Annotated in this window: 50 protein-coding genes (1 of these 50 cut by a window edge); 20 read left to right on the top strand and 30 right to left on the bottom strand. The window is 65.4% G+C overall.

What is annotated here, in order from left to right:
- Positions 1–4: 4 nt before the first annotated feature.
- On the top strand, positions 5–427 hold the full coding sequence (locus U0023_RS08810) for an OsmC family protein (protein WP_009490785.1): 423 nt from the start codon (positions 5–7) through the stop codon (positions 425–427).
- A gap of 127 nt (positions 428–554) precedes the next feature.
- On the opposite strand, the gene U0023_RS08805 is transcribed toward U0023_RS08810, so the two are convergent.
- The 3 genes from U0023_RS08805 to U0023_RS08795 are packed head-to-tail and all read right to left on the bottom strand — an operon-like array spanning position 555 to position 3430.
- Positions 555–1538, bottom strand: coding sequence for a TRAP transporter substrate-binding protein (locus U0023_RS08805; protein ID WP_009490784.1), 984 nt, complete (start codon positions 1536–1538; stop codon positions 555–557).
- Between the two features lie 32 nt (positions 1539–1570).
- On the bottom strand, positions 1571–2878 hold the full coding sequence (locus tag U0023_RS08800) for a TRAP transporter large permease (protein WP_009490783.1): 1308 nt from the start codon (positions 2876–2878) through the stop codon (positions 1571–1573).
- A gap of 6 nt (positions 2879–2884) precedes the next feature.
- Entirely contained in the window at positions 2885–3430 is a 546-nt protein-coding gene (locus tag U0023_RS08795; RefSeq protein WP_009490782.1) for a TRAP transporter small permease, read from the bottom strand.
- Positions 3431–3633: 203 nt separating this feature from the next.
- On the opposite strand from U0023_RS08795, the gene U0023_RS08790 reads away from it, so the two are divergent.
- Positions 3634–4212, top strand: a complete 579-nt coding sequence (locus U0023_RS08790; protein WP_009490781.1) for a PRC-barrel domain-containing protein — start codon at positions 3634–3636, stop codon at positions 4210–4212.
- 56 nt (positions 4213–4268) lie between these two features.
- On the opposite strand, the gene U0023_RS08785 is transcribed toward U0023_RS08790, so the two are convergent.
- Positions 4269–4643, bottom strand: a complete 375-nt coding sequence (locus U0023_RS08785) for a ComEA family DNA-binding protein (RefSeq protein WP_009490780.1) — start codon at positions 4641–4643, stop codon at positions 4269–4271.
- A gap of 264 nt (positions 4644–4907) precedes the next feature.
- On the opposite strand from U0023_RS08785, the gene U0023_RS08780 reads away from it, so the two are divergent.
- From U0023_RS08780 to U0023_RS08765, 4 genes are all read left to right on the top strand, one after another.
- A complete protein-coding gene (locus U0023_RS08780) occupies positions 4908–6122 on the top strand; it encodes a putative DNA modification/repair radical SAM protein (RefSeq protein WP_009490779.1) in 1215 nt (404 codons plus the stop codon).
- A gap of 172 nt (positions 6123–6294) precedes the next feature.
- Complete coding sequence (locus U0023_RS08775) at positions 6295–7737, top strand: UdgX family uracil-DNA binding protein (RefSeq protein ID WP_009490778.1); 1443 nt, start codon at positions 6295–6297, stop codon at positions 7735–7737.
- 263 nt (positions 7738–8000) lie between these two features.
- Entirely contained in the window at positions 8001–10133 is a 2133-nt protein-coding gene (locus U0023_RS08770; RefSeq protein ID WP_040638246.1) for a transglycosylase domain-containing protein, read from the top strand.
- Positions 10134–10287: 154 nt separating this feature from the next.
- A complete protein-coding gene (locus tag U0023_RS08765) occupies positions 10288–10638 on the top strand; it encodes a DUF1330 domain-containing protein (RefSeq protein WP_009490776.1) in 351 nt (116 codons plus the stop codon).
- On the opposite strand, the gene U0023_RS08760 is transcribed toward U0023_RS08765, so the two are convergent.
- On the bottom strand, positions 10623–11822 hold the full coding sequence (locus U0023_RS08760) for a multidrug effflux MFS transporter (protein WP_009490775.1): 1200 nt from the start codon (positions 11820–11822) through the stop codon (positions 10623–10625). The two genes, U0023_RS08765 and U0023_RS08760, sit on opposite strands and share 16 nt — an antisense overlap.
- 419 nt (positions 11823–12241) lie before the next feature.
- Here U0023_RS08760 and U0023_RS08755 point away from each other — a divergent pair, with 419 nt between their 5' ends.
- Entirely contained in the window at positions 12242–16825 is a 4584-nt protein-coding gene (locus U0023_RS08755) for a calcium-binding protein (protein ID WP_009490774.1), read from the top strand.
- A 126-nt stretch (positions 16826–16951) separates the two neighbouring features.
- On the opposite strand, the gene U0023_RS08750 is transcribed toward U0023_RS08755, so the two are convergent.
- Entirely contained in the window at positions 16952–18637 is a 1686-nt protein-coding gene (locus U0023_RS08750; protein ID WP_009490773.1) for a methyl-accepting chemotaxis protein, read from the bottom strand.
- Positions 18638–18963: 326 nt separating this feature from the next.
- On the opposite strand from U0023_RS08750, the gene U0023_RS08745 reads away from it, so the two are divergent.
- Positions 18964–20520 carry a DUF4153 domain-containing protein gene (locus U0023_RS08745; RefSeq protein ID WP_009490772.1) on the top strand — a complete coding sequence of 519 codons (1557 nt, stop codon included), beginning with the start codon at positions 18964–18966 and terminating at the stop codon, positions 20518–20520.
- Between the two features lie 15 nt (positions 20521–20535).
- On the opposite strand, the gene U0023_RS08740 is transcribed toward U0023_RS08745, so the two are convergent.
- Positions 20536–21279: a M48 family metallopeptidase gene (locus U0023_RS08740; RefSeq protein WP_009490771.1), complete on the bottom strand. Its 744-nt coding sequence runs from the start codon at positions 21277–21279 to the stop codon at positions 20536–20538.
- Positions 21280–21355: 76 nt separating this feature from the next.
- Positions 21356–22618 carry a polyhydroxyalkanoate depolymerase gene (locus tag U0023_RS08735; RefSeq protein WP_009490770.1) on the bottom strand — a complete coding sequence of 421 codons (1263 nt, stop codon included), beginning with the start codon at positions 22616–22618 and terminating at the stop codon, positions 21356–21358.
- Between the two features lie 231 nt (positions 22619–22849).
- On the opposite strand from U0023_RS08735, the gene U0023_RS08730 reads away from it, so the two are divergent.
- Complete coding sequence (locus tag U0023_RS08730; RefSeq protein WP_052600502.1) at positions 22850–24205, top strand: ActS/PrrB/RegB family redox-sensitive histidine kinase; 1356 nt, start codon at positions 22850–22852, stop codon at positions 24203–24205.
- 81 nt (positions 24206–24286) lie between these two features.
- Positions 24287–24844 carry an ActR/PrrA/RegA family redox response regulator transcription factor gene (locus U0023_RS08725; RefSeq protein ID WP_009490768.1) on the top strand — a complete coding sequence of 186 codons (558 nt, stop codon included), beginning with the start codon at positions 24287–24289 and terminating at the stop codon, positions 24842–24844.
- A gap of 3 nt (positions 24845–24847) precedes the next feature.
- Here the strand turns inward: U0023_RS08725 and U0023_RS08720 are convergent, their stop codons facing one another.
- The 3 genes from U0023_RS08720 to U0023_RS08710 all read right to left on the bottom strand — a co-directional run bounded on the left by U0023_RS08720 (position 24848) and on the right by U0023_RS08710 (position 26800).
- Complete coding sequence (locus U0023_RS08720) at positions 24848–25405, bottom strand: DUF6790 family protein (protein ID WP_009490767.1); 558 nt, start codon at positions 25403–25405, stop codon at positions 24848–24850.
- Positions 25406–25500: 95 nt separating this feature from the next.
- A complete protein-coding gene (locus tag U0023_RS08715; RefSeq protein WP_009490766.1) occupies positions 25501–25998 on the bottom strand; it encodes an MmcB family DNA repair protein in 498 nt (165 codons plus the stop codon).
- Between the two features lie 79 nt (positions 25999–26077).
- Positions 26078–26800 carry a tetratricopeptide repeat protein gene (locus U0023_RS08710; RefSeq protein ID WP_009490765.1) on the bottom strand — a complete coding sequence of 241 codons (723 nt, stop codon included), beginning with the start codon at positions 26798–26800 and terminating at the stop codon, positions 26078–26080.
- 159 nt (positions 26801–26959) lie between these two features.
- Here U0023_RS08710 and U0023_RS08705 point away from each other — a divergent pair, with 159 nt between their 5' ends.
- From U0023_RS08705 to U0023_RS08685, 5 genes are all read left to right on the top strand, one after another.
- Positions 26960–29506 (top strand): ABC transporter ATP-binding protein/permease, encoded by a 2547-nt coding sequence (locus U0023_RS08705; protein WP_052600480.1) that lies wholly within the window; start codon positions 26960–26962, stop codon positions 29504–29506.
- Between the two features lie 94 nt (positions 29507–29600).
- Positions 29601–30539 carry an MBL fold metallo-hydrolase gene (locus U0023_RS08700; protein WP_009490763.1) on the top strand — a complete coding sequence of 313 codons (939 nt, stop codon included), beginning with the start codon at positions 29601–29603 and terminating at the stop codon, positions 30537–30539.
- Positions 30540–30803: 264 nt separating this feature from the next.
- The gene (locus U0023_RS08695) at positions 30804–31811 is read left to right on the top strand and encodes an NAD-dependent epimerase (RefSeq protein WP_009490762.1); all 1008 of its coding nucleotides are present in this window, start codon (positions 30804–30806) and stop codon (positions 31809–31811) included.
- A 1-nt stretch (position 31812) separates the two neighbouring features.
- A complete protein-coding gene (locus tag U0023_RS08690) occupies positions 31813–32904 on the top strand; it encodes an MraY family glycosyltransferase (RefSeq protein ID WP_009490761.1) in 1092 nt (363 codons plus the stop codon).
- Complete coding sequence (locus U0023_RS08685; RefSeq protein ID WP_009490760.1) at positions 32901–33842, top strand: NAD-dependent epimerase/dehydratase family protein; 942 nt, start codon at positions 32901–32903, stop codon at positions 33840–33842. The genes U0023_RS08690 and U0023_RS08685 overlap by 4 nt, the downstream gene beginning before the upstream one ends.
- Here the strand turns inward: U0023_RS08685 and U0023_RS08680 are convergent.
- From U0023_RS08680 to U0023_RS08670, 3 genes are all read right to left on the bottom strand, one after another.
- Positions 33775–35739, bottom strand: a complete 1965-nt coding sequence (locus tag U0023_RS08680; RefSeq protein WP_009490759.1) for a nucleoside-diphosphate sugar epimerase/dehydratase — start codon at positions 35737–35739, stop codon at positions 33775–33777. The genes U0023_RS08685 and U0023_RS08680 overlap by 68 nt on opposite strands.
- Positions 35740–35963: 224 nt before the next feature.
- Positions 35964–36749, bottom strand: coding sequence for an ABC transporter ATP-binding protein (locus tag U0023_RS08675; RefSeq protein ID WP_009490758.1), 786 nt, complete (start codon positions 36747–36749; stop codon positions 35964–35966).
- The gene (locus U0023_RS08670; protein ID WP_009490757.1) at positions 36746–37750 is read right to left on the bottom strand and encodes a FecCD family ABC transporter permease; all 1005 of its coding nucleotides are present in this window, start codon (positions 37748–37750) and stop codon (positions 36746–36748) included. Before U0023_RS08670 ends, U0023_RS08675 begins: the two co-directional genes overlap by 4 nt.
- 726 nt (positions 37751–38476) lie before the next feature.
- Here U0023_RS08670 and U0023_RS08665 point away from each other — a divergent pair.
- The 3 genes from U0023_RS08665 (at position 38477) to U0023_RS08655 (ending at position 41628) form a co-directional block, all read left to right on the top strand.
- Positions 38477–39631, top strand: a complete 1155-nt coding sequence (locus tag U0023_RS08665) for an aminotransferase (protein ID WP_009490756.1) — start codon at positions 38477–38479, stop codon at positions 39629–39631.
- A 97-nt stretch (positions 39632–39728) separates the two neighbouring features.
- Entirely contained in the window at positions 39729–40814 is a 1086-nt protein-coding gene (locus tag U0023_RS08660) for a polyamine ABC transporter substrate-binding protein (protein WP_009490755.1), read from the top strand.
- Positions 40815–40905: 91 nt separating this feature from the next.
- On the top strand, positions 40906–41628 hold the full coding sequence (locus U0023_RS08655) for an SIMPL domain-containing protein (protein ID WP_009490754.1): 723 nt from the start codon (positions 40906–40908) through the stop codon (positions 41626–41628).
- A 22-nt stretch (positions 41629–41650) separates the two neighbouring features.
- Here the strand turns inward: U0023_RS08655 and U0023_RS08650 are convergent, their stop codons facing one another.
- The 9 genes from U0023_RS08650 to U0023_RS08610 form a co-directional block, all read right to left on the bottom strand.
- Positions 41651–43639, bottom strand: coding sequence for a methyl-accepting chemotaxis protein (locus U0023_RS08650; protein WP_083861342.1), 1989 nt, complete (start codon positions 43637–43639; stop codon positions 41651–41653).
- 95 nt (positions 43640–43734) lie between these two features.
- Positions 43735–44193: a PTS IIA-like nitrogen regulatory protein PtsN gene (ptsN, locus tag U0023_RS08645; protein WP_009490752.1), complete on the bottom strand. Its 459-nt coding sequence runs from the start codon at positions 44191–44193 to the stop codon at positions 43735–43737.
- Between the two features lie 82 nt (positions 44194–44275).
- Entirely contained in the window at positions 44276–44854 is a 579-nt protein-coding gene (gene hpf / locus U0023_RS08640; RefSeq protein ID WP_009490751.1) for a ribosome hibernation-promoting factor, HPF/YfiA family, read from the bottom strand.
- 117 nt (positions 44855–44971) lie between these two features.
- The gene (gene rpoN, locus U0023_RS08635; RefSeq protein ID WP_009490750.1) at positions 44972–46396 is read right to left on the bottom strand and encodes an RNA polymerase factor sigma-54; all 1425 of its coding nucleotides are present in this window, start codon (positions 46394–46396) and stop codon (positions 44972–44974) included.
- Positions 46397–46557: 161 nt separating this feature from the next.
- The gene (lptB, locus tag U0023_RS08630; RefSeq protein ID WP_009490749.1) at positions 46558–47421 is read right to left on the bottom strand and encodes an LPS export ABC transporter ATP-binding protein; all 864 of its coding nucleotides are present in this window, start codon (positions 47419–47421) and stop codon (positions 46558–46560) included.
- Between the two features lie 33 nt (positions 47422–47454).
- The gene (locus tag U0023_RS08625) at positions 47455–48093 is read right to left on the bottom strand and encodes an LptA/OstA family protein (RefSeq protein WP_009490748.1); all 639 of its coding nucleotides are present in this window, start codon (positions 48091–48093) and stop codon (positions 47455–47457) included.
- The gene (gene lptC / locus U0023_RS08620; RefSeq protein WP_009490747.1) at positions 48090–48773 is read right to left on the bottom strand and encodes an LPS export ABC transporter periplasmic protein LptC; all 684 of its coding nucleotides are present in this window, start codon (positions 48771–48773) and stop codon (positions 48090–48092) included. Before lptC ends, U0023_RS08625 begins: the two co-directional genes overlap by 4 nt.
- A gap of 157 nt (positions 48774–48930) precedes the next feature.
- Positions 48931–49545: a ribonuclease D gene (locus U0023_RS08615; protein WP_009490746.1), complete on the bottom strand. Its 615-nt coding sequence runs from the start codon at positions 49543–49545 to the stop codon at positions 48931–48933.
- A gap of 284 nt (positions 49546–49829) precedes the next feature.
- On the bottom strand, positions 49830–50237 hold the full coding sequence (locus U0023_RS08610; protein WP_195904173.1) for a response regulator: 408 nt from the start codon (positions 50235–50237) through the stop codon (positions 49830–49832).
- A gap of 455 nt (positions 50238–50692) precedes the next feature.
- Here U0023_RS08610 and U0023_RS08605 point away from each other — a divergent pair, with 455 nt between their 5' ends.
- The gene (locus U0023_RS08605; RefSeq protein ID WP_009490744.1) at positions 50693–51244 is read left to right on the top strand and encodes a sigma-70 family RNA polymerase sigma factor; all 552 of its coding nucleotides are present in this window, start codon (positions 50693–50695) and stop codon (positions 51242–51244) included.
- 81 nt (positions 51245–51325) lie between these two features.
- Here U0023_RS08605 and U0023_RS08600 read toward each other — a convergent pair whose 3' ends face one another.
- From U0023_RS08600 to U0023_RS08575, 6 genes are all read right to left on the bottom strand, one after another.
- Positions 51326–52057: a class I SAM-dependent methyltransferase gene (locus U0023_RS08600; RefSeq protein ID WP_009490743.1), complete on the bottom strand. Its 732-nt coding sequence runs from the start codon at positions 52055–52057 to the stop codon at positions 51326–51328.
- A 21-nt stretch (positions 52058–52078) separates the two neighbouring features.
- The gene (trmD, locus tag U0023_RS08595) at positions 52079–52759 is read right to left on the bottom strand and encodes a tRNA (guanosine(37)-N1)-methyltransferase TrmD (protein WP_009490742.1); all 681 of its coding nucleotides are present in this window, start codon (positions 52757–52759) and stop codon (positions 52079–52081) included.
- The gene (gene rimM / locus U0023_RS08590; protein WP_009490741.1) at positions 52756–53319 is read right to left on the bottom strand and encodes a ribosome maturation factor RimM; all 564 of its coding nucleotides are present in this window, start codon (positions 53317–53319) and stop codon (positions 52756–52758) included. The genes trmD and rimM overlap by 4 nt, the downstream gene beginning before the upstream one ends.
- A 183-nt stretch (positions 53320–53502) precedes the next feature.
- The gene (gene rpsP, locus U0023_RS08585; protein WP_009490740.1) at positions 53503–53862 is read right to left on the bottom strand and encodes a 30S ribosomal protein S16; all 360 of its coding nucleotides are present in this window, start codon (positions 53860–53862) and stop codon (positions 53503–53505) included.
- Positions 53863–53934: 72 nt separating this feature from the next.
- On the bottom strand, positions 53935–55485 hold the full coding sequence (gene ffh / locus U0023_RS08580; protein ID WP_009490739.1) for a signal recognition particle protein: 1551 nt from the start codon (positions 55483–55485) through the stop codon (positions 53935–53937).
- 2 nt (positions 55486–55487) lie between these two features.
- Positions 55488–55703, bottom strand: coding sequence for an eL24 family ribosomal protein (locus U0023_RS08575; protein WP_009490738.1), 216 nt, complete (start codon positions 55701–55703; stop codon positions 55488–55490).
- 726 nt (positions 55704–56429) lie between these two features.
- On the opposite strand from U0023_RS08575, the gene U0023_RS08570 reads away from it, so the two are divergent.
- On the top strand, positions 56430–57488 hold the full coding sequence (locus U0023_RS08570) for an MBL fold metallo-hydrolase (RefSeq protein WP_009490736.1): 1059 nt from the start codon (positions 56430–56432) through the stop codon (positions 57486–57488).
- 17 nt (positions 57489–57505) lie between these two features.
- On the opposite strand, the gene U0023_RS08565 is transcribed toward U0023_RS08570, so the two are convergent.
- Positions 57506–57671, bottom strand: the end of a protein-coding gene (locus U0023_RS08565) for a hypothetical protein (RefSeq protein WP_009490735.1). It continues 446 nt past the right edge of the window; only the last 166 of its 612 coding nucleotides appear in the window; the start codon falls outside the window, past its right edge; the stop codon is at positions 57506–57508.

Raw genomic sequence — 57671 nt, 5'->3', positions numbered from 1 at the left:
CATGATGAATCGCAAGGCAAGAGCCGTTTGGCAGGGTACGGGCAAGGATGGCAGCGGCCATCTCACCTCGGATTCCGGCGTTCTGTCCTCGACGCCCTATTCCTTCAAGACCCGTTTCGAGGACGAGAAGGGCACGAACCCCGAGGAACTGATCGCCGCCGCCCATGCCGGCTGCTTCACCATGGCCCTTGCGTTCCAGCTCCAGGGCGCGGGCTTCACGCCCACCGAGCTTGCCACCGAGGCGGTCGTTTCCCTCGAGCAGGAAGGGAGCGGCTTCGCGATCAAGAAGTCGGCCCTGACGCTCAACGCCAACGTGCCCGGCATCGACCGCGCCAAGTTCGAGGAACTGGCCCACGCGGCGGAGAAGAATTGCCCGGTCTCCAAGGTGCTCAACGCCGAAATCACGATGGATTTCACGCTGGCTTAGAAAAGCGTCATCCCGGGGCCGCAAAGCGGAACCCGGGATCGCGTGACGAGAACAGTGCCTTATTATGGTGGCGATCCCGGATCGGCTTATGCCGTCCGGGATGACGCCTTGCTGACAACATCCAGGCCTACATCGCGGCCTTCTTGTAGCTGTCGATGATGGCCTGTCCGTCGGACCCGGCCTTCTTCAGCCAATCCTGCGTCAACTGCTCACCGACCTTCTGCAGTCCGGCCTTGAGTTCGGCGCTCGGCGGCTGGATCTTCATGCCCTTCGCGGCCATCTGGTCGACGTACCACTTGGTCTTCTCCTGCGCGGTCTTCCAACCGCGCTCCTCCGCGGACTTGGCGGCCTTCAGCACGGCTTCCTGGGTCGGCTTGTCGAGGGCGTCGAAGGCGGCCTTGTTGACGAAGGTCAGGTTCTTCGGGATCCAGGCCTGCGTGTCGTAGAAATGCGACAGCGATTCCCATACCTTCGAATCGTAGCCGGTGGCGCCCGACGTCATGAAGGTGGTGACCACTCCGGTGGCGAGCGCCTGCGGCAGGTCCGCTGCCTGAACCGTGACGGGCTGCGCGCCGACGAGTTCGGCGATGCGGGCGGTGCCGGGATTGTAGGAGCGCCACTTGACGCCCTTCAGATCCTCGACGGTGTTGATGTCCTTCTTGGCGAAAATGCCCTGCGGCGGCCACGGCACCGCGAACAGCAGCATCAGGCCCTGGCTGGCGAATTTCTTCTCGATGGCCGGCTTCTGCACGTCCCAGAGCTTCTTCGCCTGCTCGAACGACGTGGCGAGGAAGGGCACCACGTCGAGGCCGTAGACCGGATCCTCGTTCTCGTGCAGCGACATCAGGACCTCGCCGACCTGGGCCTGCCCGGTCTGCACCGCGCGCTTGATCTCCGGCGCCTTGAAGAGCGAGGCATTGCCGTGAACCGTGATCTGCAGCTTGCCGCCCGTCGCATCGGCCACATCCTTGGCGAAGGCGTTCAGGTTCTCGGTGTGGAAATTGTCCGGCGGATAGGCGGCAGGCAGGTTCCACTTGGTCTGCGCCATCGCGGGGGCTGCCAGGAGCAGGGCTCCCGCGAGCCCCAGACCGAAGCGTGTCCTATGTTTCATCGTCGTTCTCCCTCTGGTTTTTATGGAGCTTTTCAATCCGGAAAGGCGATCTGCGGCAGGATCATCACGATGCTCGGAAAGACCGTGATGATGGCGACGGCCACCACGAGCAGGAAGAAGAAGGGCAGAGAGGCCAGCGCCACCGTGTTCGAATCCTTGCCCGACATGGTCTGCAGCACGAAGAGATTGAACCCGACCGGCGGCGAGACCTCCGCCATCTCGACCACCAGGATCAGGAAGATGCCGAACCAGATCAGGTCGAACCCCGCGGTCTTCACCATCGGAATCACCACCGCGGTGGTCAGCACGATCATCGAGATGCCGTCGAGCGCCGTGCCGAGCAGGATGTACATGATCGTGAGGGCGGCGATCAGCGCATAGGGCGAGAGATGCAGGCTGTCGACCCAGGAGGCGAGCGCCTGGGGGATGCCCGTATAGGCCATCGAGGTGGACATGAAGGAGGCGCCTGCCAGGATCAGCATGATCATGCAGGTGATGCGCGTGGTTCCCATGACGCTGGCCCAGAAGGATTCCCACGACAGGGAGCCCGACCACCAGGCGATGGCGAGCGAACCGAGCACGCCCCAGGCGGCGCATTCGGTCGCGGTCGCCCAGCCGAGCATGAGGGTGAGGAAGACGAGCGCGATCAGGAGCGCGACGGGGATGAGATTGGTCGATTCCCTCAGCTTCTCGCGGAATGACATCGTCGGCTCGGGAGGAGGCGACTTTGCCGGATTGAGCATCGACCATACGGCGATGTACCCGGAATACAGTGCCATCACGAGCAGGCCCGGCAGGAAGCCGGCAAGGAAGATCTGGATGATGGACACGTTGGCAGCCACCGCATAGACCACCATGGTGATCGAGGGTGGGATGAGGATGCCGAGGGTGCCCGCACCCGCGAGCGAGCCCAGGCTCACCATGTCGTCGTAGCCGCGTTTCTTCAGCTCCGGCAGGGCGATCTTGGCAACCGTCGCGCAGGTGGCGGCGGACGAACCGGAAACCGACCCGAAGATGCCGCAGGCGAGGACGTTCACGTGCATCAATCGTCCCGGCAGCCAGTTGAGCCAAGGCGCGAGGCCCCGGAACATCTCTTCCGAGAGACGGGTCCGGAACAGGATCTCGCCCATCCAGATGAAAAGCGGCAGGGCGGCGAGCGTCCAGGAGGCGGAATTGCCCCAGATCGTGGTGGCGAGCACGGAGCCGGCCGGGATTCCGCCGCCCACGAACTGCATGCCGACCCAGCCGCAGGCCATGAGGGCGATGGCGATCCATACACCGCCGGCCAGAAGCAGCGCGAGCAGCAGGAGCAGCAGGCCCGAAATCTCGATGAGTTCCATGGTGCCTCAAACTCCGCTCTGGATCGCGCGCTCCACCACCTCTTCGGCCGTGGAGGCGGGCGGCTTTTCATAGCGCGGGTCGCCGCCGCGCAGCACATGGATGAACTCGTCGACGAAGGCGGTGAAGAGGATCACGAGTCCGGTCGCATAGCCGATCTGTGGGATCCAGAGCGGAATCGCCAGGACGCCCTGGGCCATGTCGTTGAAGCGCCAGCTGTCATAGGTGAGGAGCACCGCATGCCAGGCGAAGAAGCCCACGAATCCGAGGCCGATCGCGAGGGCGAACATTTCGAACCACCAGCGGGTGCGGCCCTCCAGGCGGTCCGTCAGGAGGCCGACCCGGATCATCTCGCCGGACCGGAAGGTATGGGCCAGCCCCAGAAAGGCCATCGCGGCCATGGACCAGGAGGCGAGATCGTCGCCGGCCGGGATGTTGACGCCGAGGCCCCGGCCCAGGGACAGGCCCATCATCAGCAGAAAGATCGCGAGAAGGAAGACACCGGCAAGGTAGCCGGCGAAGCGGTAAAGGCCGTCGAGGAAGGTTCGGATCATGCGGTCCGTCTCGGATGCGCGGCGAGAAAGCTTGGCCGAGTTTAGGAGCATTCTCCGTTGGAGCAAGCGGTTCCTTGCCGTGCGTCTGCGCAGGCTTTGCGCAAAACATGAGAGACTGCCCATCTTCTCGACAGAACCAATCTCCGCCTCCGCCGTTGTGAAATCAGACGTGACAGTGCGTCACCGATATTCAGGAGGAATACATGGCTTCAAAGCATCTCATGATGGCGCTTCTCGGAACGGCTCTTCTGTCGGCCCCGGCCCTTGCCCAGAACCAGCCCGCCACCCCGTCGACCAGCCCGAACGCTTCTTCGTCGTCCAGCACGTCGGGCGGATCCATGTCCAGCGGCAACTGGATGACTCAGGAGAAGGCCGGCCAGTGGCGTGCCTCGAAGATCGAAGGCCTGAACGTTTACAACAACAACAACGAGAAGATCGGCGACATCAGCGAGCTGCTCGTTGACCAGAGCGGCAAGATTGAGGCCGTGGTGGTCGGCGTCGGCGGTTTCCTCGGCATGGGTCAGCATGACGTCGCCGTTCCCTTCGACCAGATCAAGTTCGTGAACGAGCCGCGCTCGAACGCGACCGCTTCGAACACCACGACCGGCACGGCCGGCACGGCCGGCACGACGAGCACCACCTCGAGTGCACCGGCCACGACGGGGTCGACCACCACCACGACCGCCGACAACAACATGAACCGGTCCGCTCCGGATCATGCCATGCTGGACATGACAAAGGATCAGCTGAAGGCTGCTCCGGAGTTCAAGTACAGCCGCTAAACCGCTTCGGGCGGATCGGAGAAAGGGGCCCGTCGGGCCCCTTTTTTGTTGGCGGCTCAGGATTTCTGATGGGCGATGATCCGATCCTTGATCGCATCGTAGGCGTTCTGCGGAATGATCTTCTTGTCCACGAGCTCGTTCTTGGCCCGATAGGGGCGGCCCTTGATGATCGCATCCGCCCGGGCCGCGCCGATCTGGGGCAGCTTGTCGAGTTCGTCCTTAGACGCGCTGTTGATGTCGATGAGCGCGCTGGTGGACGATGTCGTGCTCGGCATCGGCTTGGCGGCCCCGGTCGAAGGAGCCGTGCTGGTCATCGGCGGCTTCGCGGCGGCGCCGGGCGTGGCGGTGCCCGGAGCGGCGGTTTGTGCGAAAACCGGCGAGGCGAGCAGGGAGCCGAGAGCGAGCACGACTCCGAGATGAGATAAGCGCATCGTATCCTCCTTTGACGGCCGGGTTGTTCCCGAAATCCTTCACCCGGCATCATCAGAGGAGAGAATTAGAGCACAGTTAGACTTGAGCGACCTGTTCTTCGGGTCTTTCGAGGGAGGTCCTGCACGGGATCGTCCCGCCCGCACCACTATCCTGCCATATCCTCCGGCATCGGGATCGGATGCGACCTCCCGCCCCTGTTCCGGGCCTCGCCAATGGCCCATCCCCATGCTAGAACAAAACACGAACAATTCTGCGGAAGACCCATGGACGAGAAGCTTGCCAAGAAGCTGCGCATCCTGGCGGACGCGGCGAAATACGATGCCTCCTGCTCCTCCTCCGGCGCCCCCAAGCGGAAGGCCGACATGGGAGGCCTGGGCTCGACGGAGGGCAGCGGCATCTGTCATGCCTACACGCCCGACGGGCGCTGCGTCTCGCTGTTGAAGATCCTGCTGACCAATTACTGCCTGTTCGACTGCGCCTATTGCGTGAACCGGCGCTCGTCCAACGTGAAACGGGCGAAGTTCTCGGTCGACGAGGTGGTGACGCTCACGGTCGAGTTCTACAAGCGCAACTACATCGAGGGGCTGTTCCTCTCGTCCGGCATCATCCGCTCGCCGGACTACACCATGGAGCAGATGCTGCTGGTGGCCAAGAAGCTGCGCCGCGACCACGGCTTTCGCGGCTACATCCACCTGAAGACCATTCCCGAGGCGAGTCCCTGGCTCATCGAGGAGGCGGGCCTGTGGGCCGACCGGCTGTCGATCAATCTGGAACTGCCGACGGAGAAGAGCCTGGAGCGGCTGGCACCGGAGAAGGACGGCGCCTCCATCGAGACCGCCATGGCGCAGATGTTCGAACGCATCGAGGAGGCCCGCGAGGAGCGTCGCCATTTCTCGCCGGCCGGCCAGACCACCCAGATGATCGTCGGCGCGGACGACACCACGGACGCGGACGTGCTGCGCACCTCGGCCAAGCTTTATGGTCACTACGCCATGAAGCGCGTCTATTACTCCGCCTTCAGCCCGATTCCGGATTCCAGCGCCATCCTGCCCCTGAAGTCGCCGCCGCTGATGCGCGAGAGCAGGCTGTACCAGGCCGATTGGCTGCTGCGCTATTACGGCTTCGACGTGGACGAGATCGCCACCGGGACCGACAAGGGCATGCTCGACCTCGACATCGACCCGAAGCTCGCCTGGGCGCTCAGGAACCGCCACCGCTTTCCCGTCGACGTGAACCGGGCCGAGCGCGAGATGCTGCTGCGCGTCCCGGGCCTCGGCGCGCGGGCGGTGGACAAGATCGTGGTGGCGCGAAAGCACACGACGCTGCGCCTGGAGGACGTGGCTCGCCTCACCTCGGGGCTGAAGCGCGCCAGACCCTTCCTCATCACGGCCGACCACCACCCGAAAGCGAAGCTCGATTCCCTCGGCCTGCGCGAGCGGCTGGTCGAGAAGCCGGAACAGCTGAGCCTGTTCGGGTGAGCCGACCTGCGACTGTCATCCCGGGACTGCGCAGCAAGACCGAGATCGTGAGACCGGCACTCCCGGCCATCCCGATCAGGAGAAGCGCGGCGCCTCATAAATCGGGATCACCTGCACAAGGCCGGCGATGACGACAGAAGACGTGCCCCTCCAGGATGACAAGAGGAAACCCATGACCCTCCACCGCATCACCCTCAGAGCCGGCGCGGATCTCCACACCTTCCGCCAGTCGGTGCGGCGCCTGATCGCCGAGGAACTGGCGCCGCAGCACGTGGTCTTCGTGATCGACGACGCGCCCGGCCTGTTCGGGGAGGAATCCATCGGCGATGCGCCTCCGGTCACGATCCCGAAGGGCGTGGCGCGGCTGATCGAGCACGTGGTCTGCCACAGCGACCCTGAACGCTACGCCTTGCTCTACCAGCTCGTCTGGCGGGTGCTGAACGGCGAGCGGGATCTGCTCGATGTCGCGACCGACCCGCTCGTGCACCGCATCGACCTGATGGCACGGTCCGTCCGCCGCGACCTGCACAAGATGCATGCCTTCGTGCGCTTCCGGCGGATGCCGGGCGAGGACCTCGAGCGCTTCGCCGCCTGGTTCGAGCCCGAGCATTTCATCCTGGAGGCGGCGGCCCCCTTCTTCGTCGACCGCTTCCGCTCCATGGACTGGACGATCCTCACGCCCATCGGCTCGGCGCGCTGGGACCGCCGGGCCCTGACCTTCGGCCCGCCGGGGCAGCGCGACGATGCCCCCTCCGGGGACAGTTTCGAGGAAGGATGGCGCGGCTATTACGAGAGCGTGTTCAACCCTGCCCGGGTCAACCCCACCGCCATGCGGGCCGAAATGCCGAAGAAGTACTGGCGCAACATGCCCGAGACCGCGGCGATTCCCGGCCTGATCCAAACCGCCTCCCGGCGCGTTGAACGGATGATCGAACAGGAGGCGACGATGCCCGCCAAACGCACCCCCGAGCGTGCTCTTGAGGCCATGTGGGATCAGGAGCCGAAGACCCTGGAAGACCTCAACGCCATCATCGCCAAGGCCGGCCCCCTCGTGCCCGGCGCGACCCAGGCGGTGTTCGGCGAAGGCCCGGCCCATGCCGAGCTCGTGTTCGTCGGCGAGCAGCCGGGCGACCAGGAGGACCTGCAGGGCCGCCCCTTCGTGGGCCCCGCCGGCAAGCTCCTGACCAAGGCCATGAAGGAAGCCGGCATCGACCGCGAGCATGCCTATCTCACCAATGCGGTGAAGCATTTCAAGTTCGAGCAGCGCGGGCACCGGCGCATCCATTCCAAGCCCACGGCCGGCGAGGTGAAGCATTACCGGCCCTGGCTGATGAAGGAGCTCGAACTGGTGAAGCCCAAGCTCGTCGTGGCGCTCGGAGCGACGGCGCTTCTGGCGCTGACGGGCAAAGCGACGCCGATCACCCGTTCGCGCGGGAGGGCCCGGTTCGGGCCCTACGAAGGCTACGTCACCGTGCACCCGTCCTATCTGCTGCGCCTGCCCGACGAGGCGACCAGGCGGGAGGCCTACGAGGCGTTCCTGAACGACCTGCGCCGCATTCACGATCTCGCGAAGGCCGACCTGGAGACCGGGGAGCTGCCTCTCGCTGCGGAATAGGGTTCGTGGCAAGAAAACCACGCCCCGGCAGATCCGCCCGATGAGACGTTAATCCTCGTTAACCGCCCCTTAAACCGCCACATTTAGGGTGCTCCAGAGCATGAAAGGCCGGACGATATACCGGCTAGCGCATCGTGCGGAAAAGTGGATCCGGTTTTCCGCGCCCAACGATGTGCTCATCAATGGCGGGAGCATCGGATGGATCCCAAAAGTGCAAATCCACTTTTGGGTCCGAGGCTCTGGATCGATGCGGGGTTTAAGAGGTGGCGAACGGACGCGACCGGCGCGAGCCGGTCTTCGATGCGACCGCTGGGGAAGCGGGGGAGCTGGACTTTCGCCTCTCGCCCGAGGATCGGGCAGGGGGAATCATGGCGCGCAGGCGGGCTTCTTCAAACGGCGGGGGCGGACCGCGCCGTCCGGCCAAGCTCAAGAAATCCAAGCGCAAGGGCGGCCGTTCCTTCTTCAGCAAGCTCGTCTATGCCGGTCTCGTGCTCTGCCTCTGGGGCGTCATCGGGATCGGCGGCGTGGTGGCCTATTACGCCTCGCAGCTGCCGCCCATCGACCAGCTCACGGTGCCCAAGCGCCCGCCGAACATCGCCATCATGGCGAGCGACGGCTCGCTCCTGGCCAATCGCGGCGAAACCGGCGGACGCACGGTCTCGCTCAAGGAGCTTCCGCCCTACCTGCCCAAGGCCTTCGTGGCGATCGAGGACCGGCGCTTCTACGACCATTTCGGCATCGATCCCGTCGGCATTGCCCGCGCGATCTACCGCAACCTGGCCCATAAGGGCGGCCTCCAGGGCGGCTCGACCCTGACCCAGCAGCTCGCCAAGAACCTCTTCCTGACCCAGGAGCGCACCGCCTCGCGCAAGATCCAGGAGGCGATCCTGGCGCTCTGGCTCGAGCGCAACTACTCCAAGGACCAGATCCTCGAGCTTTATCTCAACCGGGTCTATTTCGGCGCGGGCGCCTATGGCGTCGAGGCCGCCTCCCAGCGCTATTATGGCAAGTCCGCCCGCAACATCTCGCTCTCGGAAGCCGCCGTGCTGGCGGGCCTCGTCCAGTCGCCCTCCCGCCTTGCGCCCAACCGCAACCCCGAACGCGCACAGGCCCGCGCGGAACTCGTGATCGCGGCCATGAACGAGCTCGGCTTCATCACGCCGGGCATGACCAAGACCGCCCTCGGCGCACCCGCCGAACCCGTGCGCCCGAACGGCGCCGGCTCGGCCAATTACGCCGCCGATTACGTGATGGACGTGCTCGACGATTTCGTCGGCAACGTGGAATCCGACATCGTGGTCTCGACCACCATCGAGCCCACCATGCAGGCGACCGCCGAGCGCGTCCTCGTGGAGGAGCTCAACGCCAAGGGCCAGAAGTTCAACGTGAGCCAGGGCGCCTTCGTGGCCCTGCAGCCGGACGGCGCCGTCCGGGCGCTGGTGGGCGGCCGCAATTACGAGACGAGCCAGTTCAACCGGGCCACGACCGCCCGCCGCCAGCCCGGTTCGTCCTTCAAGCCGTTCGTCTATCTCACGGCCGTGGAGCGGGGTTACACACCCGACATGGTCCTCGAGGACGGGCCGGTCAATTTCGGCGGCTGGGCCCCGAAGAACTACGACCGCAAGTATCGCGGGCCGATCGCGATGCGCGACGCCCTGGCGCTCTCGCTCAACACCATCGCGGTCAAGCTCAACATGGAGGTCGGGCCGAAGAACGTGGTGCAGACGGCGCAGCGCCTCGGCATTGCCTCGCCGCTCCAGGCCAACGGCTCGCTCGCGCTCGGCACCTCGGAGGTTACCCCGCTCGAACTGGTGAGTGCCTACGCGTCTTTCGCCAATGGCGGCATGGGCGTCGTGCCTTACGTGATTGCCCAGGTGAAGACCACGGACGGCAAGCTGATCTACAAGCGCCCGACTTCGGGAGGCTTGGGTCGCGTCATCGATCCCAACGTGGTCGCCATGATGAACGACATGATGCACAACACCTTCGTCGTCGGCACGGCCCGCTCGGCGCAGGTTCCCGGCTGGCTCATGGCCGGCAAGACCGGGACGACCGACGATTACAAGGATGCCTGGTTCGTGGGTTTCACCGGCAGCCTCGTGGCGGGCGTCTGGCTCGGGAACGACGACGGCACGCTCACCAAGCGGGTCAGCGGCGGCAATCTTCCGAGCGAGGTCTGGCACAACTTCATGAAGGTCGCCCTGAAGGACCAGCAGCCCGTGCCGCTGCCGGGCAGCGAGCGCTTCCGGAACGAAGTGCCGGTAGCCGGCGCCGGTCAGGATCCGCGCTATGCCACGGCGGGCGCCGGCGACAATGCCTGGATCATGCCCCAGCCCGCCCCGCAGCGCCGCGCCAGCCGCGAGAAGAACTTCTTCGAGAAGCTGTTCGGGCTTTGAGGCCCGGACTCCTTCGTTCGACGCATCGTCATTCCGGGGTGTCCTCGGAGTGACGGGGAAGCGTTCGAGAATGCTTGAGCCATTACCTGCCACGTAATCGCCAGCCTTCCCTGCCCCTGGCATGCTCGCTTCACCACTTAGGAAGGAGCCTGCCATGACAACCTATGCCGTCGGTCATCTGCACGACGTCAATGTCGGTCCCGACATCGTCGAATACCTGTGCCGCATCGACGAAACCCTCGCGCCGTTCGACGGGCGCTTCATCATTCACGGCGGGCCGGTGACGGTGATGGAAGGGTCCTGGTCGGGGGACCTGATCGTGATCGCGTTTCCGGACAGGGACCGGGCCCGCGCCTGGTACGACTCGCCTACCTACCGGCGCATCCTGCCGCTGCGGACCGAGAACTCGCGCGGCGACGTCTTCTTCATCGACGGGGTTTCCGCCGACCATCGGGCGGCCGACGTCGTGGCCAAGCTCCCCGTGGCGGATCAGCCCTTGGGCTGATCGCCCCGCGCCCGTCCCGTCGCCAGGAACAGGGCGAGCGCCAGCACGCCCGTCATGGCGATGGTGGCGGGCAGCGGAACCGCCGAGGCGTCGAGGTTGCGCCCCAGCAGGATGCCCACGATGGCCGCGAAGGTCATCTGGCAGATGCCGAGCAAGGACGAGGCCGCGCCGGCGCGGTCCGGAAACGGCATCAGGGCCGAGGCCATGGATTGCGGCATGGTGAGGCCGACGCCTACGCCGTAGAGCGCCATGGGGGCGCTGATGCTCAAGGACGACGGAACACCCGCGAGCACCAGAGCCAGCATGGTGACGCCGCCGAGAGCGAGGCAGGTCACGCCGATCCTGATCGTGCCGTCGAGCCCGTAGCGGCCAACGAGGCGCTGCGCCAGCGTGGTACCGGTCATGAAGCCCACCACCACGAAGGTGAAGGAGAAGGCGAAGGACAGCTCGTCCAGGCGGTAGATCTTCTGCAGCACGAAGGACGAGCCGGAAATGAAGGCGAAGAGGCCGCCATAGGTGAGCATGGACAGGCCCACATAGGTCCGGTAGCCGGCATGGCCGAGAAGAAGCCGGAAACCACGCAGGATCGACGGGAACGAGATCGGCACGTCCGATTTCCGGCGGATGCTCTCCGGCATGCGCCACAGGATCGTGGCGGCGAGCGCGATGCCGAACAGGATCATGACGCCGAAAGTGACGCGCCATCCGCTGAAGCGCTCGATCACGCCGCCGAGCACGGGGGCCGCGGCCGGCACGACGCCCATGATCGTGCCCATGCGCGACAATTCGCGGCCGGCGCGCGGACCCTCGTAGAAATCGCGCACGATGGCGCGTCCGAGCACGATGGGGCCCGAGGCGCCGAGCGCCTGCAGGAAGCGGGCGCCGATCAGCGTTTCGATGTTGGGCGAGAGCGCGCAGATCAGGCTGGCTACCGTGAAGAGCCCGAGCCCGAAGAGCAGCACGGGCTTGCGCCCGATCCGGTCGGAGACGGGCCCGTAGAAGAACTGCCCGGCGGCGAAGCCGAGAAGAAAGGCCGACAGGGTCAGCTGCGTCTGTCCGGTGCTGGCCTCGAGCCCCGTGGCGATCGCCGGCAGCGAGGGCAGGTACATGTCCGTCGAGAGCGGCCCGAGCGCGGTCAGCAGCGCCAGGACGATGGTGAGGGCCAGCGTGTCGGGTTTGAGCATGGAGCGGATTTCAACGATGACGGGCACGTCCGGTTAAGCCGAAACGGTGAGGCTGTCATCTGTTTTGGGCATCCGGCGCGTCTTCGCTCACTGCCGCGAGGCTCGCGCCGATCCATTCCCACAAGCGCACCTGCAGGTAGCAGGCCCATCGGGCATTGTGGAAGACCGTCGGCAAGTTCAAGCGCAAGTTGTTGTTATTAAATATCTTTTAACTAAGTGCATTTCCGCAAAGTCTCTTTGCGGCTTCGCCGTGCGGTTCTAACACGTTGATTCCAAATGTTTTTAACGTAATAACATTTGAAGTTGTGAGTCCTCCTCGCCGGCCCTGCTGATTCAGAGAGCGGCTCCCTGACGATCGTTTACATATGATCCATCGGACGAAAGGCCACTTTGCCGGGCCTATGGATGAGGTGCGTCCGATGAATGAGCCTGCCGACCCGACCATCAACGCGATGGACACGATCCTGAGCGATGTCACCCAGCTCCCGGAGAATGACGAAGAAGCATCCACGCAGAAGACCGGATCGTTCGCCATCGCCGCCGCAGGCAATCCGTCCGTGATCACCGGCGATTACGGCAACAACGATCTCGGCAGCCACAGCAGCACCACGGCCTACACGATCTACGGTGACTTCGGGAATGACACGTTGCGGGGAGGCACCGGCAACGACAAGCTTTATGGCGATGACGACAACGATCTCCTGATCGGATGGCGCGGCAACGATACGCTCGACGGCGGCGAGGGCTACGACGCGGTCTCCTATGAGACGGAAACGGGCGGCACGGGCGTCGTGATCAATCTCACGGGCGCCAGCTGGACCTATAACGGCCGGACCTATGCGTCCATGACCGGCAAGGACACCTGGGGAGGCATCGACAGCTACGTCAACGTCGAGACGTTTATCGGCTCCCAGGGCAACGACATCATCAATGCGTCCGATACTCCGGACCAGTTCACGCTCTATGGCGGCGCCGGAAACGACACCCTTATGGGCGCCGGAAGCAATGAATGGGACAAGGATTACCTCATCGGCGGCGCCGGTGACGACCTCCTGATCGGCGGAATCGCGTATTTCCAGGGCAACGCCGCCGTGCGGGTCGATCTGGCGACGGGAACCGCCACCGGGCAAGGCACCGATACCCTTCAATCCATCACCCATGTCATCGGCAGCAACAGCGGCGACGTTCTCAGGGCCGGGAATGTAGCGGCGACGCTCGACGGCGCCGCAGGCAACGATACGCTTTACGGCAGCAGCGGCAATGATGAGCTGTATGTGGGATCGGGCGCCGACGTGGTCTATGGATCGGCGGGCAGCGATCTCATCTACGCCAACGGAGCCACGACCCTCCGCTACGACCAGTTGGTCCTGCTCAACGCCCAGGGCAACAACATCGCCGGCGCGATCTCGGCGGACCTGGCCCAGGGTTATGTTTCCAAGTTCGACAACGTACCGGGCTCGAGCTTCCCGAAGTTCGGAGAGGATCGGATCTTCTCTTCGGCCCTCGATCTCGTTGCGACCCAATACAATGACGCCGTCACGGGCAATAACCTGAACAACCACCTGTACGGCCTCGGCGGAAACGACAGCCTCGGCGGCGCCGGCGGCGACGATGTGCTCACTGGAGACGCGGGCAACGACACGCTCGATGGCGGCACCGGCAACGACACCCTGGACGGTGGCATCAACAACGATCTTCTGAAGGGCGGAGACGGTCACGACCGCCTTCTCGGCGGCAGCGGCCGGGACACGCTGGATGGCGGAAACGGCGACGACACGCTGGACGGCGGAAACGGCGCCGACAGCATGGTGGGCGGCGCCGGCAACGACATCTACTATGTGGACAATCTCGGAGACTCCGTCTCGGAGCTGGCCGACGGGGGCAACGACACCGTCTACATCTCGGTCGGCGGCTTCGATCATCTCAAGCTCGCCAACATCGAGAACGTGATCCTCGTCGGCGAGGGCAGCATCGACTACAGCAACCGCGCTCCGGCGGTTCTCGGCGCATCGGGCCCGACCCGGGTGACGGTGGCGGATACGGGCATCGTCAATCCCTTCGCGAATCTGACCATCGACGACAACGGGTCCTGGGTCACCGTCACGGTGAAGATGAACCAGCTTCCAGGATACGCCCTCGGCACCTTCACCAATCTGGGGCCCGGCGCCTATGACCGGCTCGCCGGCACCTACACGGTGAGCGGCGACATCGCCACCGTGCAGGCCGCCCTGCGGGGACTGCAGTTCGATCCGAACGATTCGCCAAGCTCCGCCTTCGCGGTCGGAACGGTGACGAGCGACACCTTCACGATTACCGTGGTGGACGATCACGGCATCGCGTCCGTGCCGAACAGCAACATCTCGGTCGACGTGGTGACGCAGAACCGCGCCCCGATCCTGGTGGCTCCGACGGCCGCCTACTCGATGTCGGATACCGACAACGTGAACCTTGTGGCGCCGTTCGCGGGCGTGGCGATCCTCGAGGCGAACCAGGGCGATATGATCACGGTGACGATCGCGCTGGATTCGCCCGGCAAAGGGACGCTGACCGGCACGAGCGGGACCTACAACGCAACGACCGGCGTCTACACGGTCACCGCATCGGCTTCGAGCATTCAGTCGATCGTGCGGACGATCAAGTTCAACCCGACGGATCGTGCGGTAAACGGCATCGAAACCACGAAGTTCACCATCACGGTGAGCGATGCCGCCGGCGCGTCGAGCGGGCCGATCAGCACGATCCAGGTCAATGCCGTCCATGGCACCGCCCCGGCCAATTCGGCGCCCGTCGTCTCGGGATCGGACAGCATCTCCTATGGCGTCACGAGCCCGATCGCGGCCTTCACCAAGCTGACGGTCTCGGACAGCAGCCCGAGCGTGACCGCGACGGTCGCCATGGACTTGCCGCATCGCGGAACGTTCGTGAATCTCGGCAGCGGCTCCTACGATGCGGTGGCCGGGACCTATACGGTCACCGGAACGGCGGCACAGGTTCAGACGGCGATCCGTGCCCTGCAGTTCAACGCCCTGCAGACCGCCACGGTGAAGTTCACCGTCACCGTGACGGACGGCTCCCTCACCACGACCAACGCGAACTTCACCCTGAACCCGGCCATGCCGAACAGGGCCCCGATCATCCAGGCCCAGCCGGTGACGGTGAGGATCGCAGACGACGAGGACGATGCCCTCGCCACTCCCTTCGCGAGCGTGGCGCTCGACGATCCGGAAGCGACCGGGACCAGTTCCTTCGTGCAGCTGAGGGTGTATCTCGACGATCCCGCCAAGGGTGTTCTCGTCCCCGGCAAGGGCGGCACCATCATGTATAATCCCGATCCCCAGAACGGTTATTACTACTACACCATCTCGGGGAAGGTGCAGGACGTCCAGGCGGCCCTGAGGGCGCTGGAGTACAATCCGAGATCACGCCCCGATGCCGAGAACGGCAGCGTCGAGACCAGCTCCTTCACAATCAGGCTCTACGATGCGTCCGGCCTCCAGGCCATTGACAACAACATCCGCGTGGAATCGGTTCACGGCATGCTCCCGAACGCGGCGCCTGTCATCGGAGGGGCTGACGCTCCCGTGGCGGTGAACATCACGGATGCCGATGTGGCATCGCCGTTCTCAGCCGTGACGATCTCCGACGACAGCGCGACGGTGACCGTGACCATCACCATGGACACGGCCTCCGAGGGCGAGTTCACCAATCTGGGCATCGGCACCTACAACCGGGTCGCGGGCACCTACACGGTCACCGGAACGGTCGCCCAGGTCCAGGCCGCCATCCAGGCGCTCCAGTTCGATCCCGAGAACCGCGTCGCGCCGGCCGGCTCCGTCCAGACGACGAACTTCACGATCTCCATCGTCGACGAAAAAGGGGTCGCGGGCCAGGCGAACGGCAACATCTCGGTCGCCTCCGTCGCGTCGAACATCGCCCCGACCGCACCCGAGATGACGGGCGGCTCGATCAGCGACATGGCGGCAGCCGGAAGCCAGGTCGGCACCCTTTCGGCCAGCGATGCGAACGGCGATGCCGTCACCTATACGTTCAGTCAGGCCCTGGCCGGCTCCGATGGCCGGATCAGCGCGGACGGGCGGTTCGAGATCGTCAACAACCTGGTCGTGCTTCGCGATCCGAAGCTCATCCAGGTCGCGCAGAACACCACCTTCACCTATGGCGTGATCGCCGATGACGGGCATGGCGGCCAGACCTCCGGCACCGTGTCCATCGCCGTAGCCGACATCAACAAGGCGCCGGCGAACCTTCAGCTCTCCAAGTCCGTCGTTCAGGAGAACGTCGCCGAAGGGTATGTCATCGGCCTGGTCTCGGCCAGCGATCCGAATGGAACGGCCCTGTCCTACACCCTGCTGGACGATGCGGGCGGCGGCGTGGAACTCGTGGGCAATCAGCTGCGGGTCAAGGATGCGACGAAGATCGACTTCGAGCAGCATTCCCAGTTCGCCGTCACGATCGCCGTGAGCGACGGATTGGAGACCGTCAACAAGACCTTCACGATCACCGTCGAGGACGAGCGCCGTGAGAATGTGGTCGGCAACAGCGGGGACAACGTGATCCGCGGCGGCTCCGGAAACGACACGCTCAACGGTGCCGGCGGCAACGATACGCTGCATGGCGGCGAAGGGCGCGATCAGCTCATCGGCGGCGCGGGAGCGGATACGTTCGTCTTCGACACGGCCGTGATGAAGACGGCGGCCGACTCGGTCCTGGACTTCAGCCTCGCCGAGGGGGATCGCATCTGGCTCTCGCAGAAGATCTTCATCGGCCTGGGTCTCGGTCAGCTCACCGCGAACGCCTTCGCGCTCGGGACCGAAGCCCACGACCAGGACGACCGGATCATCTACGATCAGGCGACCGGGCGTCTCTTCTTCGACGTGGACGGTGCGAGCGGCTCCAAGAAGGATGTCGCACCGATCCTGTTCGCCATCCTCAACGAGAACGGCGTGAAGCCGGCCCTGACATACGCCAGCTTCTTCATCATCTGACGTGCGATGGACCAACGAGAAGGCGGCTCTTCAGGGAAGAGCCGCCTTCTCGTTCACGGCCGATGCGGTTGCCTCGAGACGGTTTGCCGCTCGCGCGGGCCCTCGGTCGGCACGATGCGACAGGCCTCAAGCCGCCCGTACGGTCGTCAGGAAGTTGTTGACCTGGTTGCGCAGGTGCTCGGCCTGGTTCACGAGAGCCGAGGACGACGTCAGCACCTGGTGGGCCGCCACTTCCGTCTCCTCGGCCACCTGGGCCACCTTGTTGATGTTGGCCGTCACTTCCCCCGTGCCGGCGGATGCCTGGTTCACCGAGGACACGATCTCCTGCGTGGCCGCCCCCTGCTGATCCACCGCCATGGCGATGCTGCTCGATACGTCGCTCATCGCCTGGATGCGCTGGGTGATGCCGTTGATCGCCTCCACGGCCTGGGAGGTCGAGGCCTGGATCGCGGCGATCTGGCTCGAGATGTCGGCGGTGGCCTTGGAGGTCTGGTCGGCGAGCGACTTAACCTCGGTGGCGACCACGGCGAAGCCTCGTCCCGCCTCGCCGGCGCGGGCCGCCTCGATGGTGGCATTCAGCGCCAGCAGGTTGGTCTGGCCGGCAATGGCCGAGATCATGTCGATGACCGCGCCGACACGGTCGGCGGCGGTGCTCAGCTGCGAGACGATCTCGGTCGTCAGGGTCGCGGCCTGCACGGCTTCGCGGGACATGACGGCGGATTGCTCGACCTGACGGCTGATCTCGCTCACGGAGGCGCCGAGCTCTTCGGTGGCGCTCGACATGGCGAGCACGTTGGCCGAGGTCTGCTCGGCCGCCGCCGCGACGGCCGTGGACCGCGAGGAGGTCGCCTGGGCCGAGCTCGTCAGCTGCTCGGCCGTGGCCTGCATGCGGCCGGCGGCCGTCGAGACGGACAGGATGATCTCGCCGATGGCCCCGTCGAAGGTCTCGGCCAGCTCGATCATCATCTGCTTGCGCTGGACCTCGGAGGCCTCGTGGGCCTGAACCGCCTCGAATTCGAGGGCCTTGTTGCGGACCATGCGGTCCTTGAAGACCTGCACGGCCTCGATCATCTGGCCGATGTCGCGGCTGCGGTTGCCGGAGGGGAGTTCGACCGCGAGATCGTCATGCGCCAGGCGGCGCATGACCGAGGTCAGGTTGCGCAGGGGCGATACGATGCTGAACCGCGTCATCATGAGGCTGATCAGAAGCCCGAGGAGGATGCCAATGGCCGCTACGCCGATCTGGAGCCTGATGGCCGCATTCGCCCCTTCCTCGGAGGCCGAGCGCATCGCGGCGAGCTTCTTGGCCGTATAGGCGCTGTAGGCCTTCACGGTGTCCGTGACATTGCGCTGTGCGGCCAATCCCTTTTCGACCTCGGCGTTCATGAGCGCCTGATCGCTCCCCTTGTCGGAGGCTGCCACCTTGATCATGGAGCGGATGACGTCGAAATAGGCGTTCAGGGCCGCCCGCATCTGGTCGAGCAGGGTCTTCTCCTGCGCATCCGCGACCCCTTCGAGGATCCGGAAGCGTTCGAGCATCTCCTTCGTGCGGCGGTCGGCCTCCGTGCTGAAATCGGACGCCTTGTTCGGCTGCTGCGCGACCTGATAGGTCATCCGGCTGATGGCGATGATGTCGACCCGCAGGTCCATCGCCTCGCGCGCGGCTTCCTCGCGCCGTCCGACGGTCTCCATCGCGTCCCGGAGCGCGGACGTCTCGTGCCAGCCCACCACGGCGATCACGGCCGCCACCAGCCCCATGAGAGAAACAACCGCAATCACCTTCTGCGGAATCGAGAAATTCTTGAATGACATTGGAATCGTGCCCCTGCAGACCTGCCTGCCCGTCCGGCTCTGGAGAACCGGATCGGCAGATGTCAGGCCTATTGCCCTAACGTTAGATCTGCGTGGCGACGGTTAAAAAACCGATAAATTCCCCAATGGGAACAAGGGAAGTCGGGCTCAGCGACATTCTCGACCGAGGCACGTCCGAATGCGTGGATGCTCTTTATGGTCGGATGAAAATGAATGCCTGCCACCGTGCCGAGACTGTCGTGCTTGTTGGTTCTCGAGAACGACGGACTTGCCGAAGACGGAGGCAAGCCGCATAGAGCGAAACTTTATTTCATGCGAGTCGGTCGATGTCCCGAACTACCAAGACCAGCCACTTTCATCCTGACCTCGGTCTGGCGCTGCGCCGCTTCCCGTTTGCCATCCTTGCCGCTGGCCTTGCGACGGCCGGGATTCTGCTCCTGATCTTCGATGACGCGCGGATGCAGAACCACTTTCACAATCCGGGCAATGTCATCTTGGCACTGATCCTGGCGTTCTTCCCGGCCACCATCATGGCTTTTGCCTTCTCCGGACGAAGACTTCGAGTCCGAATTCTGGCCGAGGCAACAGGTTTTCTGATCGGCGTCTCGCTCCTCTTCTGGGTGAAGTTCGGAGACTACACCGTCCCTCCCCTGCTTGTTGCTTTCGTGTGCTTCCTGTCGGTGGCCGCCGGCATGGCAACGCGGCGCGGCGCGAACGGCTTTTGGCTTGCAAATGCTCATCTCGCCTTAAGTCTTGCCGCCTGTCTCATCGCGCTGGGCATCGTTCTTGGAGGCGGCGCAATCGTGTTCTTCGCTATCAATTCATTGCTCGGATGGAATAGCGACAAGCTTGTCATAACACTGGGGACGCTAGTCGCCTTCTTCGCCTTTCCTCTGCTCTGGTTGACCCTCGTGGCCCCCATCGTGGTCGAAGGGATCAAGGAAACTCACGACAACATCCTGCTGCGCGCCATCTCTGTTTTGACCGACACGCTGCTCATTCCTCTCACGCTGATTTTCGGCGCCATCATTCATCTCTATGCCATCCGCATTGCAGTCGCTGGCGAGTTTCCGAAAGGCCAGATCGGCATGATCGTGCCGATCTCCTTAGCGCTTGGTTATGGAACCTATCTTCTCGCCTCCGGGCCCACGGCGCCGTTTGCCCGCCTGCGGCGTCTGTTTCACCGCTCGTGGCTTGCGAGCACGTTGATCCCGCTCATCCTGTTGACGCTCGCGACCGCCATCCGGGTTCACGCCTATGGGCTTACGGAGGAGCGCTACTGGCTGATTCTGGTGATCGTCGGCGCCATATTCCTGGTGGCATCCGTTCTCGTTCGGCGGCCCCTCGACATTCGCCTCGTGCCGCTCACGGGTGGCGTTCTGGCACTCGTCGCGGCGGTTGGGCCGCTGAGTGCCGAGAGGGTGACCGTCTATAGTCAATCGTCCCGCGCTGAAGCGAGCGTTCCGTCAGAGGAGACACATCTCAAGGGAACCAAAGTTTTTAAGCCGGAGAACAATTACGTCAACTTCTCGGAAAGAAAGGCGATCCGCTTCGGCTCGGCCACCTTGATCGATGACGTCTACCTTTACCACAACGGCGACGCAGAGACCCGCTACCTGGCGTCCAGCCCATACACGATCCTGTTCAAGGACAATTTCGTGGAGGTCAGCGGGGAAGACGGCACCTCCCGCTTTGATCTTTCGCCACTGCTGGCCAGATATCTGTCGGATACCGGACGTCGTCCTCCGCAAGATGACCCCTATCCCGCAATCGAGAGCAGTGATGGCCGCCGGGGAACATTCATCGTGAGAAACATCTCGGGAGAAACCGGCCCGAACGGCAGCTCGTTCAAACACGTTCTCGGAAAGATCATCCTTCACTGAGTCCGGCGACCGCCCTCACCCGATCCGGTGCAGGGCGCTGCCATAGGTCTTGAGCCAGGCTTCCGCCTCGTCGGTGCGGGGGCAGAGCTGGTAGGTAAGCTTCCAGAAGCGGTTGGAATGGTTCAGTTCGCGCAGGTGAGCCACCTCGTGGGCCGCAAGATAATCGAGCACGAAGGGCGGCGCCATGATGAGCCGCCAGGAGAAGCTGAGCGCCCCATTGGCCGAGCAGGAGCCCCAGCGGCTCTTGGTGTCGCGCACGGTGATGCGCTTGGCCGGCTGCCCGAGCTGGGCCGTATGCTTCTTCACGGCGGCGGCGAAATCCTTTTTCGCCTCGGCCTCGAGGAAGTCCCGCACCCGCCGGGCCACGTGCGACGCCTCGCCGGATACGGCGATGATCGGCTCACCCGCGCCGCCCTTGGTGGCCTGCGTCACGCCCCGGATGGACGACCAATGGACGATCCGGTGCGGCACGCCGCGAAAGGGCACGAGGGCGCCCGGCTCGAACGGCACCCGCTCCGGCACCTTGGCGAGGCGGGTGGCGATCCATTGGCCGTGGCTGTCGGCGAATTTCTGGGCGAGGCCCACATCCGTGCGCTCGGGGATGCTGAGCACGACCTCGCCGGTCGCGTTCGAGACGCGCAGCGTGATTCGCTTGGCGGTCGGCCGGCGTTTGAGGGCTACCTTGAAGGTTTGGCCCTCGTGGAAGACTTTGAGGTGAGGCGGGTCCGCAGGAACGCGGCGAAACAGGGCGGATTTCATGTCCGCAATCTGCCCTGACAGGTCGATTCTGTCAGCGCAGCCGTTTGCCGCTCCTAAGAACGCATCAAGAACAGAATCAGGCTCTTGACGCGGCTTTCCGGGCCGGTTCCCGGTTGTGATTCTCAATGAATTCAACGATTCGAGGAGCGATCTGAGCCCTGAAACGAGAACCGTTGAAGACGCCATAGTGACCGACCCCGGCCTGCAGATGATAGAGCTTCTTGTCGGAGGACAGGTTGGGGGTCAACTCCAGGGCAGCCAGGGTCTGGCCCACGCCCGAGATATCGTCCCGCTCGCCTTCGACCGCCATGATGGCACAGCGCCGGATGGCCATGAGATCCACCGGCTCGTCCCGGTGCATCATCTCGCCCTTGGGCAGCTCATGGTTGACGAAGACCTTCTCGACCGTCTGCAGGTAGAACTCGGCGGTCAGATCCATGACCGCGAGGTACTCGTCATAGAACTCCCGGTGCTTCTCGGCCGAATCACCGTCCCCGTCCACGAGATGGTTGAACATCTCGTAATGGGCGGTCAGGTGCCGGTCGATGTTCATGGCCATGAAGCCGGAGAGTTGCAGGAAGCCCGGATAGACGTCGCGCCAGAAGCCCGGATGGGACGGGGGCACCTTGGTGATGCAGTGCTGCCGGAACCACTCGATGCCGCGCTCCTCCGCCAGCCGGTTCACGGCGGTGGGGGAACGGCGGGTGTCGATGGGGCCGCCCATCAGGATCATGGAGCGGGGGATGAGCGGGTCGTTCTCGGCCTCGAGCCGGGCGATGGCGGCGATCACGGGAACCGCCGGCTGGCACACGGCCATGACGCTCAGGTCCGGGCCCAGGGCGCGGAAGATGTCCTTGAGGTAATCGATATAGTCGTCGAGGTCGAAGGCGCCCTCCGCCAGGGGCACCATGCGGGCATCGGTCCAATCGGTGATCATCACCTGGTGAGTCGGCAGGAACGTCTCCACCGTGCCGCGCAGAAGCGTGGCGTAATGGCCCGACATGGGCGCGACGATCAGGAGCTTCGGCTGCGCCTTGGCGCCGGCATGGTCGCGCTCGAAGGAGATGACACGGCAGAAGGGATGCTCCCAGACGATTCGCTCGGTGACCGCCACCTCCTCGTTGCCGATCACGGTGGTCGGCAGGTTGAAGGCGGGCTTTCCGTAGCGCCGCGTGGTGCGCTCGAACAACTCGCAGGCCGCCGAGACGGTCCGGCCATAGGGGGTGTTGGTCAGGGGGTTGTCGGGATTGTCGAAGAAATGCTTCGTGAAATCGGACGCGGCACGAGCGGGACTCAAAAGCCAATGCGCTGTATCGTACCAAACATAAGAAAAGTTCATCACTGTCCCCAAAAAAGGCCGGGCGCCTGTTTCTCGCATCATGCGGTAGGCTTTATCCTCAACCGTAATTTTAAGATTAAAGTTCCTTGAGATTATTGCAACAGACTATCTGTTCCACAGCGAAAACGAACTACATACTTTGGTTTCGGGGAAGAGCCTAAGCACAATGTAGGAAAATAGGCCGGAATCGTGTTCTTGGCGAACACCGGCACGGCCCTATTCTGTTCGGTGATGTCCAAGATCGACCAGAAGAGCCTGACCCACCACGCGCGGCACCTGCGCCTCGACACGCTCGTCCGCCTGCGCTGGCTCGCCATCGCCGGTCAGGCGACGGCGGTCGCGGGGGTGCGATTCGGCCTGGGCTTTCCCCTGCCCTTCGCCTTCTGCTTCCTGGTCATCGGCGCCTCGGTCTGGGTCAACCTGCTCCTGCGCATCCAGTACCCGGCGAGCCACCGGCTCAGCGACAACATCGCCACGGCGCTGCTCGCCTTCGACATCCTGCAGCTGACCGGACTTCTCTACCTGACGGGAGGGCTGGAGAATCCCTTCGCCATGCTGTTCCTGGCGCCCGTTCTGATCTCGGCCACGGCCCTGACCCCCGAGCGGACCCTGGGCTTAGGCCTCCTGGCCATCGGCTGCGCGACGCTCCTGGTGCTCACCCACCGGCCGCTGCCGTGGTTTCCCGGACAGGATCTGTCTCTCCCCTTCCTCTACGTGACCGGAATCTGGACGGCGGTCGCGCTCGGCACGGCCTTTACCGGCATCTATGCCTGGCGGGTCGCCGAGGAGGCACGGCAGCTCGCCCAGGCGCTCGCGGCCACCGAGCTGGTCCTCGCCCGGGAGCAGCACCTGTCCCAGCTCGACGGCCTGGCCGCAGCAGCAGCTCATGAGCTCGGCACGCCGCTCGCCACCATCGCCCTGGTGACGAAGGAGCTGAGCCATACCATGCCCAAGGACGGGCCCGTGGGAGAGGATCTGAAGCTCCTGCAGGAGCAGGTGGAGCGCTGCCGCACGATCCTGACCAAACTCACCTCCATGGGCCAGGAGGAGGAGGCGGAATTTCTCGAAACCATCTCGCTCAGCCATCTGGTGGAGGAGATCATCGAGCCGCAGCGCGCCGTGGGCTTCGACGTGAAGGTGGAGACGAGGGGCGAGGGCCCCGAGCCCATGGGGCGGCGCAATCCGGGCGTCGTCTACGGCCTGTCGAACATCCTCGACAACGCCACGGACTTCGCCGAAAGCCGGGTCCTGATCGAGGCCTGCTGGTCCCCTCACGAGGTTTTCATCGAGATCCGGGATGACGGCCCAGGTTACGCGCCCGATATTCTGCTCAGGGTGGGCGAGCCCTATGTGACCACCCGCAGCGCCGCCGAACGGACGGAGGACAGCGAGGAAGGCGGAGGACTGGGTTTGGGATTGTTCATCGCCAAGACCCTGATCGAACGGTCGGGTGCCGAATTGAACCTGACGAACGCCGCTCCGCCAGCCTCAGGGGCCATCGCACGGATCGTTTGGCCCCGTCATGCGTTTGAACGAGGTGCGGCAATTTCGCCGCAGGGAGACTCTCCGCCGTCTCTCAAAGGTTAGGGGAAGAATTCCCATATGAGAGAAGAGCCGGAAAGGCTCGCTCATGAGGAGTTCGACCTTAAGATGCAAGGAGATGTTCCGATGGCCGATGCGCCTGCCGCGTTCGAAGATCGCGCCGACAAGAGCCTCTTGATCGTCGACGACGACCGGCCGTTCTCGACCCGTCTCGCCCGCGCCATGGAAGGGCGCGGCTATCAGGTGCGCGTGGCCGAGAGCGTAACCGACGGCCTGGCCGCCATCGAGAGCGAACCGCCCGCCTTCGCGGTGATCGACATGCGTCTCGGCGACGGCAACGGGCTCGACGTGATCGAGCGCCTGAAGAGCCGCCGCCCCGATGCCCGCGGGGTCATCCTCACCGGTTACGGCAACATCGCCACCGCCGTGACGGCGGTGAAGATGGGGGCTTTCGATTACCTGGCGAAGCCTGCGGATGCGGACGAGATTCATGCCGCCCTCATGGCGCAGCCCGGCGAGCGCGCCCTGCCGCCGGAGAACCCCATGTCGGCCGACCGGGTGCGCTGGGAGCACATCCAGCGCGTCTACGAGCTCTGCGGCCGCAACGTCTCGGAAACGGCCCGGCGCCTCAACATGCACCGCCGGACCCTCCAGCGGATCCTCGCCAAGCGCGCGCCGCGCTGACCCTCAATGCCTTGAAGGCCAGAGCGGAGAAGCTTTGGTCCGCAGGCCCGTCTCCCCGATCGTCTCGCTCCGTCCTCGCATCCAGAGCAGGCCAAGTCCGAACAGCGGCAGCAGGATGTCCGTGTAGAAGATCACGCCTGCATTGCCGGGCGCGAAGTTGTGCGCCGCTATCATCTGCTGCACGTGACCGGCGGCGGCTCCCCAGAGGAAGCAGGCCGGGCCCACGAGGGCGGCGAGACGCATCCCGCGGCCGCCTTTGAACGCCATGAAACTCACCACGGCGAACCCGAGGCTGGCAAAGCCGACCTCCTTCTGGAACGGGCTGGTCTGCCAGCCGATGAACGCGGCAGCCGTCTCGGAGAAGAAGACGTGCATGACGAAATTGTAGAGGAAGCTCACGCCGAGCGAAAAGAACAGGAACCAGGACAGCAGGGCCTCGGCGACCGTCGCGCGGCTCCAGGGGCGCGGGCGCCGCAGCAGGGCGATGAGCGAGGCGATGAGCCCGACGACGAAAAGCGTCAGCGTGAAATTGCTGAGCAGAAACCTGATCGCCTGTTCCATGATTGTCCCGCAATCCTCGCCGCCTGCGCGTGACGCGGATTATGGCCAAGCATGCTCCGACGTAAATCCCCCATTGTCATGGCGGGCCTCGAGCCTCAGAGCCGCCCGTCGGCGATCCGGTCCGGGTCGGCGAGGGCGTGCAGCAGGGAAGCGGCCGAATGGGCGAAGCGCAGGGTCACGGCCTTGCGGCGCGCGCCGGCAAGCGGATGGTGCGCCGCCTCCCGCATGATCGCCGCCCCGAAGCTGTCGGCGACGATCAGGCCGCGATCCTCGGGGAGGATGTCGAAGGGGACCGTCTCCGGCACGGCGAAATAGAACCGGTCGCAGAAATCCTCGTAATCGGGCCATTTCCGGTCGGCCCGGAAATCCGCCACGCTCGACTTGATCTCGATGATCGTCAGCGCGCCGTCGGGCGCGAGCGCGATGAGATCGGCGCGCCTTCCGTTGGCGAGGGTGAATTCCGGCAGGGTCACGTGGCCGAGCTGCGAGAACAGGCGGCGCACGCCGCGCTGAACGCCGGAGGCGACGGGCGACTGACGGCCGTCGACGGGCAGGACGATGGGGCGGGACAGAAGGGCAGGCGAATCGGACATGGCGCCTAAGGTACGCCCTCGCCGGCAGGCCGCAACGGCTCCATTGTCGCGCTTGCGGCGGGGATCGTTCCCGCACCGTCTAATGCAGCATCAGGTGATGCGGCGACAGGTTCTCCAGCATGTCGCGCAGATCGTCCATGTGCGGGTTGATCGACAGGGCGATCTGGAAGGCGGCCCGGGCCTCGTTGAGATGGCCGTTGCGCAGGCAGATGTTGCCGAAGCCCGCGATGGCGCCGAAATGGCGCGGCTCCAGCTGCAGGGTCCGGTCGATGTCGAGCAGGCTGTCCGCGTCGCGCTTCTCGATGGAGGCGAGCGTCGCCCGCTTGTTCCAGGCTTCCGCCCAGTCCGGATGCTTGCCGACCAGATGGTCGAGCAGGGGCCTGGCGGCCTTGAGCGAACCCGAGCCTATGGCCTCCACGGCCGCCATCAGGGTCTCCTCGGCCAGACGGTCCTCGTGCGAACCCCACAGGGCCCAGATCTGGTCCTCGATGTCCTCGACCGGACGCGTCGGTTCGGGCAGGGCCAGTTCCCTGAAGAGCCCTGTCAGGCGGCGCGGCAGATCAGGGCTCGGTGTTTTGTTCGGAACATCGAGGACCGTCTGGAAGACCGAATCGAGCGGCAGAGGAGACGTCATGGACAGGCTTGCGATCCTCCGTGCAAGACGAGAAAGCGGGATTCCAAGGGGGGTGACATAGCGTTGAAGCGCGGCGCGGCGAGAGGAGAAACCGGCAAAGTTTGAAGCGACGGGAAGCTGGCTCGAAGGCGGCTGGAACGGCCCCTTCCAGATCAGGCGCAGAGCCATGGATCCCCTTTCCGGCCTGGGGCCCCGGGATGACAGCGGAGCGCCTCCGGCACCCATCATGTGCCGCAACGCACTTTTTAACGGCCAAGCTCGTCGCATTCGCCGAAAAATGCATTAGGTTCCATCTCCGTCATGTGAACCTGTTCGTTGGAGTCGTCCTTGGGAGTTGTCGTGGAGCGCGATCCGCTGCGCCTGGCGTGGAAAACATCTCCTTTTCGCCATCTCGTCGGATTTGGACTTCTGGCCCTGGCCGGCCTTCTGATCCTCGTGGGATTCCACCTCGTGCACGATGTCGTCGACCGGGCGACCGGCGGGGCGGGTGGCTGGGATGCGCCCGCGTCCTTTCTGCGGATCGCCATCGTGTCCCCGGGCGCTCCCCCGTCCGATTCCATCGTCCTGTTTCCAGGCATCCTGCTGGGACCAGAGGCCTTCGCCGTGGCGTCGATCGTCGGCATCCTGCTCGTCCCCCTTCTCCTCGGCCTGCTCCTGGTCGGCTTCGAATGGCTGGTGGTCGGCATCGGCCTGAGGATGCTCACGAAAACCCAATCGGCCGCCCTCGACGTCATTCTCAAGGTGCCGTCCGCCTCCCATGACGAGATCGCCATGGTGACGGCGCTCGCGGGCCGCGGACTGGCGCGGGAAAGCGGCGTCCTGGGCTCGAGCCTTCTCATGCCGGTGAAGCTGGGCGGCATGATCGGCCTCGCCTGCACCTATGTGTTCGTCATGGACTGGCATCTGGGCGCCACCCTGGCGATGGTCCTGGCGCTGGGCGCCATCGCGAGCGCCCGCCGCTCCCTGCTGCGGTTCGACGCCACCGCCGCCCGGCACCGGGAAGGCGACGAGGCCGAGAACGTGTTCGAGGGTCTGGAGCATCGCATCCCGGCCCTGCGCGCCCACGGCACCGCTCCCTACGAGCGGAACCGGGTGCGCGAGGCGCTGGTGCGGAGCCATCGGCCGGTGATGCGGTGGGAGTACCGCTTGGCGCTTGCCGAAGCGGCCTCCGCGGCCGTGCTCATGATCGCTCCGCTGTCGATCCTGGCCCTCGGCGCATGGTTCTCGCAGGAGCGTCCCATCACGGCCGGAACGGTGGCGGCCTGCGTCCTTGCGGCGGCGCTGGCCGCCTACGGAACGCGGGAGGTGGTCCAGTGGCACAGGCTCACCCTGAGGGCGCGGGCGCTGCTCATCGATCTCGGCAAGGGCCTGGGGCCGCTGAAGCTGCGCGCGGCCCTGAAGGGCAAGGCCGGCCTGCCCGACAGCGGCGCGCTCGTGGCCGAAGGAGTCTCGGCCTACGATCCCGCCAGCGGGGCGCGGGTGACCTCGGTCAACCTGAACATCGCCTTCCCGTCCCACGTGGCCCTGGTCGGCGACGGGGATGCGGGCCCCCGGCTTCTCGCAGCTCTCATGAGCGGTCAAATCCCCCCCTCGTTCGGCCGTCTGACCTATGGCGGCGTCGAACTCTCCGCTGCCGATCCGGTGGAGCGCAGCCGGCGCATCGCCTTCACGGGTAACACGGTGCTGATCGAGGGCAGCTTGCGGGACAACCTGCTCTATGGCGCCTCCGCCCCGGAGGCCGAACTCAGGCATCGTCTGTCCGAGGCCATCGCGGTCGCGGGCCTCGACCGCCTGACCCATGCGCGCGGCCTGTCGGGCACCCTCGATCCGGAGCGGGAGCCGAAGCTCGCCGCCGCCATCGTGGAAGCGCGCCGCGCCGTGCAGGCGGCGCTTGCGGCCGAAGGGATCGACCGCTACGTCGACCCCTTCAGCGCCACGCGCTACAACCGCTATGCGACCATCGGCGAGAACCTGCTGTTCGGAAAGCCCATCGGCGACTCGTTCCAGGAGGACCGCCTGTCGAGCCATCCGTTCGTCCGGGCGATCCTGGAGGCCAACGAGCTGACCAAGCCGCTCGCCCGGATAGGATTGTCGATCGCCACGAGCATGATCGAGATCTTCTCCGACATTCCGGACGGCTCTCCGCTCTTCGAGCGCTTCTCGTTCTTCTCGGCCGCGGACCGTCCCTATTTCCAGGATCTCGTCGACCGCAGGAACGAGCAGCGGCGCAGCGACCAGACCTCGCGGGACCGGGAGCGCCTGATCGGCCTCGCCTTGCGCTACAACGAAAGCCGGCATCGCCTGGGCCTGCTCGAACCCTCCATGGAAGAGCAGATCCTCGTCGCCCGCGCGGATTTCGCCCGCATGCTGCCGGTGAGCCTGAAATCCTCCATCGAGTTCTACGACGAGGGCCGCTTCTGCGCGGCGGCGAGCATCCAGGACAACCTGCTCTTCGGGCGCATCGTGGCCGATCAGGCCGGCGCGCTCGAGGCCGTGCAGGAGGCGACGCGCCAGGTCCTGACGCAGCGCGGCCTCGACGGCGAGGTCTCGCGCATCGGCCTCGACACCCCGGTCGATCCGCAGGGTGACGACCTGACCCTGAGCGAGGTTGCAGCCATCGACCTGGTGCGCGGCCTCGTGCGCCGGCCGAGCATCCTGGTGGTGCAGCGCGCGCTCGACGGCCTGCCGGGGCCCGCCGCCGACCGGCTCGTCACCAACCTGCGCCGCGCCTTCGTCGGACGCGGATTGATCCTCGTCACGCCGTCGATCTCACCGGCCATGGATCAACCGCCCTTCGACGCTGTTATCTATTTCGAGCGGGGCGAGCCGGTGGTGGATCGCCGCACCAGGCCTCTCGAGGCACTCAGTGCGTGATATATTTACCTTGACCTGCCGTCCCGCTCGGGGGCAGCTTGTCGATGTGCGCTAGCGCACATAAGCAGGGTTTTCGATTGGTCATGATCCTGAAATGGTAAGGCGTGTTGCATCCTCTGACGCGTTGCGGGTCCGGTTCTGGGGCATACGCGGCTCCACCTGCGCATCCGGCCCCCAATACGTCGAGTTCGGCTCGCACACGCCGTGCATCGAAGTCCGCTGCGGAGACCGCCTGTTCATCCTCGATGCGGGAACCGGTCTCTCCGCCCTCGGCACCGAACTCGCCGCCTCCGCGCCCGAGAAGATCGACATTCTGCTCAGCCATCTTCACCTCGACCACATCAGCGGCCTTCCCTTCTTCAAGCCTGCCCTTCTCGCCAAGGACCGGGTGATCCGCACCTATTGCGGCCACCTGGAAGGGGAGAGCGCCATGGAGCCCCTGAACCGCCTCTTCGCTCCGCCGCTCTTTCCCGTGCGCCTCGGCCAGCTCCCCGCCCGGTTCGAGCATCACGGCTTCAAGGCGGGCGAACCGCTCGTCCTCGACGACGGCACCCGGATCGAGACGCATCTCCTGAACCATCCGGGCGGAGCCACGGGGTTCCGCATCAGCCACCGGGGCCGCAGCATCTGCTACATCAGCGACGTGGAGCACAGCGATCCCTGGCCCGATCCGAGCCTCGCGGATTTCGTGCGCGGCACCGACCTGATGGTCTTCGACGGCATGTTCTCCGACGCCGAATATTCCTATTGCCGCGGATGGGGCCATTCCACCTGGCAGAAGGGCGTCGAACTGGCCCAGAGCGCCGGCGTGAAGGCGCTGGCGATCTTCCACCTCTATCCCGGTCACGACGACGCGTTCCTGAAGGCCGCCGAGGCCGAGATGCAGGCCGTCATGCCCACGGCCTTCATGGCACGGGAGCGCCAATCCTTCGCGTTCGAGCCTTTGGAGGACGACCTGGACAAGGATTGCCCGGAACCGCGGGCGAAAGCCGAGGAGCCAAGAGCCGTCTCTATGAAGGATTTCGCGACCTGAATCCCGCGCCGCGCGGTGCCCCGAAAAGATATCCCCTTAACGAAAAGGTCTGACGCAGCGGACCCAAAAGTGGACCTGCCCTTTTGGGTTCGATCCGATGCCCCACTCTTGGGGGAGCGCATTGGACCCGAAAGTGGACTTGCACTTTTGGGATCGATCCGACGCTCCGCTCTTGGCTGGCGCATCGTTCGACGCGGGAAAACCAGGTCCACTTTTCCGCACGATGCGCTAAGGTTCCCTCCACTTCACCAGGCAGGCCTTTTCATGTCAGCTCCCATCCTCGTCACCGGTGCAGCAGGTTTCATCGGCTTCCACGTCGCGCGGCGGCTCATGGCCGACGGCCATCAGGTGGTCGGGGTCGACAGCTTCACGCCCTATTACGACGTGAGCCTGAAGGAGGCCCGCTTCGGAACGCTGACCCCGCACAACACCTTCGTGGGCGAGCGCCTGGACCTCGCGGACGCCGAGGCGACCCGCGACCTGTTCGAGCGCCACCGTTTCGAGAAGGTCATCCATCTTGCCGCCCAGCCGGGCGTGCGCTTCGTCGATCCTCAGCCCTACACGGCGTCGAACCTCATCGGCTTCATGAACATGCTGGAAGCCTGCCGCCACGGCGGGATCCGGCACCTCGTCTACGCCTCGTCGAGTTCGGTCTACGGCGCCAACCGCAAGCTGCCCTTCTCCGAGCACGACAGCGCCGATCACCCGATCAGCCTCTATGCCGCCACCAAGAAGGCCAACGAGATGATGGCGCATTCCTATGCGTCCCTCTTCGGATTGCCCTGCACGGGCCTGCGCTTCTTCACCGTGTACGGTCCCTGGGGCCGGCCCGACATGGCGGTCTACAAGTTCACCCATGCCATCGCCGAAGGCCGCGAGATCCAGGTCGCCCAGGCGGGGCGGGTCTGGCGCGACTTCACCTATGTGGACGACATCGTGGAAGGGATCGTCCGGCTGGTCGACAGGATCCCGGCGCCCGATCCGACCTGGGATGCCGAGCATCCCGATCCGGCCACCGGCCCCGCGCCGCACCGGGTCTACAACATCGGCAACGATTCACCGGAAGAGGTGAACGATCTCATCGCGCTCATCGAGGATGCCCTCGGCAAAAAGGCGAAGCGGGTGGACGTGCCGCTCCCGCCCGGCGACGTGCTGGAAACGCGCGCCGACGTGACGGACCTGCGCCGCGACGTGGGCTTCGCGCCCGCGACGTCGCTCGAGGAAGGGATCAGGCGCTTCGTGGCCTGGTACCGCGACTACCACAGGGCGTAAAATGGACTCCGTAAAGAATCTCGCTCTGAATCTTTTGGGTTTTCTCGAACGCGAAAGCGTGCTTCTCGGCCTCATAGTCCTTTCGGGATTGCTGTCCGCGGCTTTGATCGCGATCCTCATGCCGCTGCTCCAGCGCTATGCCCTCGCGCGGCCCAACGCCCGCTCAAGCCACCGCATTCCAACTCCCCAAGGGGGGGGTATTGCAGTCCTGACCGCAACGATTGTTCCGGTTTCAATCCTTGCCGTCATCCTCGCGCCTGACATCAAAGTGAATTGGGGCAGCGGAATTCATTTTCGCTTTGTCTGGGTCGTTTTGATTGCTGCCATCGGGCTTGCCGTTGTCGGTGCCGTTGACGACATTCGCCCCCTGTCTGCGATGCATCGACTGCTCTTGCAGATCGTGGCAGTCGCCGTAGTCGTCGTAGCCTCAGGCACCCACATCCTACCCGCCTGGATCCCAGAGGGCATCGAATTCGCCCTTCTCGTTCTCGGCGGCGTGTGGTTCGTGAACCTCGTCAACTTCATGGACGGACTTGATTGGATCACCGTCGCCGAAATGGTGCCGATCACCGGCTTTCTCGCAGGCCTCGGCCTCATCACCGGCACGCCGATCGTTTTCGTGGCGGCCTCTCTCTGCGGCGCCCTCCTCGGCTTCGCGCCCTTCAACAAGCCGGTCGCGCGGCTCTTTCTCGGGGATGTCGGGTCGCTACCCATCGGGCTTCTCGTCGGCTGGATGCTGCTGCAGCTCGCCGGAACGGGCGCGCTGGCGGCGGCGCTCCTGCTGCCGCTCTACTACCTGATGGATGCGACCATCACCCTGCTGCGCCGCCTCGCGCGGCGTGAGAAGGTGTGGGAGGCGCATCGCAGCCATTTCTACCAGAAGGCCACCGACAACGGCTTCTCGGTCCTTCAGGTCGCGGCTTATGTTTTCGCCCTCAACCTTGTCCTGGCCGGTCTCGCCGCTATGACCCTTGTCTGGCCCTCGGGCGCGGTGCAGATCGCGGCGCTTGCCTTGGGGGTCGTTCTCGTCGGCCTGGTTCTCAGGCGCTTCTCGCATCCCCGCGTGTCAGTTCCCCTGGAGGTTTCCCGATGAATTCACCCCTGATTGCCCTGACCGGCGCCACGGGTTTCATCGGACGACATCTCCTGAACGAGCTGCCCCGGCGAGGATACCGGGTCCGGGTGCTGCTGCGCCGGCCGTCCGAGGTGCCCGCCGGCGCGTCGAGCGCGGTGATCGGCGACATCGCCTCCCCGCACAACATGGCGGCGGCGCTTCGCGACGTGGACATGGTGATCCACTCGGCGGGCCTCGCCCATGCCATGTCGGGACGCCCGGAGGACGATTACCGGACCATCAACACCGAGGCGACCGTGAAGCTCGCGCAATCCGCCGAGCGGGCGGGCGTGAAGCGCTTCGTGTTCCTCTCCTCGATCCGGGCCCAGAGCGGCCCGACGGCCGAGGGCGTCCTGACCGAAGCCCTGGAACCCCGCCCCACCGATCCTTACGGCCGCTCGAAGCTCGAGGCCGAGCGGGGCCTCGCGGCCCTTGGCCTCGACTGGGCGGCCCTTCGCCCCGCGCTCGTCTACGGTCCCGGAGTGAAGGGCAACATGGCGGCGCTCCTGGCGCTCGCGCAATCGCCCTGGCCCCTGCCCCTCGGGGCCTTGGGCGCCAGGCGCTCGCTCCTCTCCCTCGACAATCTCACGGCCGCCGTGGACACGATCCTGCGCGCGGAAGGCCCCCTGAGGCGCCCCTTCCTCGTGGCCGATCCGGAGCCGGTGACGATCCCCGAGATCGTCACGGCACTGCGCAAGGGTTTCGGACGCAGGCCCGGGCTCGTCCCGGTGCCGTCGTTCCTCCTGAAGGGAGCCGCCACGCTCACGGGCCGGAGCGAGGCCTACGAGCGGCTGGCGGGCTCGCTGGTCGCGAGCCCCGAAGCCTTGCGGAACCTGGGCTGGAAGCCGGTCAGCTCGACGCGAGACGCGCTTGCTGAACTGGCTCGGCAGGCTGGGGCGCGGGCTTCCGGCGCTTGAACTCCGGGATCGCATCCTCGAACACCTGCTCGGCCAGGGCGCGGTCGCCGTTCGCCAGGGAGCGCGTCAGGATCTGCAGCCACTGATCGACCCGGTCGCGATCGGCGAAGATGGGCTTCGCCGCCATGACGCCGTCGATGCCGATCTCCGTGCGGGGCTCCTCGCGGGCGAAGAGGATCTCGTGCAGCCGCTCGCCGGGCCGCGTGCCGGTGACCTGGATCTCGATATCCTCGCCGGGCTCGTAGCCGGCGAGCCGGATCATCCGCTCGGCCAGTTCGTAGATCTTCACCGGCTGGCCCATCTTGAGCACATAGACCGAGGCGCGCTCGTCGCCGTTGGTGCGCTCGGTCAGGGCGCGGCTCTCTTCCGCGTGGGACGCGGAGGTGAGCACGAGATCCGCCGCCTCGCGGGTGGTCATGAAGTAGCGCACCATGTCCGGATGGGTGACCGTGAGCGGCCCGCCGCGGGCGATCTGCGCCTTGAACTTCGGTACGACGGAACCGACCGAACCGAGCACGTTGCCGAAGCGCACCGCGATGATGCGGGTCGCGCCGTTGCGGCCCATGAACTCGGCGTCCAGCGCCTGCCCGTACATCTCGGCGAAGCGCTTGGTGGCGCCGAGCATGGAGACCGGGTCGATGGCCTTGTCGGTGGAAATCATCACGATGGTGTCGGCCCCGGCCTCGACGGCCGCGTCGGCCACGTTCACCGAGCCGAACACGTTGGTCTTGACCCCCTCGGTCCAGTTCTTCTCGAGATAGGGGACGTGCTTGAGGGCGGCGGCGTGGAAGACCACCTCGGGCTGGAACCCGTTCATGACCTCGCGCACCCGGTCCCGGTCGCGCACGTCGGCGATGACCCCGTCCACGTTGGTGTCGCTCGACAGCAAGGTCGGGTTTTCCAGGATGTGGTGCAGGGACGGCTCGGAGCTTTCGAGGATCATGAGGTCGCTGGCCCCGAAGGCGACCACGCGGGTGCAGATCTCCGACCCGATGGAGCCGCCGCCGCCCGTCACCAGGACGCGCTTGCCGCGGATGAAATTCTCCAGACGCTTCCGGTCGATCTGCACGGTCGGACGCAGGAGCAGGTCCTCGATCTCCAGCGGGGCGAGCTCGGCGTCGCGCATGCCTTCGCCCAGGCTCGTGACCCGCACCAGCGGCAGGCCGAGGCGTCGGGCGCGGGCGAGCAGCATGTCGGGATGGGCCTCCGGCATCAGGGCGCTCGGCGTCGCCAGGAGGCGGCGGATGGGCGTGCCCCGCTCGTGGAAATCCTGAATGACCTGATCGAGATCGGCAAAGGTGCCGAGCACGGGCACGCCGCGCATGGACTGCCCGACATCGTCGCTGCGCCAGGTCAGGATGCCCTTGGGCTGCGTCTTCTTGACCGTGCCGGCCTCGATGGCCCGCAGGATCACCTCGATGTCGCTGCCGCGCCCCAGGAGCAGGGTCGGCGTGCTGGCGTCGCGCTGCAGGGTATGGCGCGAGCGGGCATATTTCATGTAGCGGAACGCCAGCCGCGGGCCGCCCAGCAGGAACATCTGGATCAGCCAGTAGAGGGCGATCGTGATCTTGCCGAAGAAGAAGGTGCCGCGGAGCTGCGGCGAGACGAGCAGGTAATCGACCACCAGGAGGACGACCGCCAGAATGGTCGCGGCCCGGAAGATGTTGAACAGGTCCGGCAGGGACGCAAAGCGCCACTTGGACTTGTAGAGCTGGGAGAACCAGTAGACCACGCCCGCGAAGGCGACGAAGGGAGGAAGAAAAAGCGGCAGATGGACGAGCCGATCGTAGAGGAACGAGCCGTCGAAGCGCACGTAGAAGGTCGCGAGAACGGCCACGCCCGTCACCACGAGATCATGCACAACGATGAGCGCTTTCTTGAGACCCTGCTGATTCATAGCCCTGCCGTACCGTAGCGCATCGTGCGGCCCTCAAGGGCCGCGAGAGTGAACAATGGACCCCGTTTTCTGCGAAGAACGATGCGCCAGCAACGAGAAGATGCACCGGATGGGTTCCAAAAGTGCAAATTCACTTCGGGTCCGGCGCTCTGACCAGGGGTATCCGTCGGGCTTGTGGCTTTGTCAATGTAAGTCCGTAACATAAAGCCCATGCGCGGAATTCGTCACGGGAGGCCCGGCAGGGGGCTTTCGGCCACCACCAGGAGGCCGCCCGCCCGCGTCAGAACCTGCGCCCGGATGCCGAAGATCGCGGCGAGCCTCTCCTCGGTCAGAACCGTTGCGGGCGGGCCGAAGGCTTCGACCCTCCCCCGCTGGAGCAGCACGATGTCGTCGGCGAAGCGGGCCGCCAGCGTCAGGTCGTGCATGATGGCGACCACGTTCGCGCCGGCCCGGGCGCGGGTCTTCAGGACGTCGAGCACGACGAGCTGATGGCGCGGGTCGAGTGCCGCGACGGGCTCGTCGGCCAGCAGCACCGGCGCCTGCGTCGCGAGAGCGCGGGCGAGCAGGACCCGGGCCCGCTCGCCGCCGGACAGGGCCGTGGCGGGTCTTCGGCCGAAGTCCTGCAGCCCGACCGAGCGGAGCGCTGAGGCGACCGCCTCCCGGCCCGCGTCGGACAGGCGATCCGGCTTTTCCCCATGGGGCAGGCGGCCGAGCGCGACCACGCCCGCGACCGGCAAGGGCCAGGCGACGCCGCCGCCCTGGGGCAGATAGGCGATGGAGCGTGCCCGCCCGCCGGCAGGCATTCGGATCAGGGAGAGGCCGTTCAGCAGGACCTCGCCCTTCGACGGCACCGCCAGACCGGCCAGGCTCCGCAACAGGGTCGTCTTGCCGGCCCCGTTCGGGCCGACGATCACAGTGAAGCGTCCCGGCTCGAGGGAGAGGTCGACCCCGTCGAGGGCGCGGCGGGCTCCGAGGTCCACTGTCAGGGACCGGGCTTCGAGACGCGTCATGCGGGCGTCTCCACCAGTTCCGCCCTGCGGCGCGCGATGATCCAGAGGAAGAACGGGACACCGAGCAGGGCCGTGAGCACGCCGATCTTCACCTCGGCACCGGAGGGGATGAGGCGCACGGCGATGTCGGCGGCGAGAAGGAGCACAGCTCCGGCGAGGCCCGCCGGGACGAGGGTCCGGGCAGGATCGTAGCCCACGAAGGGGCGCACGAGATGCGGCACGACAAGGCCGACGAATCCGATGGAGCCGGCGACCGCCACCGAGGCCCCGGTGCCGATGGCGGCGCCCGCGACGATCAGGCCGCGCAGACGCGGTACGTCGATCCCGAGGCTCTGCGCCGTCTCCTCGCCGAGCGCGAGCGCCCGCAGGCCCGATCCCGCCGACAGGATCAGGCCCGAGGCCAGGACGATGAAGGGCGCGCAAAGCAGCACATGGACGAAGGACCTGTCCTCGAAGGAGCCGAGGAGCCAGAACACGATCTCCGTCACGGCGAAGGGATTGGGCGACAGGCTGATGGCGAGCGACGTGCCCGCTCCCGCCAGGGATCCGACCGCGAGGCCCGCGAGAACCAGCACCACGATGGTGGCGCCCCGTCCCGCGACCGCCACGACGAGCGCGATCGACAGGAGGGCTCCGGCAATCGCCGCGAAGGGCAGCGCCCAGGACAGGGTGCCGACGAGGCCGGAATAGATCACGACCACGGCCCCCAGGGCGGCCGCCTGCGGGGCCCCGAACACCGCCGTGTCGGCGAGCGGATTGCGCAGCAGCCCCTGCAGCCCCGCGCCCGAAAGGCCGAAGATCCAGCCGATGAGCAAGGCGAGAAGCGTGCGCGGCAGGCGGATCTCCCGCACCACGATGCTGGCCGCCCCCTGGTCCGACACGAGCGCCCGCAGGGCTTCCGGCACCGCGATCGGCGCCGGGCCGACGACGAGGGACACGACGCTCAGGCATCCGAGAAGGACGATCAGGCCGGAAATGAGGGAGGACCGGGCGAGGGACATGGACCTGCGGTTTCTTTGCTCCCTTGGATAGAGCACGAAAGATCGGGACGGCAAAGCCGGGCCTGTCGGGCATCGCGCTTGGAAGAGCCGCTCGGTGTCGTTCCCGGCGGCCGTAGGCCGGGAAGGGGATCCACGATCAAGCGCTGCGCGGGTGGATTTCCTCCCCCTGCGCTGCGCTCCGGCCGGGAATGACATCCTGAACGTCATGGCCGCACCAAGTGCGGCCACCCACGCCTTTTGCCGTGGCTGGAACACGTGGGTGGCGGGGTCTGATCCCCGGATCAAGTCCGGGGAGGTGATGACGCGGCGGGTGTGGGAAGCGTGATGTTATGTTCTCACTTTGTTCTTGACAGGGGCGTGAACCTTGGCTATATCGTTGCACAGCCTGATCCGACGAGGGGCGCGCTTCGCGAGGCGTCGCACGGTGTGGGATCCGGCACGGTCCTGTCCGACGGTCACGCAGCCGGCGGCAGGAGGCCCTTGGCAGCCCTGTGCTGGTCCAAGTCGAAACGCCTAAAAGAACCGTGCGCGAGGAGCCGTCGGGTTCTTCCATTAGCTTACAACCGAGCCGGACGCCTTCTCGCGCCCTCCCTCGACTGACCTGCAGGCTCGCAGCGCAAGCTGCGGGCCCCAAGGTGCTGGCTTGTCGAGAAAGCCGGTTCGATCTTCGGCCGCTCCGTGATACGAAACACCTCGACGCTAGGGAAATCCAAACGAGAGAGCGGCATGAACCGACTGTTCGCCAACCTGCCCACCACCGTTTTCGAAGTCATGTCGAGCCTTGCCCGGGAGACCGGGGCGATCAATCTCGGCCAGGGTTTCCCGGACGATCCTGGTCCCGAGGACGTGCGGCGGGCGGCGGCGGATGCGGTGCTCAACGGCTACAACCAGTATCCGTCGATGATGGGCATCCCGGAACTGCGCACGGCCATCGCGGCCCATTACAAGCATTGGCAGGGCACCGATCTCGATGCGAATGCCGAGGTCATGGTGACCTCCGGGGCCACGGAGGCGCTCGCGGGCGCGATCCTCGGCATCGTGGAGCCGGGCGACGAGGTGGTGCTGTTCGAGCCCATGTACGACGCCTACCTGCCGCTCGTGCGCCTGGCCGGCGGCGTGCCGAAATTCGTCACCCTGCAGCCGCCCCATTTCCGCCTGACCGAAGAGGCGCTGGCCAAGGCCTTCTCGCCCAAGACCAAGGCCGTGGTGTTCAACAACCCGCTCAACCCGACCGCGACCGTGTTCTCGAACGAGGATTTGAATCTTCTCGCCGATTTCTGCCGCCGGTTCGATGCCATCGCGATTTCCGACGAGGTCTGGGAGCACGTGGTCTTCGACGGCCGTCGGCACCAGCCGGTGCTGGGGCTGGAGGGCATGCGCGACCGTTCGGTGAAGATCGGCTCGGCCGGAAAGATCTTCAGCCTGACAGGCTGGAAGGTCGGGTTCGTGGCGGCCGCGCCGCACATCATGAAGGTGCTGGCGAAATCGCACCAGTTCCTCGCCTTCACGACGGCGCCGAACCTGCAGGCCGCCGTGGCCTACGGGCTCGCCAAGGACGATGCGTATTTCGAAGGCATGAGGGCCAATTTCGGCCGCAGCCGCGACCGCTTCACCGATGGATTGCGGACCCTGGGCTTCGATGTGATCCCGAGCCAGGGCACCTATTTCGTCAATATCGACATCTCGGCTCTCGGCGAAACCGACGACGTGGCCTTCTGCCGCCGCCTCGTCATGGAGCACGGCGTCGCGGCGATCCCGGTCTCGGCCTTCTACGCGGAGGGAGCGGTGAAGAACGTGGTTCGATTCTGCTTCGCCAAGAAGGATTCGACGCTGGATGCCGGGCTGGAGCGGCTCGCGAAGGCGATCAGAAGAGCGGCCTGAAATCCATGTGGCCCGCCAACAACTTGGACATTGTTTCTTGGGCCGGAATTTCCTAGCCTGCCCCCATTCACACTTATCTTGAGGAGTGCCGCCCTAAATGTTCCGTCTTCTCGCCTCGGTTGCTCTGACCCTCGGTCTTGTCACCGCCGCCGCCGCCCAGGAGCGCGTGGTCAACGTCTATAACTGGTCCGACTACGTGGACCCGAAGGCGCTGGACGAGTTTACGAAACAGACCGGCATCAAGGTGGTCTACGACACCTACGACAACAACGAGATCGTCGAGACCAAGCTTCTCGCCGGCAAGTCCGGCTACGACATCGTCGTGCCCTCCGGCCCGTTCCTGCAGCGCCTCATCGGCGCCAAGGTGTTCCAGAAGCTCGACAAGGCGAAACTGCCGAACCTGGCCAACCAATGGCCGGAGGTGACGCAGCGTCTCGCCGTGTTCGATCCGGGCAACCAATATGCCGTCAATTACATGTGGGGCACCACCGGCATCGGCCTCAACGTGAAGAAGGTGAAGGAGATCCTCGGAGACATGCCGCTCAACACCTGGGACCTGGTGCTGAAGCCGGAGATCGCCTCCAAGCTGAAGGCCTGCGGCATCTACATGCTCGACTCACCCGAGGACCTTTTCCCGGGCGTGCTGGCCTATCTCGGCCTCAACCCGGATTCCAAGCGCACCGAGGACCTGAACAAGGCGGGCGATGCCCTGTTCCGCATCCGCGGCAACATCCAGAAGTTCCACTCGTCCGAATACATCAACGCGCTCGCCAACGGCGACATCTGCGTGGCGGTGGGCTATTCGGGCGACATGATCCAGGCCAAGAACCGGGCCGAGGAAGCCAAGAACGGCGTCGAGGTCGGCTACGTCATCCCGCGCGAAGGCGCCCTGATGTGGTTCGACAGCTTCGCGATCCCGGCCGATGCCAAGAACGTGGCCGAGGCACACGAGTTCATCAACTTCATGATGAAGCCCGAGATCGCCGCCATGAACTCGAACTTCGTGTCCTATGCCTCCGGCAACCTCGCGGCCAAGCAGCATATCGACAAGGCGATCCTCGACAATCCCGGCATCTATCCGGACGAGGCCACCATGAAGCGCCTCTTCACCAACACGGCCTATGACGAGCGCTCGCAGCGCACCGTCACGCGCCTCTGGACCAAGGTGAAGACCGGCCGTTAATCCGCCGCTCAGGTTCGCCCGGGCATTGTCCCGCAGCCCTCGAAGCCTCGCCCATGGGCGAGGCTTTTCCATTGAAGAAGGACTCTCCGTCATGCGCCTTGCCGCCGTCGCCGCCCTCGCGACCTTGAGCCTTGCCGCCCCGGCGCTCGCCCAGACGCCCACGCCGCGCGAGCCGACGATCAGCGTCATGGGAACGGGCGAGGCGGAGCTGAAGCCGGACTTCGCGCGCATCCATGTGACGGTCGCGACCCAGGCCGACACCGTCGCGCAGGCGACCTCCGCCAACAACAATGCGACGGAGCGGGTGCTTGCCCGCATCCAGGGCCTCGGCATCAAGCGGGAGGACATCCGGACAGCGAACTTCCAGGTCTTCCAGACGCCGCAGCAGGTCGGTCCTGACGGCAAGGAGATGAAGACGCCGAAATTCTCGGCCAACCATCAGCTGCGGATCACCACCCGCGACCTCGACGGCGTCGGTCGTCTGGCGGGCGAGATCCTGGCCAGCGGCGACATGACCTTCCAGGCGGTCACCTTCGGCCTCGACAGGCAGGAAGAAGGCGGGGACAAGGCCCGCGAGGCCGCCGTGCGTGACGCCCGCCGCCAGGCGGAAGTCTATGCCGCCGCCGCCGGCGTCTCACTGGGCCGCCTGCTGGAGATCCGCGACGGCTCCGCCCAGCCGTTCGAGCCGCAGCCCGACATGCGCATGTCCATGGCGATGGCCAAGGGCGCCGAGTCGGTCCCGATCGTGCCGCCGGCGACGATCCGCTACACGGCCAATGTCCAACTCGTCTGGGAGATGGCCGGGAAGCCCTGAGGATCCCGGCCACCCTCGAGGCTCATGCGGCCCTGACGCTCTGAAGGAACCGGCCGATCTCGGCGCCGAGGCGCTGGGCTTGGCTCTCCAGGAGAACCGACAGGTCCGCCACGCCCTGGGCTGCTTCGAGCGACTGGGAGGCGACGCCTTGCGTCGTCTCGATGGCGGAGGTGCCCGCCTGGGCTTCCGTGGACACCTGGGCTACCGACCGGGCGATCTCGGACACCGCCGCCGTCTGCTGGCTGACGGTTCCGGCCACCGTGGACACGACTCCGGCCAGGTCCTCCACGGAGGCCTGCACGGTGCCGAGCGCCACCAGGGTTTCGCGCGAGGCCGCCTGCACGGCCTCGATCTGGCGTGCGATCTCCTCGGTCGCCTTGGCCGTCTGGCCGGCGAGATCCTTTACCTCGGAGGCCACCACGGCGAAGCCCTTGCCGGCTTCGCCCGCGCGGGCCGCCTCGATGGTGGCGTTCAGCGCCAGCAGGTTGGTCTGCGCCGCGATGGAGCGGATGAGGTTCGCCACCTCGCCGATCTGCGACGTGGCCGTCGAAAGGGTCGACATGCTGTTGGACGCGCCCCGGGCCTCCGCCACCGCGCGCTCGGAAGCCTGGGCGGAGGCATTGGTCTGGGCCGCGACCTCGGCAAGCGACGCGTCGAGTTCGTCCGCGGCGCTCGCGACGGCCGACATGTTATGGGCGGTGCGGGTGGATGCCGCCCCCGCGATCTGCGCCTGCTGGGTGACGTGATTGGCCGATCCCTCGAGCTGCCCGGATGCCTTCGCGAGATCGCCCGTCACCTGCCGAACCTCCGCGAGGATCTGCTCGACCGACGTGTCGAAGGCCATGATCGCATTGGAAATCCTGTGAGCCCGGTCGGCATCGATGGCCGCCATGCCTTCGCGCTCCTGCGTCAGCCGCTCGCGTTCGCGGGCGTTGTCGCGGAAGACCAGGACGGTGCGGGCCATGGCGCCGATTTCGTCGGTGGCATCGGTGGAGGGAATCTCGCTCGCCGCATCGCCGTCCGCCAGCCGCCGCATCGCCTGCTGGAGGCGGGTCAGGGGAAGGGAGATCGAGCGGCCGACGAGGACGTTGAGCACCAGGCCGAACAGCAGGGTGGCGCCCATCGCCCAGAGGATCAGGGTGAAGGTGCGGTTCTGCGAGGCGGTGAGCTGCTCCTCGGTCTTGTGGGCCTCGGTCCGGACCTTGGTCAGGAGCTGGTCGAGAACCGGGACGAGCAGATCGAACTGGCCCATCAGCTTCTCGCCCTGGCCGGACACCTGCTGCTCCAGCTCGCTCCAGGCGTGGAAGGCTTCCTGGAACGTGACACTCGCGGATTCGATCGCCGCCTTGTCCTTCGGATCGCCGGAGAACTGGGCCAACGCGCGGGTGAAGCGTCCCTGCTCGACCTCGAAGGCGCCCAGGATGCTTTCCTCCAGAAGGATGCGGGCGCGGGCCTCCTGGTTGAACATGCCGAGCATGGCCGCCCAGATGCGCCAGGTGATCGCCTCGCCGCTGCCCGTGAGGGGACGTACCAGCTTTTCCAGATTCGCCTCGGCCCTGAGAAGGCGCCCCTGGGCCCCTTCGTCCGGTTTGGTGCCGACCGCCACATAAAGCTTGTTGAGGGCGCTGCCCTGACCGATCAGCGCCGCCGCATGCTGCTTCAAGGCGTCGATCTCGGGCTCGATCAATCCGGCGCCGGCGGCGGCGCTCATCTCGTCGAGCTGGCCAGCAAGGGCCTTGTGCTGATCCATGAAGGACTGGCCATGATGGCCGAGGCGGCTCGCCGTCCATTCTCCGGCCGTCACCTTCAGGGCATCGGCCCTGCCCCGGAACTGGTTGGCCTTCTCGGCCAGGGCTGAATAGGTCTGCTGCGCCGACAGCGCCTGTTCGACCTCATGGCGGCCAGCCTGAAAAACCGCACCGATGACCGCGAAGCCGAGCACCATGACGCCACTCAACGTGGCGACGCGCACCCGCACCGACGGCCGCCTCAAACGAGCAAGAGACGACATTCCCCCGAATCCCTCTTTAGGACTTTGCGGCAGGATTGCGGCGGACGCGTTAAAGAGAGATTTACGTTAGGTCAGAAATCCGCTTGCGCTTCGCTTCAGGCCGCCTTCGGCAATTCCGTCATGATGGCATAGAGCGCGGTGGCGTCCCGCGTGGCCCTGACCCGCTCGATCAATCCGGGCTCCCGCAGGACCCGGGCCACCCGCGCCAGGGCCTTCAGGTGATCGGCTCCGGCCCCTTCGGGCGCCAGAAGCAGGAAGAGCACGTCCACCGGCTGGCCATCGAGAGCTTCGAAATCGACCGGTTTCTCAAGCCTCGCCACAAGGCCGAAGATGCGGGTCAGGCCCGGCAGCTTGCCGTGCGGGATGGCGATGCCCTCGCCGATCCCGGTCGAGCCGAGGCGCTCGCGCTGCAGGAGAGCTTCATAGATGGCGTCGTCGGTGAGGCCCGTGAGGAGGGCCGCCTGGGAGGCCAGTTCCTGAAGGGCCTGCTTTTTGCCGCTGACGCGCAAGGCGGGCAGAACGGCCCGAGGGTCTAGAAAATCCAGCAAAGGCATGATCACGCTGCATTATGATGTGAAGCCTGGAAGGCCTCTCACCGTTCCACGCAAGAACCGGGCCAAGAAGAGGTAGCTCCCCTCAAGGCTGTGGGAGCGGCGGATCGACCCAACCGATCGCTCCGTCGCCGCGGCGGTATACGACGTTCGTGCGGCCGGTGCTAGCATGGATGAACACGAGAGCGGCCGCCCCGGTGAGATCGAGCTGCATCACAGCGTCGCTGACTGAAAGCCTATGAAGGGGCTTCGTGGTCTCGGCGATCACCATCGGGTGGTAGCTTTCCTCCTCGATCCAATCGTCGCCGGGGGCTTCCAGGACGGAATAGGCCACCTCCAGGCCGTTGCCCGCCCGGCCGGTCGGAGGGCCGGAGCGCCCCTTGAGCCGCTGCTTGTAGCGGCGCAGGCGATTCTCGAGCCGGCCTGCCGTCTGATCGAAGCTGGCATAGGCGTCCGGAGCAGCCCCGGAGGCCTCCAGGGTCATGCCGGAGGTCAGGTGGAGCACGCAATCGGTCCGGTAGCCGGTCCCATCGCGGGTGACGGTCACGTGGCCGGAATAGCCGCCGTCGAAATATTTCGACAGCGCCCCGGCCACCCGATCCTGGACCTGAGATCGAAGGGCTTCGCCGATATCGAGATTCTTCCCCGACACCCTCAACGTCATCGCGTTCTCCTCCTCTTGCGCCGTCGCTTCGCTGCGATCCTTCTGGGTGGCGCTTGGAGCCGATGATGATCCGAATGAGGCCTAATGCAAGCCTTGAAATGGCAGGGTTCCGACAGATCAGGTCTTGATCCTGTTCTTGCGGCGACGGTCGGCCGAAGAGGGGATGCGAAGGGATTCCCGATATTTCGCAACCGTACGGCGGGCGACCTGGATCCCGTCCGATCTCAATCTCTGGGCAATTGCCTCATCGGAGAGCACGTCATCGGGGCCTTCCGCTGCGATCAGCTGCCGGACCCGATGCCGGACCGCCCGGGCCGAGTGCTCGCCCTCCCCGGTGGCGGCGCTGAAGAAGAACTTCATCGGGTGGGTACCGCGCTCGGTCCCGATCGCCTTGTTCGCCGCCACGCGGGAGATGGTGGATTCATGCATGCCGATGGCCTCCGCCACGCTCCTCAGCGTCATGGGACGCAGGGCCGACACCCCCTGGCGGAAGAATGCCTCCTGCTGGCTGACGATCTCGGCGGCGACCTTCAGGATCGTCTTGGCGCGCTGGTCCAGGCTGCGGGTCAGCCAGCTTGCTGTCTGCAGGCAGTCGGAAAGGAAGCTCCTGTCCTCGTCCTTGCGCACCACCTTGGCGACTTCCGTGTAATAGGAGCGGTTGAGCAGGATGCGGGGCAAGGTGTCCGGGTTCAGTTCGACATGAAGGCTGCCGTCCGGGGCGGTGCGCACCAGGACATCGGGCACGAGCACGTCGATGGCCGCAGCCGCGAAGGCCTGCCCCGGCTTGGGCTCCAGGCGACGGATCTCGGCCAGCATGTCGACGAGATCCTCCTGATCCACGCCGCAGACCTTTCTCAGCGCGGCGAAATCCCGCCGGGCGACGAGGTGAAGGTGGGACAGGAGGGCCTGCATCGCCGGATCGAGCCGGTCGCGCTCGCGCAGTTGGATCGCGAGACATTCGGCCAGATTGCGGGCGCCGACGCCAGACGGCTCGAAGCTCTGGATCAGCCTCAAGGCACCCTCGACCTCCTCGGGCGTGACCCGGAGCCGGGCGGCCAGCTCGGCCAGATCCTCGCTCAGGTATCCGGCCTCGTCGAGATTGCGGATCAGGTGCTCGCCGATCAGGCGCAGCTTCGGATCGGCGGTGGCGAGATCGAGCTGCGCCTCCAGATGCTCGCTCAGGCTCGCAGCCCGGGCGAGCCTCTCGCCCCATTCGGGGTTGAGCTCACTGTGGGCCGCGGCCGACGCCTGCCCGGCCGACGTCGACACGGCTTCCGACCGGGACGGAGGCGGGCCGGGAACGATCCGGGGGCCGGCGGCATCCGCCTTCTGCTTGGCGCGCAGGAAATCGGCAAGGCTCGGGATCGGCGCATCGCCCGGTGCCTCCCCTTCCTGCAGCAGGGGATTACGCTCGAGCTCCGCTTCCACATAGGCCGCGAGTTCCGCATGGGAGAGCTGCAGCAGCTTGATGGATTGAACGAGCTGGGGGGTCATGGTCAGGGACTGACCGTGGCGCAGCTCCAGCCGTTGCATCGTATTCATGAACGCACCCGGGAAACGTCAGGCATGCTTCTTGCATGCCTGGACAGTTTTACCGCGCGTTGCCCGAAGGTCAAAAGGCGAATGAACTTGGAACGGCGGACGTGAACCCGAAGTCACGTCCGATGCCGTGAGACGTGGCTTCCGCGTCTGCGTCCGATACCCTAGAGGCGGAAATCCTCGCCCAGATACAGGCGGCGGACCTCTTCGTTCGACACGATCGCGTCGGGGGTGCCCTCGGTCAGGACGCGGCCGGAATGGATGATGTAGGCGCGGTCGATGAGGCCGAGGGTCTCGCGGACGTTGTGGTCCGTGATGAGCACGCCGATGCCGCGGCGGGTCAGGTGCCGCACGAGGTTCTGAATGTCGCCCACCGCGATGGGATCGATGCCGGCGAAGGGCTCGTCGAGGAGCATGAAGGTCGGCTCGCCCGCCAGCGCCCGGGCGATCTCGCAGCGCCGCCGCTCGCCGCCCGAGAGGGCGATGGAGGGCGATTTGCGCAGGCGCGTGATGTTGAACTCGTCGAGGAGCGCATCGAGCTTGCGCTCGCGCTCCTTGCGGCTCGGCTCGACGATCTCGAGCACCGCCCGGATGTTGTCCTCCACGTTGAGGCCGCGGAAGATGGAGGCCTCCTGCGGGAGATAACCGATGCCCAGACGGGCGCGGCGATACATGGGCAGGCCGGTCACCTCGTGCCCGTCCAGGCTGATGACGCCCCGATCGGCGGCGACGAGGCCGGTGATCATGTAGAAGATGGTGGTCTTGCCCGCGCCGTTGGGCCCAAGCAGGCCGACCGCCTCGCCCGCGCGCACGTTCAGGCCCGCATCCTGCACCACGGTACGGCCGCGATAGCTCTTCTGCAGACCTTTGACGGCAAGGATTCCCGGGCCGCCGAACACGGCCTCGTTCTCCGTGCGGTGAAAGACATGCGGGTTCGTCCCGACGGAACGGGGTTCCAGGAGGCTCACATCGGAAGGACCGGGTTGAGAACGGTTGAAAAGCGGTTTCACGGGCTCATCGTCGATCATGAAAAGGGGAAAAGCGGGAGAATGTCTCCCGCCCTAGTTCGTGGCCGGCCTCTGCTGCGGCTTCGGCTTGGCCCCACCTGCGGCCGGAGCTCCGCCGGCGCCGGTCGGGGCAGGCCCGCCCTGGCCGGGAACGAAGAGCGCCCTCACCCGGCCACCGGGCGTCGTCTCGATATTCGCCACGCCGGTATTGATGTCGTAGAGCACCCGCTCGCCCTTGGTGACGTTCGGCCCGTCGCTCAAGGTCGCGTTGCCGGTCAGCATGATCTTGTTCGAGCCCCGGTCGAAGGTGGCGTTCTCGCCCGTCGCGACCTGGGTGCGCGACACGATGGTGACCGGTCCCTTGCAATCGATCTTCTTGATGGCGCTGTCGTCGGTCGCCTGCGGGGCCGCCGGCTGCCCGCCGTTCTGATTCCGCTGATCGTAGAACACGGTCATGATCGTGCACTTCATGGTGCTCTCGCCCTGGACCGCCACCACGTCGCCGGTGAAGACCGCACGGCCCTCCTTGTCGAAGACGTCGAGCTTGTTGGCATCGATCTTGATGGGCTCCTTGCTCGAGCCGAAATTGCCGAACCCCACGGCCCGCTCCTTGCCGGCCTGGGCGAAGGCCACGTCGATGGGGGCCGGAGAGAGGAGCGCGAGGGCCAGGGCGGCGCGGGTGAAACTCATCATGGACGAATACTTGTCTGTTGGGGTGCAGGCGCCGTGGAGCCCGTGCCGGCAGCTTCCGGGGTGGATGGGGTGGAGCCTGAGGGCTGGATGACCGTACGGACGCGGCCCGTGAAGCTCATGACCTTGCCGTTATCCGCGACGTCGAGCCCCTCCGCCTCGATGGTGCCGTTGCCGAAGGACACGGTGACGGGATCGGTGGAGGCCACAGCACCGGCCTTGAACCGCACGAAGGCCGTGCGAAGCTTGACCTCGTGGCCGGCATCCGTGGTGACCACGATGTTGTCGCGCAGCCTCATCTGCTCTTTCTTGGTGTCGAGGACCCCGGAATCGGCCTGGAGCCTCGCGACGCTGCCGCGCTCGTCGGTCACGATGCGCGCCCTGAGATCCTTGAGCTGCACGAGATCGGGCTTGCGCACGTCCTGCGTGGCGGCGCTCGCCGTCACCTCGTAGGGGCGGTTGTCGTTCTTGAATCCGGTCAGCTTCGGGCTGTCCATGGTGACGTTCGTGCCGCTCACCCCGATGGAGCCGAAGCTCAGGTTCTCGATCTGCCTGAAGGGATTGTAATAGGCCACCAGGCCGACGCTGGCCATGCCGAGCAGGGAGCCGACGGGAATCGCCACCTTGGCGAGGCGGACCCAGCGGGAATGGCGACGGGCCTTTTTGAAGGCGCGCGACCGCACGGCCGACCTCGAGGCCGGGCCATCACGCATCGTGGTGCCCTGAATTGCCGTCACTTCATCAACCCCTTCCGCCAAACTTTCGGCATGGCGCCATGCCGTGAGGACATGGCGATGTTATGACGGACATTGGTTTTATGCGGGAAAGTTTAAGCCGGCGTCAAGAATGGGCGAAAATATCCGTCTCCGCCCACCCGAGGAGGTCCAGCTGGGCCCGGGTCGGCAGGAAGCCGAAGCATTGATGGGCAATGCCCAGCCTGTTCTCCCGCTCCAGGAGAATATCGAGCTTTTCCTTCAGAGCGTGAAGGTGAAGCACGTCGGATGCCGCGTAATCGAGCTGGGCCGCGGTCAGGGTGTCGGCGCCCCAATCGGAGGATTGCTGCTGCTTCGACAGTTCCACCCCGAGCTGTTCGCGCACCAGCTCCTTGAGCCCATGGCGGTCGGTATAGGTGCGCACGAGCCTCGAGGCGACCTTGGTGCAGTAGATCGGGCGCGGCATGATGCCGAAGGTGTGGAAGATGACCGCGAGGTCGAAACGGGCATAATGGAAGATCTTGAGCACGCTCTCGTCGGAGAGCACACGGATCAGGTTCTCCGGCAGGGGCCCATCCTTGAGGATCTGCACCACGTCCGCCGTGCCGTCCCCGGTCGAGATCTGCACCACGCACAGGCGATCGCGGTGCGGATTGAGACCGAGGGTCTCGGTGTCGATGGCGATCGCCGGGCCGGCCTTGTAGCCGGCGGGCAGATCACCGCGATGGAAGCGTACTGTCATGGCGTATCCAAAAAGTCGAGAACTGCCTTACACGCATCCGTGCGGGCCGGGAGGTTGGCTCTTTACAGGATGGAGCGTCGGAATCGATCCCAATAATGCCAATCTACTTGTGGGTCCAATGTTCTAACCTTTCTAGGCGGCGTCTTCAACGGCCGAGAATAACCCCGATACCGCCAAGGATTCTGACGAAACGCCAATGGCGTCGCCGGAAAAGCGGACAAGGGCCAAGGTTGAATGCCCCGCTTCCGTCTTAGGAGCCGGACGCGTCCGAAGGCGAGATGGTCTTATTCGCGCGGTGGAAGCATGGCTGTATGCGTCCCGTCCCGATCGTGACCGACTTCGATCAACTCATCGAGAACGCCCAGCAGCGTTTCCCGGCTGACGGGCTTTTCAAGCCAGGGAACGTTCCTCAGCTCGGGAGGGCCATCGGCTTTCTGGGGGAGGCCGGAATAGACCATGAAGGGAATGCCCCGGCTCTTCAGCGCACGGGCGATTTCCAGGGAGGTCCCATCCTTGATCATGATGTCGAGGATCGCCACGTCCGGCACGTCGCTCTCGAGCCATTGCAGGGCTTGGTCATTGCTCATGAAAACCCCGGCCACCGCGAAGCCGGCATCCTCCAGGAATGCCTCCAGGGACATGCCGAGCAATGCTTGGTCTTCGACGATCATGCAGCGGGTTTGTGCCATCATATCCATCGTGCTTGGTGGCTCGACCGGTTGGAGCATCAGCCTGGGGACGGAAGGTGGATCTTTTTCCGGGTCCGATCCGGTGCGGCAGCCGGGAGAGCAAACGTCAGGAACGGGTGAACAATCGCCAAAGGATGTTTCCGCAGTTTGGAAGACGACTAGCGGACTACACCGTCCTTCGCATTGACCAATGTAAATCTCCAGCCAAGAAATCGGATCAATGCTTCACGATTTGCTTATTGATGCCCCTGCGATGCCACCAAAAGATCGCGCTAGGCTTCGCATAAGTTAATGCAGCGGATTGCCATTTGGGGTCTGGTGACGGTGTCTTAGCGCATTGGCGGAGAAAAGGCCTCGGTTTTTCTCACGATGCATTCTTCTAAGAGTGGAACATTGGATGGATCTCGAGAGTGGGTCCGCTTTTGAGTCCGATGCTCTCGACAGAGGAGTTGTGCAGATTGTCAGTCGAAAACTCCCTGAAACAGCAGATGCTCAATGCCATCCCGCATTTGCGGGCCTTCGCCATTTCTCTCTCCGGGAGCGTCGACAAGGCAGATGATCTGGTTCAGAGCACGTTGCTCAAGGGATTGAGCAATTTCGACAAGTTCCAGCCGGGCACAAGCATGCAGGCTTGGCTCTTTACCATCCTGCGCAACGATTTTCTCACCCAAACACGCCGGAGAAAGCGCGAGGTCGAGGATCCGGAAGGCTCCTGGGCCGAGAAAGTCGCCGTGATGCCCGACCAGGGTGCGCGGCTCGACTTCACCGACATGCTCAAAGCCCTCAGCAAGCTCCCGGTCGATCAGCGCGAGGCCTTGCTGCTCGTCGGCGCGGAGGGCCTGTCCTATGAGGACGCGGCGCGGATCTGCGGCACCAATATCGGAACCATCAAGAGCCGGATCAACCGCGCCCGCAATCGCCTGTCGGAAATCCTCAAACTCGATGCGGACCGCGATCTCGGCCCTGACAAGCTGGTCAAAGCCGCCCTGTTCATGCACGCCTCGCCTTGAGCGGCGCCCGCAGCCGGACATGGAGGGCAGGACAAGCATCGGATTCGCTCCCGAAGCGGGTCTGCTCTTGAGTTTGGTGCCTCAGCGCTGAGCTGCAATGAGCAGGAACATGGGACGTTCGCGCTCTTCCGCCCAATCGGGCCTCGCGGCGACCTGCTCATGCGTGGGAGCCCATTCCTCCACATGCGCGATCGTGAAGCCGAGGCGGATGAGGAGGTTCAGATAGGTGCCGAGCGTGCGGTGCTGCTTGATGACGCCCTCGGCGAGCCAGTTCGTCCGTCGCGGGCCTTCCTCGTGGTAGCTGTCGACCGGCCATGTCCTGCGGCCGTCCGCGCCGACGGACCAGCCCGCCGGAATCGGCGCCGTCACGATCGGATGTTCGACGGAGAAAACGAATGTCGAGCCAGGCAAGAGCGCGCGATGCAGCTCGGCCAGGAGACCCGGCAGATTCTCGATGTAATGCAGGGCAAGCGAGCTGTAGGCGAAGTCGAACGTGTCGGTCCCGAGATCGAGCCGTTCGAGATCGGCACGGCGATAGGCGATCCCTGGATCGGACGTCATGGCGGTCGCTCGGGTCAGCATGCGTTCCGACACGTCGAGGCCGAGCACCCGCTCCGCACCGTGGTCCCGCGCCCAGCGGCAGAACCAACCATAGCCACATCCGAGGTCGACGATCCGGCGACCGCTGAGATCAGGAAGCAGCGCTCGCAGCGAGGACCATTCCGCCGCACCGGACAGCCCCTCCCGCGAACGCTCCAGGCGGCTGTAATTCTCGAAGAAATCCGGATCGTCGTAGATGTTCTGTGTCGGCATGGGCGGCTCCCGAGTTCCTGTCTACTCCAGCAGGTCCGGCCGCCGCTCCCGCGTGATGCGTTCCGATTCCTCGCGGCGCCAGCGCTCGATCTTGGCATGATTGCCGGAGAGCAGCACGTCGGGAATGGGTCTGCCCTCCCATTCGCGAGGGCGCGTGTAGTGCGGATATTCGAGGCGGTTCGACTCGAAGCTCTCCTCGGTGCCGGAGGCCTCCTTGCCCATGACGCCGGGCAACAGCCGCACGCAGGCATCGAGCACGATCATCGCGGCCATCTCGCCGCCGGAGAGCACGTAATCGCCGATGGAGACTTCCCTTAAGCCCCGCGCCTCGATCACCCGCTCGTCGACGCCCTCGAAGCGGCCGCAGACGATGACAACGCCGGGGCCGGCCGCGAGCTCGCGCACATAGCCTTGAGTCAGCGGCTTTCCGCGCGGGCTCATGAGCAGCCTGGGACGCGGATCCTCGGGCGGAACATTGGCGTCGATGGCGGAGGCCAGCACATCGCAGCGGATCACCATGCCGGGACCGCCGCCCGCCGGCGTATCGTCCACCGTGCGGTGCCGACCGAGGCCATGATCGCGGATGTTCTTCGCCGTCAGGGACCAGACCCCGCGTGCGAGCGCGTCGCCCGACAGGGACATGCCGAGCGGACCTGGGAACATGTCGGGATAAAGAGTGAGAATGGTGGCGGAAAAGCTCACGCCCCGTCCTCGGAATCAGGTGCGGATTTCGCCGGCTCGAACAGGTCGTCCGGTGGATGGGCCACGATGCGCCTGCCGGCCAGGTCGACATGCGGCACGAAGGCCTTGGTGAAGGGCAGAAGCGCCGTCGGGCCTTTTTGCGCGGGCGCGATTTCCAGAAGATCGCCGCCGCCGTAATTGGGCACATCGACCACGGTGCCGATCATGTCACCCGCCTCGCTGGTGACCGTGAGGCCAATCAGGTCCGCGAGCAGGAATTCGTCTTCCTCGTCGGGCGGCGGAAGCTTGTCGCGCTCCACATAGAGCTGCACGCGGTTGAGCGCTTCGGATGCCTCGCGCGTCGTCACGCCGTCGACGATGGCGATGAGAAGATCGGGCGCGGCGCCGGGAGCGGGCCGCACGGTCTTGAGGGAAAAGGTCTTGCCGTTGGAGGCGATCAACGGCCTGTATTGGGCAATCGCCTGTGGATCGCCCGTATGGGATTTCAGCCGCACCTCGCCCTTGAGGCCGTGGGCGCGACCGAACTCGCCCACGAGGACGAGGTCGTCCCGGACGGGCATAGCGCCGCTCCCTCTCCCCTTCGCGGGGGAGGGTGGCGAGCGGAGCGAGCCGGGAGAGGGGGCGTTCGACGACCGAGCGCGGCCCCTCTCCCGGCCCTCGCCGACGCGAGGGCCGCCCTCTCCCGCGAAGGGGAGAGGGCGAGGGTCCTGGTTGTTTGAACGCCCCCGCTTCATCGTTATGCTTTAAGCGGCTTCGCCGCCGGCAGCCTCGGCCGCAGCGGCCTTCTCGGCGGCGCGCTCCTGGGCCTTTTTGCCCGGGACGGCCTTCTGCGGGTTGTTGCGGGCCGGACGCTTCAGGAGGCCGGCGGCATCGAGGAAGCGCAGGACGCGGTCGGTCGGCTGGGCGCCCTTGGCGAGCCAGGCCTGGATCTTCTCGGTCTCGAGAACGACGCGGCCGGCATCGTCCTTCGGCTTCATCGGGTCGTAGGTGCCGACCTTCTCGATGAAGCGGCCGTCGCGCGGGGAGCGCGAATCGGCCACGACGATGCGGTAGTAGGGACGCTTCTTCGCACCACCACGGGTGAGACGGATCTTCAGGGACATGGGTTTCTCCTTTGGTGTCCTGTGATCAAACTTGCCTTCGCGTCATCCCCGCCTGGGCGGGAATGACGAAACTCATTTCTTCTTCCCGAACGGAAAGCCGCCGATGCCGGGAAGGCCCGGGATCTTGCCGGCGCCGAGGCCCGGCAGGCCCGACACGCCCTTGGGCATGGACGGGAGACCGCCGGCGCCGCCGGGGAAATCGGGCAGCTTGCCGCCCATCTGCTTCTGCAGGGCCTCGATCTGCTCCGGCGTCGGCTGGGGCATGCCGCCGCCGCCGCCGAGGCCGAACATCTTGCCGAGGGCGCCCGCCATGCCCTTGCCCTTGCCGCCGCCCATCATCTTCATGACGTCGGCCATCTGGCGGTGCATCTTGAGCAGCTTGTTGATCTCCTCGACCTTGGCGCCGGCACCGGCCGCGATGCGCTTCTTGCGCGAGGCCTTGAGAATGTCGGGGTTGCGGCGCTCGGCCGGGGTCATGGAATCGATGATGGCGCGCTGGCGCTTGATGATCCGGTCGTCGAGATTGGCGTTCTCGAGCTGCGACTTCATCTTGGCGACACCCGGCAGCATGCCCATCATGCCGGAGAGTCCGCCGATCTTCTCCATCTGGCTGAGCTGATCGCGCAGGTCTTCCAGGTCGAACTTGCCCTTGCGCATCTTCTCGGCCATGCGCTGGGCCTGCGCCTGGTCGAAATTCTCGGCGGCCTTCTCGACCAGGGAGACGATGTCGCCCATGCCGAGGATGCGGTTGGCGACGCGGCTCGGATGGAACTCCTCCAGCGCATCGACCTTCTCGCCCGTGCCGATGAGCTTGATCGGCTTGCCGGTGACGGCGCGCATGGACAGGGCGGCACCGCCGCGGGCATCGCCGTCCATGCGGGTCAGCACGATGCCGGTGACGCCGAGGCGCTGGTCGAAGGCGCGCGCGGTGTTGACCGCGTCCTGGCCGGTGAGCGCATCGGCGACGAGGAGCACCTCGTGCGGATTGGTGGCGGCGCGCACGTCGGCGGCTTCCACCATGAGCGCCTCGTCCACGGTCACGCGGCCGGCGGTATCGAGCATCACCACGTCGTAGCCGCCGAGGCGGGCGGCCTCCATGGCGCGGCGGGCGATCTGCACGGCCGACTGGCCGGCCACGATCGGCAGGGTGTCGACTCCCACCTGCTTGCCGAGCACCGCGAGCTGCTCCATGGCGGCCGGGCGGCGGGTGTCGAGGGACGCCATGAGCACGCGGCGGTTCTCGCGGTCCTTCAGGCGCCGGGCGATCTTGGCCGTGGTGGTCGTCTTACCGGAACCCTGGAGGCCGACCATGAGGATGCCGACGGGCGGAACCGCATTGAGGCTGATCACCTCCGCGTCCGCGCCCAGCATCTCCACCAGCTGGTCGTGGACGATCTTGACCACCTGCTGGCCCGGCGAAACCGACTTGACCACCTCGGCGCCGACCGCGCGGGCGCGCACCTTGTCCGTGAAGGAGCGGACGACCTCGAGCGCCACGTCGGCCTCGAGCAGGGCGCGGCGGACCTCGCGCAGGGCCGCGTTGACATCCTCCTCGGTGAGCGCGCCGCGGCGCGTCAGCCCGTTGAGGATATTGGAAAGCTTGTCGGAAAGGCCTTCGAACATGGTCACTCAATTCCTTTTGCGATGAGTGGTACATCGCGATCCGCGATGGCCTTTTCAAAGTGGCTGATGGCCGCCTCGAACTTGTCGCGACAACCGGGATTGCAGAAGCCGACGACCTCGCCGCGATAACGGGTGAGCGAATCCGCCGCGATCGGCTTTCCCGACCACGGGCAGGTCTCGTTGACCGCGTCCTCGATGCGCAATGTGTCGTCCGACATCGCTTCCACCTTCCTTCATGGGCACCGTCGCAGCCTCATCCTGGGGTGGACCGTCAGGTCCGTCCCGAAGGAAAAGGCGCCTCAGGCGCCCGCTGAACCCTCCTTCGAGACACAGCCTTTGGCTGCTCCTCGGGATGAGGGTCGTGAGTCGAGCGAAACCCAAAGAGAAACGCGCCCGAGGGCGCATCGCGCTGTCGGACGTTGACCTCCAGCCTCTCGGGCTGGTCGGCGGCTCATGGGCTCGCTCTACAGATTTGCGGTCAGCCGATAGAGGAAAGGAGCGACGGAGTCAAGGAAAAGGGCCCCGCAGAGAGGAGCTTAGCTTAACCGACGCCGTAGTGCAGCACGATACAGAGGAAGAGAAGCCCCCACATCATAAATCCGATTGTCGACGCCATGGAGACGGAGACTTCGACTTGCCCCGACAGCAGACGCTTGAAAGGGCTCTGCCACCACGTGGCTCGATCCTTGGCAGCAAGGGGTTGGACCTGCAGAAATCCCAGAAATCCCAGGGAGACAAGCGGTAATATAAGCCTAGCTCTGAAATACCATAGAAGCTCCAAGAGAAGGCGCCCGATGAAACGGGCTATCTGAGTGACTATTTCTTCCACGATTATCCCGCCTGAGATCCGGATTCGCAGTTCAAGCGATCCAGCCCAATTTTATAAACGTTATTCTATAATATAAACTGATGTCGCTCAAACGAGAACCTCGGATAGACCGTTGATGAACCGCCGCATCCTTCTCAAGACCCTCGGCCTTCCCGTCATCGCCGCCACCAGTGCCCTGGGCTGGATGAAGGCGGCCCGTGCGACGAACCGGTACTATCAGGGGCCGGTCACCGACCATTTCGACGGGGTGCGGTTCTTCCTGGCCAACCAGCCGCAGGACAAGGGCTTCCTGGAGCTGGCCCGCTGGCAGCTCGGCGGCGGACGCAAGGACTGGCCGGAGAGTTTTCCGAGCCCCTTTCAGGACAAGCCCCCGGCCGAGGTGCGGGGCCTGCGCACGGCGCTGATCGGCCACGCGTCGTTCCTGGTCCAGGTGGCGGGGCTCAACATCCTGATCGACCCGGTGTTTTCAGAGAGAGCGAGCCCGGTTTCCTTCGCCGGCCCCAAGCGGGTGAACCCGCCGGGCATCGCGTATCGGGACCTGCCGCCGATCCATGCGGTGCTGATCACCCACAACCATTACGACCATCTCGACACCGGAACCCTCGGCCGTCTGTGGCAGCAGCATCGCCCGAAATTCATCGCGCCCCTCGGCAACGACGCGGTGATCCGGGCGGAGCATCCTGAGATCCCGGTCGAGACGCGGGACTGGGGCGGCTCCATCGACCTCGGCCATGGTGTCACGGCCCATGTCGAGCCGGCGTATCACTGGTCGGCGCGGGGCATCAACGACCGGCGCATGGCGCTCTGGTGCGCCTACGTGCTCACCACGCCGGCCGGCACGATCTACCATATTGGCGATACGGGCTTCGGCGACGGCAAGATCTTTCACGCCGTCCGCGAGCGCTTCGGTCGCCTGCGCCTCGCGCACCTGCCCATCGGCGCCTATGAGCCGCGCTGGTTCATGGAGCCGCAGCACATGAACCCGGAGGATGCCGTGAAGGTGTTACGGATCGTCGAGGCCGAGCAGGCGCTCGGCCACCACTGGGGCACGTTCCGGCTCACCAACGAGGGCGTCGACGAGCCGCCGCAGGAGCTGGCCACGGCCCTCCAGGCGGCCGAGATTCCCGATAGCCGTTTCAGGCCTTTGCGGCCCGGAGAAGCATGGGCGCCCTAAAATGAGAACAAATGGTTTCAGTGAGGACCTAGGCACTGTGTCTCAGTGCCCGGAACAATCTTTCGGGAGGCGAAGTCGAGGAAGTCCTTCCGAATCAGATAAATTGGCTCGTCTTTGTCATTGATATACTTGTCGAGATCCGCTCCTTCGGATCCACTGATATAATCGGGGCAATTATTCTTG

Origin of the sequence: Microvirga lotononidis (genome assembly GCF_034627025.1) — a bacterium.
GTDB lineage: Bacteria > Pseudomonadota > Alphaproteobacteria > Rhizobiales > Beijerinckiaceae > Microvirga > Microvirga lotononidis.
Note: the sequence above shows the minus strand (reverse complement) of the source record. Positions and strands in the feature narration are given on the sequence as shown.

Coding starts and splice junctions, on each gene's coding strand:
- U0023_RS08810 (WP_009490785.1), top strand. CDS start 5: ATGAATCGCAAGGCAAGAGCCGTTTGGCAGGGTACGGGCAAGGATGGC.
- U0023_RS08805 (WP_009490784.1), bottom strand. CDS start 1,538: ATGAAACATAGGACACGCTTCGGTCTGGGGCTCGCGGGAGCCCTGCTC.
- U0023_RS08800 (WP_009490783.1), bottom strand. CDS start 2,878: ATGGAACTCATCGAGATTTCGGGCCTGCTGCTCCTGCTGCTCGCGCTG.
- U0023_RS08795 (WP_009490782.1), bottom strand. CDS start 3,430: ATGATCCGAACCTTCCTCGACGGCCTTTACCGCTTCGCCGGCTACCTT.
- U0023_RS08790 (WP_009490781.1), top strand. CDS start 3,634: ATGGCTTCAAAGCATCTCATGATGGCGCTTCTCGGAACGGCTCTTCTG.
- U0023_RS08785 (WP_009490780.1), bottom strand. CDS start 4,643: ATGCGCTTATCTCATCTCGGAGTCGTGCTCGCTCTCGGCTCCCTGCTC.
- U0023_RS08780 (WP_009490779.1), top strand. CDS start 4,908: ATGGACGAGAAGCTTGCCAAGAAGCTGCGCATCCTGGCGGACGCGGCG.
- U0023_RS08775 (WP_009490778.1), top strand. CDS start 6,295: ATGACCCTCCACCGCATCACCCTCAGAGCCGGCGCGGATCTCCACACC.
- U0023_RS08765 (WP_009490776.1), top strand. CDS start 10,288: ATGACAACCTATGCCGTCGGTCATCTGCACGACGTCAATGTCGGTCCC.
- U0023_RS08760 (WP_009490775.1), bottom strand. CDS start 11,822: ATGCTCAAACCCGACACGCTGGCCCTCACCATCGTCCTGGCGCTGCTG.
- U0023_RS08755 (WP_009490774.1), top strand. CDS start 12,242: ATGAATGAGCCTGCCGACCCGACCATCAACGCGATGGACACGATCCTG.
- U0023_RS08750 (WP_009490773.1), bottom strand. CDS start 18,637: ATGTCATTCAAGAATTTCTCGATTCCGCAGAAGGTGATTGCGGTTGTT.
- U0023_RS08745 (WP_009490772.1), top strand. CDS start 18,964: ATGTCCCGAACTACCAAGACCAGCCACTTTCATCCTGACCTCGGTCTG.
- U0023_RS08740 (WP_009490771.1), bottom strand. CDS start 21,279: ATGAAATCCGCCCTGTTTCGCCGCGTTCCTGCGGACCCGCCTCACCTC.
- U0023_RS08735 (WP_009490770.1), bottom strand. CDS start 22,618: ATGAACTTTTCTTATGTTTGGTACGATACAGCGCATTGGCTTTTGAGT.
- U0023_RS08730 (WP_052600502.1), top strand. CDS start 22,850: ATGTCCAAGATCGACCAGAAGAGCCTGACCCACCACGCGCGGCACCTG.
- U0023_RS08725 (WP_009490768.1), top strand. CDS start 24,287: ATGGCCGATGCGCCTGCCGCGTTCGAAGATCGCGCCGACAAGAGCCTC.
- U0023_RS08720 (WP_009490767.1), bottom strand. CDS start 25,405: ATGGAACAGGCGATCAGGTTTCTGCTCAGCAATTTCACGCTGACGCTT.
- U0023_RS08715 (WP_009490766.1), bottom strand. CDS start 25,998: ATGTCCGATTCGCCTGCCCTTCTGTCCCGCCCCATCGTCCTGCCCGTC.
- U0023_RS08710 (WP_009490765.1), bottom strand. CDS start 26,800: ATGGCTCTGCGCCTGATCTGGAAGGGGCCGTTCCAGCCGCCTTCGAGC.
- U0023_RS08700 (WP_009490763.1), top strand. CDS start 29,601: ATGGTAAGGCGTGTTGCATCCTCTGACGCGTTGCGGGTCCGGTTCTGG.
- U0023_RS08695 (WP_009490762.1), top strand. CDS start 30,804: ATGTCAGCTCCCATCCTCGTCACCGGTGCAGCAGGTTTCATCGGCTTC.
- U0023_RS08690 (WP_009490761.1), top strand. CDS start 31,813: ATGGACTCCGTAAAGAATCTCGCTCTGAATCTTTTGGGTTTTCTCGAA.
- U0023_RS08685 (WP_009490760.1), top strand. CDS start 32,901: ATGAATTCACCCCTGATTGCCCTGACCGGCGCCACGGGTTTCATCGGA.
- U0023_RS08680 (WP_009490759.1), bottom strand. CDS start 35,739: ATGAATCAGCAGGGTCTCAAGAAAGCGCTCATCGTTGTGCATGATCTC.
- U0023_RS08675 (WP_009490758.1), bottom strand. CDS start 36,749: ATGACGCGTCTCGAAGCCCGGTCCCTGACAGTGGACCTCGGAGCCCGC.
- U0023_RS08670 (WP_009490757.1), bottom strand. CDS start 37,750: ATGTCCCTCGCCCGGTCCTCCCTCATTTCCGGCCTGATCGTCCTTCTC.
- U0023_RS08665 (WP_009490756.1), top strand. CDS start 38,477: ATGAACCGACTGTTCGCCAACCTGCCCACCACCGTTTTCGAAGTCATG.
- U0023_RS08660 (WP_009490755.1), top strand. CDS start 39,729: ATGTTCCGTCTTCTCGCCTCGGTTGCTCTGACCCTCGGTCTTGTCACC.
- U0023_RS08655 (WP_009490754.1), top strand. CDS start 40,906: ATGCGCCTTGCCGCCGTCGCCGCCCTCGCGACCTTGAGCCTTGCCGCC.
- U0023_RS08650 (WP_083861342.1), bottom strand. CDS start 43,639: ATGTCGTCTCTTGCTCGTTTGAGGCGGCCGTCGGTGCGGGTGCGCGTC.
- ptsN (WP_009490752.1), bottom strand. CDS start 44,193: ATGCCTTTGCTGGATTTTCTAGACCCTCGGGCCGTTCTGCCCGCCTTG.
- hpf (WP_009490751.1), bottom strand. CDS start 44,854: ATGACGTTGAGGGTGTCGGGGAAGAATCTCGATATCGGCGAAGCCCTT.
- rpoN (WP_009490750.1), bottom strand. CDS start 46,396: ATGAATACGATGCAACGGCTGGAGCTGCGCCACGGTCAGTCCCTGACC.
- lptB (WP_009490749.1), bottom strand. CDS start 47,421: ATGATCGACGATGAGCCCGTGAAACCGCTTTTCAACCGTTCTCAACCC.
- U0023_RS08625 (WP_009490748.1), bottom strand. CDS start 48,093: ATGATGAGTTTCACCCGCGCCGCCCTGGCCCTCGCGCTCCTCTCTCCG.
- U0023_RS08615 (WP_009490746.1), bottom strand. CDS start 49,545: ATGACAGTACGCTTCCATCGCGGTGATCTGCCCGCCGGCTACAAGGCC.
- U0023_RS08610 (WP_195904173.1), bottom strand. CDS start 50,237: ATGATGGCACAAACCCGCTGCATGATCGTCGAAGACCAAGCATTGCTC.
- U0023_RS08600 (WP_009490743.1), bottom strand. CDS start 52,057: ATGCCGACACAGAACATCTACGACGATCCGGATTTCTTCGAGAATTAC.
- rimM (WP_009490741.1), bottom strand. CDS start 53,319: ATGCCCGTCCGGGACGACCTCGTCCTCGTGGGCGAGTTCGGTCGCGCC.
- rpsP (WP_009490740.1), bottom strand. CDS start 53,862: ATGTCCCTGAAGATCCGTCTCACCCGTGGTGGTGCGAAGAAGCGTCCC.
- ffh (WP_009490739.1), bottom strand. CDS start 55,485: ATGTTCGAAGGCCTTTCCGACAAGCTTTCCAATATCCTCAACGGGCTG.
- U0023_RS08575 (WP_009490738.1), bottom strand. CDS start 55,703: ATGTCGGACGACACATTGCGCATCGAGGACGCGGTCAACGAGACCTGC.
- U0023_RS08570 (WP_009490736.1), top strand. CDS start 56,430: ATGAACCGCCGCATCCTTCTCAAGACCCTCGGCCTTCCCGTCATCGCC.